The organism is Saccharopolyspora shandongensis (assembly GCF_900106995.1).
In the GTDB taxonomy this organism is placed as follows: domain Bacteria; phylum Actinomycetota; class Actinomycetes; order Mycobacteriales; family Pseudonocardiaceae; genus Saccharopolyspora; species Saccharopolyspora shandongensis.
In genome coordinates this window covers 300180-353740 of record NZ_FNOK01000002.1, presented here as the reverse complement: position 1 = coordinate 353740, position 53561 = coordinate 300180, and the positions used below count along the sequence as shown (strand labels likewise).

At 69.7% G+C, this 53561-nt stretch carries 48 protein-coding genes; 25 read left to right on the top strand and 23 right to left on the bottom strand.

From position 1 onward, the window contains the following. On the top strand, nucleotides 1–291 hold a 291-nt coding region (locus BLW84_RS03340; RefSeq protein WP_143060849.1), incomplete at its 5' end, for a transposase. A 256-nt stretch (nucleotides 292–547) separates the two neighbouring features. On the opposite strand, the gene BLW84_RS03335 is transcribed toward BLW84_RS03340, so the two are convergent. From BLW84_RS03335 to BLW84_RS03325, 3 genes are all read right to left on the bottom strand, one after another. Then, nucleotides 548–2401, bottom strand: a complete 1854-nt coding sequence (locus BLW84_RS03335) for a dynamin family protein (RefSeq protein ID WP_093261053.1) — start codon at nucleotides 2399–2401, stop codon at nucleotides 548–550. Between the two features lie 67 nt (nucleotides 2402–2468). Continuing rightward, complete coding sequence (gene grpE / locus BLW84_RS03330; RefSeq protein WP_177226249.1) at nucleotides 2469–2933, bottom strand: nucleotide exchange factor GrpE; 465 nt, start codon at nucleotides 2931–2933, stop codon at nucleotides 2469–2471. Then, nucleotides 2933–4489 (bottom strand): dynamin family protein, encoded by a 1557-nt coding sequence (locus tag BLW84_RS03325; protein WP_093261051.1) that lies wholly within the window; start codon nucleotides 4487–4489, stop codon nucleotides 2933–2935. Before BLW84_RS03325 ends, grpE begins: the two co-directional genes overlap by 1 nt. Nucleotides 4490–4505: 16 nt before the next feature. Between BLW84_RS03325 and BLW84_RS47210 the strand changes: the two genes are divergently transcribed. The 6 genes from BLW84_RS47210 to BLW84_RS03300 all read left to right on the top strand — a co-directional run bounded on the left by BLW84_RS47210 (nucleotide 4506) and on the right by BLW84_RS03300 (nucleotide 9323). Then, nucleotides 4506–4652, top strand: coding sequence for a hypothetical protein (locus tag BLW84_RS47210; RefSeq protein WP_177226248.1), 147 nt, complete (start codon nucleotides 4506–4508; stop codon nucleotides 4650–4652). 64 nt (nucleotides 4653–4716) lie between these two features. Beyond that, complete coding sequence (locus tag BLW84_RS03320) at nucleotides 4717–5940, top strand: sensor histidine kinase (protein WP_245760900.1); 1224 nt, start codon at nucleotides 4717–4719, stop codon at nucleotides 5938–5940. Nucleotides 5941–5975: 35 nt separating this feature from the next. After that, a complete protein-coding gene (locus BLW84_RS03315; protein WP_093261049.1) occupies nucleotides 5976–6632 on the top strand; it encodes a response regulator in 657 nt (218 codons plus the stop codon). A gap of 52 nt (nucleotides 6633–6684) precedes the next feature. Next, a complete protein-coding gene (locus tag BLW84_RS03310; protein ID WP_245760899.1) occupies nucleotides 6685–7485 on the top strand; it encodes an HAD hydrolase family protein in 801 nt (266 codons plus the stop codon). 168 nt (nucleotides 7486–7653) lie between these two features. After that, the gene (locus BLW84_RS03305; protein WP_093261045.1) at nucleotides 7654–8601 is read left to right on the top strand and encodes an ABC transporter ATP-binding protein; all 948 of its coding nucleotides are present in this window, start codon (nucleotides 7654–7656) and stop codon (nucleotides 8599–8601) included. Beyond that, nucleotides 8598–9323 carry a hypothetical protein gene (locus BLW84_RS03300; RefSeq protein ID WP_093261043.1) on the top strand — a complete coding sequence of 242 codons (726 nt, stop codon included), beginning with the start codon at nucleotides 8598–8600 and terminating at the stop codon, nucleotides 9321–9323. Before BLW84_RS03305 ends, BLW84_RS03300 begins: the two co-directional genes overlap by 4 nt. Before the next feature lie 368 nt (nucleotides 9324–9691). Here the strand turns inward: BLW84_RS03300 and BLW84_RS03295 are convergent, their stop codons facing one another. Next, nucleotides 9692–10159, bottom strand: a complete 468-nt coding sequence (locus tag BLW84_RS03295; RefSeq protein ID WP_245760898.1) for a universal stress protein — start codon at nucleotides 10157–10159, stop codon at nucleotides 9692–9694. A gap of 232 nt (nucleotides 10160–10391) precedes the next feature. Here BLW84_RS03295 and BLW84_RS03290 point away from each other — a divergent pair, with 232 nt between their 5' ends. The 3 genes from BLW84_RS03290 to BLW84_RS03280 all read left to right on the top strand — a co-directional run bounded on the left by BLW84_RS03290 (nucleotide 10392) and on the right by BLW84_RS03280 (nucleotide 12197). Next, nucleotides 10392–10964: a hypothetical protein gene (locus BLW84_RS03290; protein ID WP_245760897.1), complete on the top strand. Its 573-nt coding sequence runs from the start codon at nucleotides 10392–10394 to the stop codon at nucleotides 10962–10964. A gap of 143 nt (nucleotides 10965–11107) precedes the next feature. Further along, the gene (trmB, locus tag BLW84_RS03285) at nucleotides 11108–11752 is read left to right on the top strand and encodes a tRNA (guanosine(46)-N7)-methyltransferase TrmB (protein WP_218157198.1); all 645 of its coding nucleotides are present in this window, start codon (nucleotides 11108–11110) and stop codon (nucleotides 11750–11752) included. A gap of 91 nt (nucleotides 11753–11843) precedes the next feature. Further along, a complete protein-coding gene (locus tag BLW84_RS03280) occupies nucleotides 11844–12197 on the top strand; it encodes a YybH family protein (RefSeq protein ID WP_093261037.1) in 354 nt (117 codons plus the stop codon). Here the strand turns inward: BLW84_RS03280 and BLW84_RS03275 are convergent. Further along, entirely contained in the window at nucleotides 12194–12784 is a 591-nt protein-coding gene (locus tag BLW84_RS03275; protein ID WP_093261035.1) for a GNAT family N-acetyltransferase, read from the bottom strand. The two genes, BLW84_RS03280 and BLW84_RS03275, sit on opposite strands and share 4 nt — an antisense overlap. A gap of 84 nt (nucleotides 12785–12868) precedes the next feature. Then, complete coding sequence (locus tag BLW84_RS03270) at nucleotides 12869–13306, bottom strand: nuclear transport factor 2 family protein (RefSeq protein ID WP_245760896.1); 438 nt, start codon at nucleotides 13304–13306, stop codon at nucleotides 12869–12871. A 242-nt stretch (nucleotides 13307–13548) separates the two neighbouring features. On the opposite strand from BLW84_RS03270, the gene BLW84_RS03265 reads away from it, so the two are divergent. After that, nucleotides 13549–14769: a nitric oxide synthase oxygenase gene (locus tag BLW84_RS03265; RefSeq protein WP_245760895.1), complete on the top strand. Its 1221-nt coding sequence runs from the start codon at nucleotides 13549–13551 to the stop codon at nucleotides 14767–14769. A gap of 288 nt (nucleotides 14770–15057) precedes the next feature. On the opposite strand, the gene BLW84_RS03260 is transcribed toward BLW84_RS03265, so the two are convergent. After that, nucleotides 15058–17283, bottom strand: coding sequence for an FtsX-like permease family protein (locus BLW84_RS03260; RefSeq protein WP_177226246.1), 2226 nt, complete (start codon nucleotides 17281–17283; stop codon nucleotides 15058–15060). After that, on the bottom strand, nucleotides 17280–17987 hold the full coding sequence (locus BLW84_RS03255; RefSeq protein WP_093261031.1) for an ABC transporter ATP-binding protein: 708 nt from the start codon (nucleotides 17985–17987) through the stop codon (nucleotides 17280–17282). Before BLW84_RS03255 ends, BLW84_RS03260 begins: the two co-directional genes overlap by 4 nt. Nucleotides 17988–18255: 268 nt before the next feature. Between BLW84_RS03255 and BLW84_RS03250 the strand changes: the two genes are divergently transcribed. The 3 genes from BLW84_RS03250 (at nucleotide 18256) to BLW84_RS03240 (ending at nucleotide 22418) form a co-directional block, all read left to right on the top strand. Further along, nucleotides 18256–20055, top strand: coding sequence for a sensor histidine kinase (locus BLW84_RS03250; protein WP_093261029.1), 1800 nt, complete (start codon nucleotides 18256–18258; stop codon nucleotides 20053–20055). Beyond that, nucleotides 20052–20708 carry a response regulator gene (locus tag BLW84_RS03245; RefSeq protein WP_093261027.1) on the top strand — a complete coding sequence of 219 codons (657 nt, stop codon included), beginning with the start codon at nucleotides 20052–20054 and terminating at the stop codon, nucleotides 20706–20708. Before BLW84_RS03250 ends, BLW84_RS03245 begins: the two co-directional genes overlap by 4 nt. A 378-nt stretch (nucleotides 20709–21086) precedes the next feature. Next, the gene (locus tag BLW84_RS03240) at nucleotides 21087–22418 is read left to right on the top strand and encodes an amidohydrolase family protein (RefSeq protein ID WP_177226245.1); all 1332 of its coding nucleotides are present in this window, start codon (nucleotides 21087–21089) and stop codon (nucleotides 22416–22418) included. Nucleotides 22419–22652: 234 nt separating this feature from the next. Here BLW84_RS03240 and BLW84_RS03235 read toward each other — a convergent pair whose 3' ends face one another. Next, nucleotides 22653–23336 (bottom strand): SDR family oxidoreductase, encoded by a 684-nt coding sequence (locus BLW84_RS03235; RefSeq protein WP_093261025.1) that lies wholly within the window; start codon nucleotides 23334–23336, stop codon nucleotides 22653–22655. A gap of 101 nt (nucleotides 23337–23437) precedes the next feature. Between BLW84_RS03235 and BLW84_RS03230 the strand changes: the two genes are divergently transcribed. Continuing rightward, nucleotides 23438–24787, top strand: coding sequence for an MFS transporter (locus tag BLW84_RS03230; RefSeq protein WP_093261023.1), 1350 nt, complete (start codon nucleotides 23438–23440; stop codon nucleotides 24785–24787). 38 nt (nucleotides 24788–24825) lie between these two features. On the opposite strand, the gene BLW84_RS03225 is transcribed toward BLW84_RS03230, so the two are convergent. The 5 genes from BLW84_RS03225 to BLW84_RS03205 form a co-directional block, all read right to left on the bottom strand. Beyond that, nucleotides 24826–25455, bottom strand: a complete 630-nt coding sequence (locus BLW84_RS03225) for a TetR/AcrR family transcriptional regulator (protein ID WP_093261021.1) — start codon at nucleotides 25453–25455, stop codon at nucleotides 24826–24828. Nucleotides 25456–25506: 51 nt separating this feature from the next. Continuing rightward, entirely contained in the window at nucleotides 25507–26046 is a 540-nt protein-coding gene (locus BLW84_RS03220; RefSeq protein WP_093261019.1) for a cupin domain-containing protein, read from the bottom strand. Nucleotides 26047–26418: 372 nt separating this feature from the next. After that, nucleotides 26419–28482 (bottom strand): PhoX family protein, encoded by a 2064-nt coding sequence (locus tag BLW84_RS03215; protein ID WP_093261144.1) that lies wholly within the window; start codon nucleotides 28480–28482, stop codon nucleotides 26419–26421. A gap of 164 nt (nucleotides 28483–28646) precedes the next feature. After that, entirely contained in the window at nucleotides 28647–29477 is an 831-nt protein-coding gene (locus BLW84_RS03210) for a M55 family metallopeptidase (RefSeq protein WP_093261017.1), read from the bottom strand. A gap of 53 nt (nucleotides 29478–29530) precedes the next feature. Further along, nucleotides 29531–30481 carry a MerR family transcriptional regulator gene (locus tag BLW84_RS03205; RefSeq protein WP_093261015.1) on the bottom strand — a complete coding sequence of 317 codons (951 nt, stop codon included), beginning with the start codon at nucleotides 30479–30481 and terminating at the stop codon, nucleotides 29531–29533. A 463-nt stretch (nucleotides 30482–30944) separates the two neighbouring features. Here BLW84_RS03205 and BLW84_RS48310 point away from each other — a divergent pair, with 463 nt between their 5' ends. Beyond that, nucleotides 30945–31097, top strand: a complete 153-nt coding sequence (locus BLW84_RS48310) for a hypothetical protein (protein WP_218157189.1) — start codon at nucleotides 30945–30947, stop codon at nucleotides 31095–31097. A 338-nt stretch (nucleotides 31098–31435) separates the two neighbouring features. Continuing rightward, nucleotides 31436–32173, top strand: a complete 738-nt coding sequence (erm, locus tag BLW84_RS03195) for a 23S ribosomal RNA methyltransferase Erm (RefSeq protein ID WP_093261013.1) — start codon at nucleotides 31436–31438, stop codon at nucleotides 32171–32173. Nucleotides 32174–32282: 109 nt separating this feature from the next. Here the strand turns inward: erm and BLW84_RS03190 are convergent, their stop codons facing one another. From BLW84_RS03190 to BLW84_RS03180, 3 genes are all read right to left on the bottom strand, one after another. After that, a complete protein-coding gene (locus BLW84_RS03190) occupies nucleotides 32283–33110 on the bottom strand; it encodes an NmrA/HSCARG family protein (protein ID WP_093261011.1) in 828 nt (275 codons plus the stop codon). Between the two features lie 191 nt (nucleotides 33111–33301). Continuing rightward, nucleotides 33302–33520, bottom strand: coding sequence for a hypothetical protein (locus BLW84_RS03185; RefSeq protein ID WP_093261009.1), 219 nt, complete (start codon nucleotides 33518–33520; stop codon nucleotides 33302–33304). A gap of 83 nt (nucleotides 33521–33603) precedes the next feature. Then, nucleotides 33604–33837 carry a hypothetical protein gene (locus BLW84_RS03180; protein WP_093261007.1) on the bottom strand — a complete coding sequence of 78 codons (234 nt, stop codon included), beginning with the start codon at nucleotides 33835–33837 and terminating at the stop codon, nucleotides 33604–33606. A 115-nt stretch (nucleotides 33838–33952) separates the two neighbouring features. On the opposite strand from BLW84_RS03180, the gene BLW84_RS03175 reads away from it, so the two are divergent. From BLW84_RS03175 to BLW84_RS47205, 5 genes are all read left to right on the top strand, one after another. Next, nucleotides 33953–34804, top strand: a complete 852-nt coding sequence (locus BLW84_RS03175) for a helix-turn-helix domain-containing protein (protein WP_093261005.1) — start codon at nucleotides 33953–33955, stop codon at nucleotides 34802–34804. Then, nucleotides 34804–35049, top strand: a complete 246-nt coding sequence (locus BLW84_RS03170; protein WP_342743088.1) for a DUF397 domain-containing protein — start codon at nucleotides 34804–34806, stop codon at nucleotides 35047–35049. Before BLW84_RS03175 ends, BLW84_RS03170 begins: the two co-directional genes overlap by 1 nt. Before the next feature lie 177 nt (nucleotides 35050–35226). Further along, nucleotides 35227–36012: a DUF6802 family protein gene (locus BLW84_RS03165; RefSeq protein ID WP_093261003.1), complete on the top strand. Its 786-nt coding sequence runs from the start codon at nucleotides 35227–35229 to the stop codon at nucleotides 36010–36012. 394 nt (nucleotides 36013–36406) lie between these two features. Beyond that, complete coding sequence (locus BLW84_RS03160) at nucleotides 36407–38221, top strand: phosphoenolpyruvate carboxykinase (GTP) (protein ID WP_093261001.1); 1815 nt, start codon at nucleotides 36407–36409, stop codon at nucleotides 38219–38221. Nucleotides 38222–38502: 281 nt separating this feature from the next. Then, the gene (locus BLW84_RS47205) at nucleotides 38503–38667 is read left to right on the top strand and encodes a hypothetical protein (RefSeq protein WP_177226244.1); all 165 of its coding nucleotides are present in this window, start codon (nucleotides 38503–38505) and stop codon (nucleotides 38665–38667) included. A gap of 85 nt (nucleotides 38668–38752) precedes the next feature. Here the strand turns inward: BLW84_RS47205 and BLW84_RS03155 are convergent, their stop codons facing one another. Continuing rightward, a complete protein-coding gene (locus tag BLW84_RS03155) occupies nucleotides 38753–40384 on the bottom strand; it encodes an alpha/beta hydrolase (RefSeq protein ID WP_093260999.1) in 1632 nt (543 codons plus the stop codon). Nucleotides 40385–41031: 647 nt separating this feature from the next. On the opposite strand from BLW84_RS03155, the gene BLW84_RS03150 reads away from it, so the two are divergent. Continuing rightward, on the top strand, nucleotides 41032–41307 hold the full coding sequence (locus BLW84_RS03150) for a hypothetical protein (protein ID WP_093260998.1): 276 nt from the start codon (nucleotides 41032–41034) through the stop codon (nucleotides 41305–41307). Between the two features lie 194 nt (nucleotides 41308–41501). Next, complete coding sequence (locus BLW84_RS03145) at nucleotides 41502–43331, top strand: alpha/beta fold hydrolase (RefSeq protein WP_093260996.1); 1830 nt, start codon at nucleotides 41502–41504, stop codon at nucleotides 43329–43331. Here the strand turns inward: BLW84_RS03145 and BLW84_RS03140 are convergent. From BLW84_RS03140 to BLW84_RS03130, 3 genes are read right to left on the bottom strand one after another with little or no spacing between them, the layout of a single operon-like run. Then, on the bottom strand, nucleotides 43321–44160 hold the full coding sequence (locus BLW84_RS03140) for a carbohydrate ABC transporter permease (RefSeq protein ID WP_093260994.1): 840 nt from the start codon (nucleotides 44158–44160) through the stop codon (nucleotides 43321–43323). The genes BLW84_RS03145 and BLW84_RS03140 overlap by 11 nt on opposite strands. Beyond that, on the bottom strand, nucleotides 44160–45014 hold the full coding sequence (locus BLW84_RS03135) for a carbohydrate ABC transporter permease (RefSeq protein WP_245760894.1): 855 nt from the start codon (nucleotides 45012–45014) through the stop codon (nucleotides 44160–44162). Before BLW84_RS03135 ends, BLW84_RS03140 begins: the two co-directional genes overlap by 1 nt. Nucleotides 45015–45025: 11 nt before the next feature. Next, nucleotides 45026–46363 carry an extracellular solute-binding protein gene (locus tag BLW84_RS03130; protein WP_093260991.1) on the bottom strand — a complete coding sequence of 446 codons (1338 nt, stop codon included), beginning with the start codon at nucleotides 46361–46363 and terminating at the stop codon, nucleotides 45026–45028. A 118-nt stretch (nucleotides 46364–46481) separates the two neighbouring features. Between BLW84_RS03130 and BLW84_RS03125 the strand changes: the two genes are divergently transcribed. Continuing rightward, entirely contained in the window at nucleotides 46482–47699 is a 1218-nt protein-coding gene (locus BLW84_RS03125; protein ID WP_093260989.1) for an ROK family transcriptional regulator, read from the top strand. A 167-nt stretch (nucleotides 47700–47866) separates the two neighbouring features. On the opposite strand, the gene BLW84_RS03120 is transcribed toward BLW84_RS03125, so the two are convergent. Beyond that, a complete protein-coding gene (locus tag BLW84_RS03120) occupies nucleotides 47867–52723 on the bottom strand; it encodes a DUF6531 domain-containing protein (RefSeq protein WP_093260988.1) in 4857 nt (1618 codons plus the stop codon). Between the two features lie 45 nt (nucleotides 52724–52768). After that, complete coding sequence (locus BLW84_RS03115) at nucleotides 52769–53374, bottom strand: YbaB/EbfC family nucleoid-associated protein (protein WP_093260986.1); 606 nt, start codon at nucleotides 53372–53374, stop codon at nucleotides 52769–52771. Nucleotides 53375–53561 lie beyond the last annotated feature (187 nt).

The following is a 53561-nucleotide window of genomic DNA, read 5'->3' as shown; positions in this document are numbered from 1 at the left end:
CAAGGCTACGAAGGCCCTCTGACCGGCCGCGACACCAAAACCATCCTCGGCCTGACGGTGGAGATCGTCTACCGCCAACCCGGCCAGAAAGGCTTCCAAGTCCTGCCCCGACGCTGGGTCATCGAACGCACCCTCGCCTGGATCAGCCGACGCCGACGCTGCGCCCGCGACTACGAACGCCTCCCCCAACACCACGCCACCATGGTCCACTGGGCCGCCATCATCCACATGACCCGCCGCCTCGCACATCTACCACAACACCAACCACAAGATCCAAAACAGCCTCTATAGCAATCCAAACCACTCACGACACCCGAGCAGGGCCGGTGCGGTGACCTCCCCCCAACCCCCACCCGCACCGGTCCACCCCGGTGACCGGGCGCGACCTCCCCCGACCCCACGCGCCCGGTCACCGGCACCGCAACGATGTTTCAGGCTCGGTTGTGCGTTCAGGTCACTTGAGCCGTCTCCGCAGGCCGCGCCACGGACTGTGCGTACTTTTTGCTGCTATAGCGACAATAAGTACGCACGGGTGGCGAGCCCCGGCTCAGGAGGCGGTGTCGCGGAGGTTCCGGATGCTGCTCAGGAGGTTCTCCGCGCGTTCCCGTCCCGCGGTCGCCTCGGTGAGGCGTCGGTTGACCGTCTGCAGCTGCCGGCTGCGCTCCGCGGCGTCCATCTTCAGCGCCTTGTCGACCTCCCGCAGCTCGCCCTCGATGGCCTCGATCCTCCGGGTCAGGGCGTCGTCCAGGGCCAGCGACAGCTGCTGCTCCGCCTCGATCAGCTGCTCCGCCACGAGCTGGTCCAGCGCCGAACGGGCATCCGCGATGGCTTCGGTCAGCCACTGCTTCAGGTGCTGCTTGTCCGCCGCGTGCTTGCGGGTCCGCGCCATCCACCAGCCGGCCCCGAGCCCGAGCACGATCGTCACCGGCAGCACCACCGGGTTCAGCGCCGCGATGCCCAGGCCCGCCAGCGGCATCGCGGCCGCCCGGCCGACACCGAGCCCACCGGAGACGCCCATGAACACCAGGAGCTTGTCCTCCGCGGTCGGCGGCCGCTTGTCCGGCGGCCGCAACGCGATCGGTGCCTGCGCTCCGCGCGCGAACTGCGAGCGGATGACGTCGAGCTCCTCGGCGGAGAACAGCTCCTTCAACGACTGCTCGGCGACCGCGGCCAGCCGCGCCGACAGCGTCGCCGCCACCCGGGTCGACGCCATCTGCAACGCCGCGTCGACGTGGCGGGGCAGCTCCGCGAGCTGGTTGCGGTCGGCGCCGTCGATGGCCCGGCGGAACCAGTTCTGCACCTCCCGCACCTGGCGGGCCACCTCGTGGCTGGTTTCGACGCGGGTCCGCTGGATCTCACCGCGCAGCTTCACCTGCCAGCCGCGCGTCGACGACCGCCGCGCGGTGGACAGCTCGTCGCGCCGCGCGCGCAGCGACTCCGCCTCGTCCTCGCCGACGGTCAGCGCGCGCTTCTCCGCCGACAGCTTCGCGACCAGCTCACCAAGCACAGTGGACAGCGCGCGCATCGTGTTGGCCTCGCCGAGCATCGCGGAACGCCCGCCGATCAACCTCTCCAGCTCGGAGCGCAGCTCGACGATGCCGGACTTCTCGCGCAGCATGTCCGCGGCCTGCTCGCTGGGCGCCTTCTCGGCCAGCTCCTGCATTCGGGCGGACACCGGGAAGATCGGCATGTCGGCGAACCGCGGGGCGTGCTCCGCCAGCAGCTTCCGGTCCGCCTCCAAGACCTGCCGCCAGCCGCGGTGCTGATCGGTCTTGGCCAGCGCGAACACGACGGTCTCGACGCGCTCGGCGACCTTCTGCAGGAATTCCAGCTCGCCCCGGGTGAAAGGGGCCGATGCGTCGACGACGAACAGCAGCGCCGTCGCCGAGCCCGCCGCCTCCATCGCGAGCTCGCCGTGCAGGGCGTCCAGCCCGCCGACTCCCGGGGTGTCCACCACGGTCACCCGGGCCAGCGCGTCGAGCGGCGCGGTGATCTGCACGTAGCGCGGCGGCAGCTGGCCTTCGGGCAGTTCGCGGCCCGCGCTGGCCCAGTTCGGCAGCTCCGCCAGGTCGAACGGCACCGGCTCCTGCTGGCCGGGGTAGCAGGCGTGCGCCGCCCACTGCTCGCCGTGGGTGAACTCCAGGTACGTGGTGGTGGCCACCTGGGCGTCCACAGGGGACAGTCCAGGGTGTTCCAGCAGGGCGTTGACCAGCGAGCTCTTGCCCCGGTTGGTCTCCCCGACCACCACGACGCTGGGCGTCTTCTGGCGGCCGCGCCGAACCTGCTCGACCCACTCCGCGGCGGTCGCATCCGCCTCCCGCAGAAACCCGTGCAGCTTCTCCCTGGCCTGTTTGACCTGCTGTGGCAGGCCCATGGTGACCGCGACGCCGGGTGCAGTCATGCGCCTCGCTCCTCTCGAATCCCGCCGCAGACGGCGGTCCCCCGCGAAATCGTCGGAGCCGCAGGCATCACTGCTGCCGCAGCTGGTAAACGGTCACCACCGGCGCGCGCAGCACGCGGTCCCGGTCGGCGAAGCCCAGCACCTCGGTCTCGGCGATCACGCCGTCCAGGGACGGGTCGTCTGTGGGCGTGATGCCGCCGGCCTCGTGGTGCGCCGGGTCGAAGCGGGTGCCGTCCGGTCGCAGCGCCGAAACGCCGATGCCGCTCAGCCCCTCGGACAGCCGCTCCACCACTCCCGCGCTGCGCGCCCGGTCCATCGCGTACATGCACAGCTGGATCAGCGTTGCCCGCTCGGTCAGCGCGCGATCCAGGTGATCTATGACGACATCGCTGGTCACGGCGGTCATGTCGGTTTCCACCTCTGCGTCGGCGTCCGGGGCAACTGCCGTGCCCTCGTCCGGATCGGACGCGACGGGAACATCACCGGTTCCACTTTCAGGTGATTTCTTGCGCCGCCAGCCCCGCATTTCCATCACCCGGACCGCAGCTGCTGCCAGATCAAGAAGTACGCCCGGTGCACCACGTGCGCGATGCGGCTCTGCGCGGGTGTGGCGCCGAACGACGAGAACGAGCGCCACCAGTTCGCCCGCTCCAGCGCGTAGTCCGTCAGCTCGTTGCGGTGCCGACCGGGCAGGCCGAGCTGCTCGCCGACGTCGTTGCTGCTGCCGACCCGCATCACTTCCTCGGCCAGATCCGCAGGCATCGCCACCGCACCGGCCGCGACCAGCGTCAACGCCTCCAGCACCCGGAGCTGGTGCGCCTCCGGCTTGGCCAGCAGCACCTCGATCGCGTCGTGCACCCGCTGCCGCTCGCCCTGGTCGCCGGAGGCGTGCGCGAGCGCGGTCACCGAGGCCAGCGCCGCCGCGGCCTTGATCCCGTCGGCCCGCGCCCGGAACACCGTGTCCAGCCGGTTCAGCACCGAAGCCAGCCCGGAGGAATCCAGCAGCCGCCGCCGCAGCGCGCCCGCGGTGATCTCCGGGTCGGCGTCGATCGACTCCAGCGCGCTCCGAATCCCGAAGAGGTCCATCCGCTCCAGCAACCGGTTGCGGGTGCCGGCCGGCACGTCGCACTCCCAGCTGGTGAACATGTCCGCGGACAGCAGCAGGGTTTCGCGGGTCGCCTCGTCCAGCTGGGCGAGGCCGCGCAGCGCCTCCGCGTCGGCGGCGGTGAACTCGCCGGACTCGGCGGTTTCCGCGAGCAGGCCGATCACCGGCAGCACGTCGGCGACCTTGGGCTTGAGCAGCTGGGCCTGCTTCTCCGCGAGCAGCGACGCGGCCTTCCACACCTCGCCGCCCGAGTCCTCGACCGAGCTCGGCTCGATGGTGTCGGCCTTGTTCAGCACCGCGATCGCGTTGACCGGCCCGGCTTCCCGGCTGGCGGTGGCGGCGGTGAACGCGGCCAGGGCCTGCTCGTCGTCGGCCCGGACGCCCTGCGTCACCACGTAGAGGACGGCCTCGGCGCCCGCGACCGCGTTGCGCGACACCGGATCGAGATCGGAGTCGGCGTCGGCAGCGTCGTCGTCCTCCTTGCGGGTGCCCAGCAGTTCCTCGGTGCGCGCCACGGACGCGGCGTCCAGCGAACCGAGCCCGGGGGTGTCGATCACCGTCAGGTCGCGCAGCACCGCGTTGGTCAGGTAGGCCTCCAGGTGCGAGACCTCGTCGATGTCCACGCCCAGGTCGGCCGGGATGCCGCCGTCGGCGTCGAAGGGCACGGCCTGCTTCTTGCCGTCGTGGAAGACGACCTCGACGCGGTCCACGGTGCCGTACTGGAAGCGGGTGACCAACCGAGTGCACTCGCCCACGTCGGTGGGCGCGACCCGGCGCCCGATCAGCGCGTTGACCAGTGTGGACTTGCCGGACTTGATCCGGCCCGCGACGGCCACCTGCAGCGGCGCGGACAACCTGCGCAACACCTCGGCGAAGCCGGCCGCGGTCCGCTCGGACACCTGCGGCTGCAACCCGGTGCACACCCGGGCGACCGCCGCGGATAGCGGGCCAGGCCAGTGCTGCTGCTCGGTTGCCGTACTCAATCCGACCTTCCCGATCGTGCGACTCGCTGCGCGCTACATCCTGCCACGCACCCGCGCCGAACCGGACCAAGTGCGCGCGATCACCGGGCCGGCCCAGCAGGCCGCGGCCGGAATCCCCGCCGTGACGAAGCGCACCCGGACGGCGCGCGTGGGTGCGACCTGAGGCTGACCCGGGTCGAGCCCGTGGGATGACGCCGGACCACGGATCCTGCGCATAACCTCGCCAAGTGCGGAAACTGAGCCTCTGGTTGCGGGCGCGCCCGTTGGTCGGCGACAGCGGGATCGCCACCTTCATGCTGCTCGTGCACCTGGGAGAGCTCGACGTCGAGGGCGAGCCCACGATCGGCATGCCCGCCTGGCTGTACGCCGTGGCCGGGGTGCTGCTGACCGTGCCGCTGGCGGTGCGGCGCATCTGGCCGGTGCCATCGGCGTACGTCACGCTGCTCGGCATGGCGATCATGTCGGTCGCCAACACCGGCGCCGGCTCGACCATGGCCCTCATCGCGCCGTGCATGATGATCTACACCCTGGTCGCCTGCGAGGGACGCCGGATCGCGGCGCTCTACACCGCTCTGACCGGCGCTTTCTACCTGGCGCGGCTGTTCACCGGTGGCCAGCGGGAGGGGAACCTCGCCGGGCTGATCTTCGTCCAGGTGCTCTTCTTCGTCATGCTGGCCGGCTTCTGCTGGGTGCTAGGCGAATTCATCGGCGCCCGCCGCGCGTACCACGCCGAGGTGGAGAGGCGGCTGCGCAACCTGGAGTTCGAACGCGATCAGCAGGCCCGCATCGCCGTCGCCGAGGAGCGCAACCGGATCGCCCGGGAAATCCACGACGTGCTGGCGCATTCGGTCAGCGTGATGGTGACGCAGGCCGATGGCGCCGGATACGCCCTGCGCAGCAACCCGGATCTCGCCGAGCGTGCGTTGCAGGCGATCGGCAGCACCGGCCGCGAGGCCCTCGGCGAACTGCGCAGCCTGCTCGGCGTGCTGCGCGACAGCGACGAGCAGGACCCCGGCCGCATCCCGCAGCCCACCGCCGCGGACCTCAGCGACCTGGTGAACCGGGTGCGCGGCCTCGGGCTCGCGGTGTCGATGGAGCTGACCGGCGATTTCGCCGGGCTGCCGACCAGGATCGGGCTCAGCGTCTACCGGATCGTGCAGGAATCGCTGACCAACGTGGTCAAGCACGGCGGCACGGGCACCACGGCCTCGGTCCGGGTGGACAACGACGGGCAGCGCATCGAGATCGAGGTGCTGGACGACGGGATGCGGAAGGAGCCGACCGGGCTGGCCTCGGGCGGCAACGGGCTCATCGGCATGCGGGAGCGCGCCGCGGTCTACGGCGGCACGCTGGCGGCCGGCCCGCGGCCCGAGGGCGGCTGGCGGGTGCACGCGGTGCTGCCGCTCGACCCGAACGCGCAGCCCGGGTCGTCGGCCGAGAAAGGACGCTGAGATCTCCGAAACCGCAGCTCGGATAGGGTTACGGCATGGTGCGGGTGCTGCTGGTGGACGACCAGGAACTGATGCGCATGGGCTTCCGGATGGTCCTCGACGCGCAGGATGACCTGGAGGTCGTCGGCGAGGCGGGCAACGGCGAAGAGGCGATCGAGCTCGCGGAGCGGCTGCGGCCGGACGTGGTGCTGATGGACGTCCGGATGCCGGTGCTCGACGGTGTCGAGGCGACCCGCCGGATCGTCGCGGCGGACAGCGCGAAGGTCCTGGTGATGACGACCTTCGACCTGGACGAGTACGCGCTTTCCGCGCTGCGCAACGGAGCCAGCGGATTTCTGCTCAAGGACGCCCCGCCGGAGAGCCTGGTCACAGCGGTGCGCTCGGTGGCCAGCGGCGACGCGGTGGTCGCGCCCAGCGTCACCAAGCGGCTGCTCGACCGGTTCCTCGGCGAGCGCGGCGGCCAGCTGCGGGACGCGTCGGTGCTCGACGTGCTGACCGAGCGGGAGCGGGAGGTGCTGGTGCTGGTCGCGAAAGGACTGTCGAACGCCGAGATCGCGGGCACGCTGTTCCTGTCCGAGGCCACCGTGAAGACCCACCTCGGCCGCATTCTGTCCAAATTGGACGTCAGGGACCGGGTGCAGGCCGTGGTGCTCGCATACGAAACCGGTCTGGTCAAACCGGGCGAGGCGTGAATTGCGCCTCCAGCCACCCACGAACGCGCTGGTGGGCGGCTAGCCTGCGGTGGTGAGCGACGCCGCGTGGAAACCCCGACTCATCGCCCTCGACATCGACGGAACCATGCTCGATCCCGCCACCCAAGCGATTTCCGCGGCGGTCAAGGCCGCGGTGCGCCGCGCGGTCGAAGCGGGCGCCCAGGTCGTGGTGTCGACCGGCCGGAGCACGCTCGGCACCCTGCCGATCCTGGATGGGCTGGAGCTGACCAGCGGGTTCGCGTTGTGCTCCAACGGAGCGGTGCGGGTCGACGTGGCGACGCGGGAACCCGTGTCGATCGAGACGTTCGAACCGGGGCCGGTGCTCAACGAACTGACCAGGCGGCTCCCCGGGGCGATCTTCGCGAGCGAGGACATCGGCGCCGGCAGCCTGGTGACCAGCAAGTTCCCCGAGGACGAGCTGCACGGCCCGCAGCAGCTGGCCACACTGGACGAGCTCGTCGACCACCCGGTGCCCCGGCTGATCGCGAACTGGGTGGATCACGAGCCCGCCGAGCTCCTAGCAGCGATGACCGGGGTTCAGCTGCCCAACTGCACCTACACCGTGGACCACTACGAGCCGTGGGTCACCGTGGTGCCGGAAGGCGTGACCAAGGGCGCGGCGCTGGAGAAGCTGCGCGCCGAGCTGGGCATCGCGAGCGAGGACACCTTCGCCGCCGGTGACGGGGACAACGACATCGAGATGCTGCGCTGGGCGGCGCACGGCGTCGCGATGGGGCAGGCGGTGGAGATCGTGCGCGCCGCGGCCGACGAGGTCACCGGGCCGGTCGCCGAGGACGGGCTGGCGGCGGTCCTGGACCGCTGGTTCCGGTGAGACCTCCGGGACACCCCTGAGGCCGTCATCCTGTAGGACGGGGTTGACTACGACTCAGGTCTGACCCGAGGTCCAGACGCTGGTCCGATGCAGGCGCACGGGCCCGCCGGGCACGCTTTGCGATGTGGCCCGGTTGGGCCGCGGCATTGTCGGCTTACAGGAGTGATCATGATCGAGGCGATCGGCCTCACCAAGCGCTACGGCCCGAAAGTCGCGGTGAACAACCTGTCGTTCACCGTGAAGCCCGGCCGGGTCACGGGTTTCCTCGGCCCCAACGGGGCAGGCAAGTCCACCACCATGCGCATGATGCTCGGCCTGGACCGGCCGACGTCCGGTGAGGTGCGCATCGACGGCAAGCCCTACCGCGAGCTGAAGAACCCGCTGCGCACCGTGGGCGCGCTGCTCGACGCGAAGTGGGTGCACCCCAACAGGTCGGCACGCACCCACCTGCTGTGGCTGGCGAAGTCCAACGGCCTGCCCGCGAAGCGCGTCGACGAGGTCCTCGGCATGGTCGGTCTGGAGGAGGTCGCGAACCGCAAGGCGGGCGGCTTCTCGCTGGGCATGTCGCAGCGGCTCGGGATCGCGACCGCCCTGCTCGGCGACCCGAAGATCCTGTTGTTCGACGAGCCGGTGAACGGGCTGGACCCGGAGGGCATCCACTGGATCCGGCGGTTCATGCAGGGCCTGGCCGCCGAAGGGCGCTCCGTGTTCGTCTCCAGCCACCTGCTGTCCGAAATGGCCCTGACGGCCGAGGAACTGGTGGTGATCGGCCGCGGCGAGCTGATCGCGCAGTGCAGCACCCAGCAGTTCGTGGACAACGCCGGCACCCAGGGCGTGCTGGTGCGCTCGCCGCGGGCGGAGCAGCTGCAGCAGCTGGTCAGCGCGCAGGGGCTGAGCGTGCGGTCGACGGCCCAGGACACGCTGGTCGTCGAGGAGGCCGAGACCGAGCAGATCGGCGAACTCGCCGCGCAGCACGGGATCGTCCTGCACGAGCTCACCGCGCAGCGGAGCTCGCTGGAGGAGGCCTTCATGCAGATGACCGGCAACGCCGTTGAATACCAGACCAATCTCGGCGCCGCCGCGTCCGCGCTGAACACCTCGGGGGTGGCCCGATGACCCTGCTCGCCGTCGAACGGATCAAGCTCTTCTCCACCCGGTCGCCGTGGTGGTGCACCTTCCTCGCGCTGGCGTTGACCATCGGCTTCGCGACGCTGTTCGCGTCCCTGGTCGAGAACGAGATGTCGCTGTCGATGACGCAGGCCGGCTACCAGTTCGGTCTGATGGTGGTCCTCGTGCTCGCCGCGTTGTCGATCACCACCGAGTACCGGTTCGGCACGATCCGGGCGACCTTCCAGGCGGTGCCGAACCGGACCGCCGCGCTGCTGGCCAAGACGGTCGTCGTCGCGCTGGTGGCGCTGATCATCGGCGAGGTGGCCGCGTTCGGCTCGTGGGGAGCCGCGAAGCTGCTGGCGCCGGGCGCGGATCTCGCCTTCGCCACGAGCGACGACTGGCGCCAGGTCGCCGGAGTCGGCCTGGTGTTCGCGATCGGCGCGGTGCTGGCGGTCGCGGTCGGCGCCATGCTGCGGCAGACGGCCGGTGTCGTCGCCCTGCTGCTGCTCTGGCCGCTGCTGGTGGAGAGCCTGGTCGGACTGATCCCGAAGATCGGCGCCGACGTGCAGAAGTGGATGCCGTTCAACGCCGCCGGCCACTTCCTCTCGGGCGCCGACGGGGCGGGCGACATGCCGTTCGGGCCGTGGGGCGCGCTGGCCTACTTCGCGGCCGTCGCGGTGGTCCTGTGGGTGATCGCTTTGATCATCGTTCAGCGGCGCGACGCCTGACCAGCGAGAACCCAAGCAGCTGCGGAACCTTTCATGATCAACTATAGAAATGCCCAGTTGGGCGCGGGATAGCAAAACGTTACCCGGCCCGGCCGAGAGTCTGATCACGTCAACCGATAGGATCAGCGGCAAGATCGAGCCGCAGAAGTCGCCTCCCGGTGCGTGCGGCACGCAGGGTCCGCAGTGGACACCGCGCGAGGCTGACGACGGGGCCGACTAGCACAACCGAATTCGACCGACTGCAAAGCGCTCGGGGGCGCCGGCGGTCGGGACGGGGGAGGGCCCGGGCTGTCATTCGGGGGATGGCCCGGGCCCTGTGCTTTCTGCATGACCGCAGCGGCTCCGCCGACCTCGCGCGGCGTCCCGCGTCAGACGCTGGGGCGGACCACCAGGACCGGGCAGGCCGCGTGCCGGACGCATTGCTCGGCCACCGAGCCCAGCATCAGGCCCGCGAACCCGCCACGCCCGCGGTGACCCACGACCAGCAGGTCCGCTCCCCGCGATGCCGACAGCAGCGCCTGCGGCGACGGCGAGTGGACGACGTGTATGTGGATCGGTAGGTCGGGGTGTTCGCCGAGCTTGTTGGCCACGATGCGTTCCGTGTCCGCTTCGACCGACTGCTGGAACTCGTCCATGCTCGGCACGACGTTCGGCGGGCAGTCCGCCGGCCGTGGTGCGGTCCGGAAGCTCCAAGCCCGCACGACGTGCAAGGGAACGCTGCGGCGCCGGGCCTCCGCCGCCGCCACGATCAGTGCGCGCAACGACGATGCGGAACTGTCCACGCCGACGACGACACCGCCGTCGATCTCCACCTGTTGGATCGTCTGGTCTGGCACCCCTCCACTCCAACCGCATCCGGGTGACTTGTCGAGTCGACCTGCGGTGGATCGACCGAACACGTTGTAAACATGTGACTTTTGACACATTCAACATGCTCGCGTCATTCTTTGTATTCGCTGTGGTAAGGCATGAGTAAGGGATGTCCCGAACCAGCGTCGCTTGGGGGCATGCGCTGGCCGAGGGCGAGTTCGTGGCTCGCGACTTTCTCAACAGCAGAAGGGTGGGCCGATGGTGCAATCGAAGGAAATCCCGGCAGTTCAGGCGCAGCAGGACGGTGCACGAGTTCGTTCGACGAACGACGTCCAGCTGGAGCCGGTGCCCAGGCTCGAATGGTCGCTGGCCACCGAAGCACACCCACCCGCGCTGGAGGCGGCAACACCCGCATCGCTGCGGCGGAGCTGGATCCACACCGCGCCCGAAAACCAGGTGCTCGAACTGTTCCGCAAGCTGCACGGCACCAAGCGCCGACTGCCCGCCCCGTGGTGGCTGCGGGCGCTCGATCGCGGCGAGATCGAATCGCGGAAAACGGCGTTCGAGATCGAGGACGAGGCGCACGCAGTGCTCGGCACGCGACCGGGCTGGGTCTTCGTGCCCTGGGCCGGCATCGGCGAGGCCGGGTACTGGGAGTTCGCGCCGTCGGACCGGGCACCGATGCGGATGCCCACCACCGTGGTGCTGACCGACGAGCACCGGGGCTGGCTGAACGTGGTGCCGGCGCACGGCGAGGGCGAGCCGGTTCCGGTGCCGGTCAAGCGGTCCACCGGCCTGGTGTCGATGCTGGGGCAGATCGAATCCTGGTGATCCACCGGCCCCGGCTCCCGAACGAGTGGGTTCGGTCGTCGGGGCCCAGCACCGGTTTGCGATACTGAGTCCCCGTGAATGCCTCTGACCAGCAGGTTCCGTTTCGTCGTACCGTCGTCAGCTACGTCCAGCGCGGCGAGCGGATGACGGTGGGCCAGCAGCGCGCCTGGGATCGCCACTGGTCCGAGCTGGGTTCCGAGGTGACCGCGCTGCCCGAGGGCCCGCTGGACCTCGCGGCCTGGTTCGGTCGCTCCGCGCCGGCGGTGCTGGAGATCGGCTCCGGCATGGGCGAGACGACCTCGCAGCTCGTCGCCGCCCAGCCCGACGCCAACTACCTGGCGGTCGAGGTCTACAAGCCGGGTCTGGCCCAGCTGATGCTGCGGGCCGAGAAGCTGGAGGTCACCAACCTCCGGTTGCTGCGCGGCGATGCGATCGTGCTGCTGCGCGACCACATCGAGCCCGCGTCGCTGGCCGAGGTGCGCATCTACTTCCCCGACCCGTGGCCGAAGAAGCGCCACCACAAGCGGCGCCTCGTGCAGCCCGATTCGGTTCGGCTGATCGCGTCCCGGCTCGCGCCGGGCGGCGTGCTGCACCTCGCGACGGACTGGGAGAACTACGCCGAGCAGATGATGGAGGTCTGCCAGGCGGAACCGCAGCTGCGAAACCGGTACGCCGACGAGCCGGGCGGCTGGGCGCCGCGGCCGGAGTGGCGACCGGTCACGAAGTTCGAGAACCGGGCGCACGAAGAGGGCCGCGAAATCCACGACCTGATCTTCGAGCGCATCTAGCCGCGGCAGGCCCGCCGCCCGGATCGGTTGTCGGACCGCTCTGCCATCGTTCGCTCGGAACGAGTTGCCTGAGCAGAGGGAGACGAGCGCGATGACCAGCGACCGCCAGCGCGCAGCGCAGCCGGAGGACCTCAACAGGTTCGTGCTGGAACGGCTCAACGCCGGCGACGTCGACGGGCTCGTGGCGCTGTACGAGCCCGACGCCGTGCTGATCGTCCCGACCGGCCGGGCTGTCGGGCACCGGGCGATCCGTGCGGCGTACGAGCAGCTCGTGGCGGCCCGGCTCGAGTTCGCGCCCGGCGAGACGCAGCCCGCGATCCGAAACGGCGACCTGGCGCTCACCGCGGTGCGACTGGCCGGTGGCGGCGCCACCGTCGAGGTGGCCCGCCGTCAGCCCGACGGCACCTGGCTCTGGGTGATCGACCAGCCCAACCTGCTCGGCTAGGCCTCGTCGCGCCGGTTGCCGGAAGGTGCTTCACCGAGACCGTGCCGCTCCGCGAATTCCGGAGCCGTCACGCCCAGGACCGCCATGTCGTGGTGCCGACCGGCGAAGAACTCGTGTTCGCGCAGCAGGCCTTCCTCGATGAAGCCCAGCGTGCGGTGCAGCGCAAGCGACGCCTCGTTGTCGGCGTAGATCTGCGCCTCGCACTTGTGGTACCGGCGCTCGCCGAACATGAAGCGCAGCAGGAGCACGACCGCTTCGGACGCATAGCCGCGCCGTTGGTACTGGTCGTCGATCGCCACGCCGTGGGAGAACCGGCCGGTGCGCGGGTCCGCGTCATGAGTCGACACGGACCCGACCAGCACACCGCTGTCCAGCGCCTCGATCACCAAGCGGACGGAGTCGTCGACCGGCTGCGCGGCGGACTGCTCGGCCGTCCACGCGCGGTATCCGTCGGCCGAGCGCGGCGGGTAGAGCGCGTCCGCCGATCGCTGGTGCTCGGAGTGCGAGTCCATTCGCATGAACGCTCGCCAGTCCTCGGGCTCGATGCCCCGCAGCCGAACGAGCCGGCCCGTCCAGAAGGAGCTCATCCGGCCATCCCAGCAAGCGTTTCACCCTCGCGTCCAAGGCTTTCTCGCTCGACCCGCAATGTCAACCGGCTTGCCGAGTGCTGGTCACACGTTCGTGCAGGCTTCCGCGATCTCTGCGGTGTCCCAGTAGAACGGGTGGATGTCGATGATCTGCCCGTCCTGGATCTCGATCGTTTGCAGGATGGGGAATTCGAGCCGGCGGCCGGTCGCCCGGGAGCGTGCCCGGACCTGGGTGAGCACCACCAGCGGCCCGGCCGTGTCGCTCGGCGTCAGGAAGTCCTGCGCCAGCATCTCGAACGATTCCCAGGTTCGGCTCATCTCGAGGAAGAACCGTTCCATGCCCTCGTGGCCCCGCCAGTTTCCGCCGTAGGGCAGCGCCTCGGCCTGGTGCAGGACGACCTGCGGCGAGAAGAACTCGGCGAGCGGCTCGAAGCTCGCTTCGCCGGGCCCGCCGGCCGCCAGGTACTCGGCCTCCGCCGCGTACATGCCCTTCAACACCTGCATCTTCGTTCGCACCGTCACGCGACCAGCCTTGCCGCACGGGAGGCCGGATGCTGGCGGCGATCAGACGCCGCACTGGGCCTGGCCATCCACGACGAACAACAAGATATTCACTCAATTGGCCGATCAAGCGTCGCGATTCCCGGGTCGATAGAAGTCACGATGAGTGGGTTGTCGCGCGATCGTGGTGTTGTGAATTCACCAAAAAGAAGAATGCTCATGCAGTGACGAGTGAGCAGCGATCGCGACTACGTTACCGGCCCGTGACGGATATCCGTGATGAAGTCATCCCGGCCCAACAGCGCCAGCCGGACACCGGTGTCGAATACGCCACCGGCACGAGCCGACTCGTCGCCGATCGGTGCGAACCGACCACGGATATCTCGGCGGCCGAGCAGTTCCTGCGGGCCTTCCACGACGCTCATCCCGAGGCGGGCTCCCTGTCCGAGCGCCTGGCCGAGGTGCGCCAGGAGTTCGCCAACACCGGCACCTACCGCCACACCAGCGAGGAACTCGCCTACGGCGCGCGCATCGCGCTGCGCGACAGCGGGTGGTGCACGAGCGGTGTGGCGTGGCGCCAGCTGAAGGTCCGCGATCTTCGCGGCCTGTGCAACGCCTCAGCGATCGCCAGCGAATGCTTCGAGCATCTCCGGCTGGCCACCAATGCGGGCCAGATCCAGCCGCTGATCACGGTTTTCGCCCCGGACTCGCCGGATCATCCCGGCCCGTGCATCTGGAACGAACAGGTCGTCCGGTATGCGGGCTACGCGTTGTCCGGCGGCGGTGTGCTCGGCGACGCCCGGTACAGCGGATTCACCGCCGAAGCCCAGCGCCTCGGCTGGAAACCGCCGACCCAGCGCGGGCGCTTCGACCACCTGCCGCTGGTGGTGGAGACCGCCCACGAAGGCCCCAAGCCGGTGACCATTCCGCGGGACGTGGTGCAGGAAGTCCCGTTGGAGCACCCGGAGTTCTCGTGGTTCGTCGAGCTGGGCCTCCGCTGGCACACGGTGCCCCTGATCAGCAACATGCAGCTGCTCATCGGCGGCATCCGGTACCCGGCCGCGCCGTTCAACACCTGGTTCGTGGGAACCGAGATCGGCACCCGCGGCCTGGCCGACGAGAGCGCGTACGGCGTCACCCGGCACGTGGCCGAACGGCTGGGCATTGACACCTCCACCGAACGAACCCTGTGGCGGGACCGGGCGATCGTCGAGATCAACCGGGCCGTGCTGTTCTCGTTCGACTCCGCGCGCGTCACGATCACCGACCACCACAGCGAGGCACTGCACCGGCTGGCCTGGTTGGGTTCCGCGCCCCGGACCGGTGCCTCCCGGCCGATGTTCACCGTCACCAAGGAAGCGACCCAGCGTGCCCGGCAGGGAGCACCGAGTGGCTTCCCGTCCCCCGAACCGAGCTGGCCACGGTACGACGTGCCGGCCCGGATGAACCGGCGTTGCCTGGGAACCGGCCTGCCCGAGGACTGACCGGCGCACCGGCCTTCGAGGCACCACGCCGGGCCGCGACGCGGTCCACGATCTCGGGGAGAACCGAGCTGAGCGACATGAGCAGCAACACCGCGAGGGCGATGAAAGCTCCGATTCCGGAAACGATGTTGGCGAGCATCTCTGACCTCCCTGGTCCTTCTTTCCAACACTTCAAGCATCGCCTTCGGGGCAGGTGCGGCGGATCGGTCATGTGGTCGGCCCCAGATGGCCATCTGGCCAGTCCCGCGCGTGCGGAACTGGCCAGATGGTTTACGGGACGCTCGTCCACTACTCGTCGGCGACGGGTTCGCGGCTGATCCTGCGCAGCATCGGGCCGCTGCTGGAGGCGGCGAGCACCGCGACGGCCACACCGATCACGACCGGCGCGAAGATCCAGCCGCTGATCACCACCTGGGTGTCATCGCCGAACAAGGTCAGCATCGAGACCCCGATCGCGATGCCGCCCGCACCGGCGGTCAGCGTCGCGACCAGCGCGGGCAGCGCTGCCTCGGTCCGCAGGGCGCGCCCCAGCATGCGCACCGGGGTTCCCGCCGCGATCAACGCGCCGAAGGTGCGTCGGCGATCGACCACCGACGACGCGGCGGTGATCGCGGCGCTGCTGCCCGCGAGCAGTGCGGCAAGCCCCAGTCCGATGGCGGTCACCCGCTTGAGGTCGCCCAGCATCGTCTGCTGTTCCTCCAGACGCAGCTCGCGGCTCATGAAGCTTTCGGCGGGCAGTGCCGCGGCGAGCGCGGTCCGCACCTTCTCCCGGTCGGCGTCGGTCGCCGGGTTCACCACCAGCGTCGATTCCCCGACGTTCGCGATCTCAGGCACTAGCTCGGGGTCGATCAGCACCGAAGAACTCAGCTCGGGATCCTGGCCGCCGAGCGGCCGCGTCACGACGTTGGCGGGCAACCCGAACGTCGGCGGTTCATCCTCGGAATCCGAGGCCGGGTAGGCCCGGATGCGCAGCCCCGAATCCGGCAGCTGAGTGGCGGGATCGGCACGAATGGCCGGTGGTCCCGCGCACACGCCGACGGCCATCCGGGTCACCGCCGCCGAGTCCGGGCAGCTGATCACCAGGCCGGCGTACGTCCCGCCCTCGGAGGTCTCGAGGGTGGCTTGGTTCGCGCTCACGACCGTGGCGTTCGCGCCGCGGCGCTCCAGCTCGCCGACGACGCGCTTCTTCTGGTCGGCCACCGTCGCGGACGGAACGTCCAGGTACAGCACGGAGTCCTTGAAGGAACGGCCGCCGCCCGCGAAGGTCTCGAAGCTGGGCAGGAGCGTCAGCGCCATCGACCCGACGAACACCGCGAGGACGATGCCGGACACGGACCGGTAGGCGGCCTTCGGGTCGCTGCGCAGCCGCCGACCCGCGAGCAGCATCGCGGGCCGTCGCCACGTGGTGGCGAACAGCTTGCCGAGCGCACCGGTCAGCCACGGACCGACGATCGAGGCGGACAGCAGAACCGCCGCGAGCGCCGCGAGCATGAAAGTCACGCCGCCGGTCTCCTCGGCCGTGGAGAGCCCGAACGCGAAGAACAGCGCTGCCGCGGGCAACGCGAGCAGCCGCCACGCCTTGGGCGCCTTCCGCGACTGGTTCATCGCCGCGCCGACCGGTGCCTGCACGACCCGGCGCAGGCCCAGCACCGCGGCCAGCACGACCAGCAGCGGAATCACGACCGCCACCGCGACGACCGTCGGCACGGACGGGGTGAAGTCGCTCGGCAACCAGGTGCCGCCGCCCCACGGGATCTGCGCTCCCACGAACCGCAGCGGCCAGCTCAGCAGGAGGCCGAGGACGGTTCCCGCCACCGCGGAGATGGTGGTCTCGGCGGCGACGGTGCCGACCACCTGCCCCGGCGTCGCACCTGCCAGCCGCAGGGCCGCGAGCCGGCGCTCCCGGCGAGCGGCGGTCAGCCTGGCCGCCGACGCGACGAGCACCAGGCTGGGAATCGCGAGCAGCACGATCCCCACCCCGGACAGGAACTTCAGCAGGAAGTCGTCGGTACCGGCCGCGATCCAGCCCGTTTCCTCGGCCTTGGTGGCGTCCAGCGTGCCCGGCTGGTGCCCGACCACCGCGACGAGCTGCTCCGGGAACTTCAGCGAGGTCTCGTCCAGAACGCCGACGACGTTGCCCTCGAAGCGGTTGGCGAGCTCTTCACGCGGGTGCTGCTTCGCCAGCTCGGCGAGCCGCGGCGACAGCAGAACCTCGCCCGCACCGGGGAAGCTCGGCGCGCCACCCACCGCGGGCCGGTCTCCCGACACGTCGAGCCGGATGATCTTCTCGTTCTTGAAGAAGTCCAGGCTCGCCTGCGAAATCGCGCCGGAGGGATCGGCGGCGCCGCGCTGCCAGGTCGCCCGCTCCATTCGAGCGTCCGTCGCGTTCGGCAGGGTCGCCAGGAACAGGACCAACGCGGTGGCGACCGCGACCCCGGCGGCGGTGAGCAGCGCCGACAGGCGGCTGCGCGAGTCGACACGCAGCACCCGCAGCGCCAGCTGCACGGGATTCATCCGACCATCACCCCGCCCGCGATCAAGCCGTCGCGGATCTCCACGATCCGCCCCGCCTTCGCGGCCAGTTCCCGGTCGTGCGTCACGATGACCACGGCCGCCTGGGTCGCCGCAGCGGCGGCGAACAGCGCCTGCGTGGTCTCCTCACCGGTGCGGGTGTCCAGGGCGCCGGTCGGCTCGTCGGCGAAGATCACCTTGGGGCGGTGCGCGAGCGCCCGCGCGATCGCCACCCGCTGCGCCTGACCGCCGGAGAGTTCGCCGGGCAGCCGCTTCTCCAGCCCGCCGAGGCCGAGCCGCCCCAGCCAGTCCCGAGCGCCGTCCAGCGCCTGCTTCCGATTGGCACCGGCCAGCAGCAGCGGCAGCGCCGTGTTCTCCTCCGCCGTCAGCTCGCCGACCAGCATGCCCTGCTGGAAGACGAAGCCGAACTCGTGGCGCCGCAGCGCGCTGCGCTTCGCCTCGCCGAGCTGGTCGATGCGGTGCCCGTCCAGGAGCACCTCGCCGCCGTCCGGGCGCAGGATCCCGGCCAGCACGTGCAGCAGCGTCGTCTTGCCGGAGCCCGACGGCCCGACGATCGCCATCACCTCGCCGGTGCGGATCGCGAGGTCCACCCCGGCGAGTGCCCGGTGCGAGCCGTAGTTCTTGACCAATCCGCGCCCCATCAGGAACGGTTCCCCGAGCCGCCGCTCGACGATTGAAGCCGACATCTTCCTTCCTCCTGCTCGTTTCGCGCCGCTAACGCCGTTCATCGCCGGCTCGTGCTCGCCGTGCCTGCGGTTGCTCGTGTTGGGGCTGCGGTCCGAATCTCGGGGCCCCACCGGTGCGGGACCTGCTGGATTCGAGATTGGCCGTCGGCGGCGGATTCCGGATCGGCCTCGGGGCCGCTGATCGACGCGCGAGGGTCGGCCGATCGGCCAGGGCATTCGAACCATTCGGCCAAGGTGTTCGAATCGGGCCACCGGTTACGGTCGAGCCGTGAGCAACATCGCGACGAGCCCCGGAACCGAGCCGTCCGCCCCCTGGTGGCGTCGGCTCGGCCTTTTCCTGCGCTCGCAGTGGATCTTCGCCGGGCTGCTCGGGTTGTTCTGGCTTGGGGACACCCTCGGGTTGCTCGACGACGACAGCGTGCTGCTCCCGGGGATCACCGCGATGGCGCTGCTGGCGATCCTCGGTCGCCGCGCGCCGGTCTGGTGCGGGCTCGCGGCCGCAGTCGTGCTGGGCTGCACCACGGTGGTCGGCCGGCTGTCCGGCGTGCACTTCCACTCCTTGGGGCTGATCACGATCACCCCGACCGAGAACCTGGCGGGCCTCCTGCTGGTGCTGTACCTGTTCCGGTTCCGCCCGCTGCACAAGGCCATTCCGGTCACCGCGGTGCTGGTGGTGAGCTGCGTCGCATCGGTGCTGGTACGCGCGCACATGTCGGTCGTCTACCCGCCGATAGTGTTCGGCCAGACGCTGAGCTTCGGCTTCCTGCAGCTGATGCTCACCGCGGGCACCGGCATCTACCTGCGCAGCCGGCGATCCGCGCCGGAGGAGTCCCGGGACACCCCGTTGCGCGCGCTGGTGCGCCGGCAGTGGCCGGTGATCGCGGTGCTGAGCGTGCTGGTCGTCTTGGAATTCACCAAGAACGGCGAAGATTCGCTGATCAGCGGCTTCGTGCTGCTGCTGTGCGGCGTCGTGATGTCCGTGCTGGCCGTCTTCGGGCCGGTCCGGCCGTTCGAGGCGTCGGTACTCGGGGCCACGGCCCTGGTGCTCACCTCGTTGATGATGCGCTTCTGGGGTCTCTCGACCGAGGTCGCCATGATCGGCGGGATCCCGATCTCCGCCACCGGAGCGGGCATGCTGCTGGTGACCTACGCCACCAGGCACGCGGAGCCGCGGCGCGCGGTGCTGGCGGGCGCCGCGCTGGTCGGTTCGGCGTTGTTCGCCCTGCTCGTGATGCCGGTCTCCTCGTCATCGTTCAGCGATTTCACCGACTACCTGCAGTCGATCTTCATCGGCGGGTTGTTCCTGGTCATCTCGGTCGGCACCGGGCTGTACTTCCGCGCGCGGGACACGGAACGCGCGAAGACCGTGCGCAGCGCGGTGTCGGACGCGCAGCAGGCCGAGCGGATGGCCTTGGCCCGGGAGTTGCACGACGTGGTGGCGCACCACGTCACCGGCATCGTGGTGCAGGCCCAAGCGGCCCAGATGGTCGCGGAGAAGAACCCGAAGGCGGCGACCGACGCGTTGGCGCGCATCGCCGACAGCGGCACCGAGGCGCTGACCGCGATGCGTCGGTTGGTCGCGAGCATGCGAGGCGCGGAACCGGCCGGCGCGTCGGCGGCCACCGAGCAGGCCACCACCGACCTCGAAGCGGACCTCGAAGCCCTCGTGAACGCCACTCGGCGGGTTCCGGTCGGCGACCACCGGCCGACCACTGTGGACCTGCGCATCGACCTCGGCCGGGAAATCCCGCCGGAGGTCGCCCGGTCCACCCTCCGCGTGGTGCAGGAATCCCTGACCAACGCCGAGAAGCACGCGCTCGACGCGAGCTACGTGCAGATCGACGTCCACGCCGACCCGGTGAACATCTACGCGCGGATCACCGATGACGGCACGGCAGTACGCCAGCAGCCGGTCGGCGGATCGGGCGGATACGGTTTGGTGGGGATGCGGGAACGGATCGAGCTGCTGGGCGGCCGGTTCCGGGCCGGTCCTGGAGACCACGTCGGTTGGTGCGTCGAAGCAGTTCTGCCGTTGGCGGAGCAGAACAGGGAAGTGGGACAGCGATGATCCGGGTGTTGATCGCCGACGACCAGGAGCTGGTGCGCGCCGGTTTCCGGATGATCCTGGAATCCCAGGACGACATCGAAGTGGTGGCCGACGTCGCGAACGGCGTGGACGCGGTCCGGGTCGCACGGGAGAAGCGGCCGGACGTGTGCCTGATGGACATCCGCATGCCCGGGATCGACGGGTTGGAGGCCACCAAGCAGCTGGCCGGCCCCGACGTCACCGACCCGATCAAGGTGGTCGTCGTGACCACCTTCGATCTCGACGAGTACGTCGACAGCGCGTTGCGGAACGGGGCGAGCGGCTTCCTCCTCAAGGACGCCGGTCCGACGCTGCTGCTGGAGGCGATCCGGGCGGCGGAGCGCGGCGACGCGCTGGTCTCGCCGCAGATCACGGTGCGCCTGCTCAAGCACTTCTCCCAGCCCCAGGTGCAACGCCGTGCGGTGCAGGCGCCGTCCGCGGTCCTGACCGAACGCGAGCTCGACGTCGTGCGGGCGACCGCGCGCGGCCTGACCAACGGCGAGATCGGCCAGGAGCTGTTCATGTCGCTGTCGACGGTGAAGACGCACCTCGCCTCCGCGCAGGGCAAGATCAAGGCCCGCAACCGGGTGGAGACCGCGGCTTGGGCCTGGCGCAGCGGGCTCATGGACGAATGATCTTCGCCGCGGCACCCGTTGGCCCGGCCTAGCCAGCCGATTCCTGGCGGCGTGCGCCGCTTTTGCGTGCCACGCCGTTGGTTTCTCGCGGTTTGACAGCATTGCCCGGCGGCTGTTGCACGGCCGATCCCTCCTGCTGCGCCTACCCGTTCGGGGTCGGTCGATCGGTCAGCCGGGACTGACCGATCGAACGAGGCCGACCGGCCGATCAGCCGAGGTCCAGGGGCCGGAATCGCGCGATTCTGGAGTCATGACGAGGCGCACTCAAGACATCTTCTTCATGGCGGTGCTGGGCGGAATCGCGGGACTGGCGGGGGTGATCATGTTGCTCGTCATGAGCACGGCGGGTGGCGGATAGGCGTCGGGCAGAATGCGGGCATGTCGATCGCACTGCGCCTGCACGCACCGATGGTTCTGCCCTGCGATCCCGGCTGCTCGGTGATCAGGGACGCCGTGGTGGACGTCGACGGCGAGGGTCGCATCGTGTACTGCGGGCCGCGGGTCGGTGCGCCGGAACGTCCGAACGACGCGACCGTCCGGGAATGCAGCGGAATCCTGCTGCCGGGCCTGATCAACGCGCACGCGCACAGCCCGATGACGCTGCTGCGGGGGATGGGTGGAGACCTGCCGCTGCTGCGTTGGCTGCACGAGGTGATCTGGCCCGCCGAGGCTCGGCTGCGTCCGGCGGACGTCCGCGCCGGGATGGAGCTCGGGTGCGTCGAGATGCTGCGGGCCGGCGTCACGACGAGCGCCGAGATGTACTTCATGGGCGAGTCGGCGGTGGAGGCCACCCTGGCGGTCGGGTCGCGCGTGGTGTTCGCATCGGCGGTGATCTCCACACCAGCGCTGGAGAAGCTCGGCGGCTGGCAGGGCATGGTCGACGGGATCAACCGGTGGATCGACGCCGACGGCCTTCGGTTCGGCCCCGGTGATCGGGTGGAGCTGGCGTACGGACCGCATTCGGCTTACACGCTGCCGCCGGAGGCGCTGCAGACCATCGGCGAGTCCGCGCAGCAGCGTGGCGCCCTGGTCCACACGCACGTGGCGGAGAGCGCCGCCGAAGACGCCGAGCAGCGCAAGCAGTTCGGTTCGGTGCCCGCGCTGTTGGAGAAGCTCGGCGTGCTCGACGGCCGGGTGCTCGCCGCGCACGGCGTGCACCTGTCGGACGACGACATCGAGTTGTTCGCGCGCCGCGGGGTGGGCGTGGCGCACTGTCCGGGATCCAACGCGAAGCTCGCGTCGGGGACCGCGCGGCTGGTCGACATGCTGGCCGCCGGAATTCCGGTGGGGCTGGGCACCGACGGGCCGTCCAGCAACGACGATCTGGATCTGTGGGAGGAGGTGCAGTTGGCGGGACTGTTCGCACGGACGGTCACGGGCGATGCGACGGCGCTCAGCTCGCGGGCGGCGCTGCTCGCGGCGACGCGAGGCGGGGCCGAGGCGCTGCACCGCGACGACATCGGTGCGCTGGAACCCGGGTGCTGGGCCGACATCGTGCACCTCGACGTCGACAACCCGGCGTTCGCCACGGGCCTGGACGCGCCGGACGATCAGGTGTTGGCGAACGTGGTGTGGGCGGCCGGTTCCCGGTCCGTCCGGGACGTCTGGGTCGCGGGTGAAGAAGTGCTGCGCGAGCGCGAGCCCACGCGGGTGGACCGGCGCACCGTGCAGGCCACGGCACGCAAGTCCGCGCAGCACATCCGGAGCTGAACCGAGGCCACCTGTTCGGACCGGATGCTTGGGCCGGTCCCGGCGCAGGGCGCGCTTCGCGAGGCGGCGTCAGCCGTTTGCGGCGCGAGGTGCTGCTCGGACTGAGGTGGGTCGCATCCGGCTGGGACGGCTCCGACGTAGCGGCTTGGGCTTTCGCCACGCCGGAGCGACCACAGCAAGACTGCGGCTGTCGCAGGGGGCTTCCCGTGCGGGTCGTCCCTTGCGGAACGGGCCTCAGGACGGCCGGATGACGATCTCGGTGAGGTGTGCGTCGCCGGTGGCCCGCACCGCGGACACGATCGGCGTAGCGACCGACTCGGGGCGCAGGTAGTGGTCCGGCTCGAACGCGCCGCCCTCCTGGTCGCGGACGGTGCGCTGCATGTCGGTGGCGGTGCGTCCCGGGAACACCGAGGTGACCCGCACGCCGTTGCCGGCTTCCTCGGCGCGGAGCACGTCGGCGAAGGCGCGCAGCGCGAACTTGCTCGCGGCGTACGAACCCCAGTTCGGCTTCGCGGACAGGCCTGCGCCGGAGTTGACCAGCACCACGTGGCCCTTCGCGGCGCGCAGCGCGGGAAGCAGCAGGCGCGTCAGCTCGGTGACGGCGAAGAGGTTCAGCTCGAAGGTGCGCCGCCAGGAGTCGCCGGAGGCTTCGGCGACCGAGGCCAGCTCGACCAGGCCGGCGCTGTGCACCACCACGTCGAGCCGCTCGATGTCGGCGACCGCAGTGGCCACGGCGTCGTGGTCGGTGAGTTCCACGGGCCACGATTTGGCGCCGGGGAGCTCGTCGACGAGCTCCTGCAGCGCGGTGGCGTCGCGCCCGCCCAACAGCAGGTCGTGCGTGTCGGAAAGCGAGTGGGCGACGGCGGCACCGATGCCTCGCGAGGCGCCGGTGACCAGGGCAATTGGGCGTTCGGGCATGGTCTAACGGTATCGCCGTACGGTTTCGGCCCGGCGACCGGCCGTCCCAATCAGCGGACTACCTCTTGACCCATTGGGGGTATGAGGCTTAGGTCACCCGAGTGAACAGTGTCGAGGCCGCCCCTGCCGGTGCCCAGAACCGCATCCTGCGCAAGGTCGCGGTCCGGTTGATGCCGTTCCTGATCTTGCTCTACTTCGTGAACTACCTGGACCGGGTCAACATCGGCTTCGCCGGCCCGAACGGCATGAACGACGAGCTGGGGCTGACCGCGACCGCGTTCGGTTTCGCGTCGGGCATCTTCTTCATCGGCTACCTGGTGCTGGAGGTGCCGAGCAACCTCGCCCTGCACCGCTTCGGGGCGCGGAAGTGGCTCGCCCGCATCATGATCACCTGGGGCGTGGTCGCGACGGTGATGGCGTTCGTGCCGAGCCCCACCGCGCTGATCGTGCTGCGGTTCCTGCTCGGCGTGGCGGAGGCCGGGTTCTTCCCGGGCATCATCCTGTACCTGACCTACTGGTTCCCGGCGGTGCAGCGGGCGAAGGCCGTCGCGCTGTTCATGACCGCGGTCCCGGTGTCCAGCGCCATCGGCGCCACCGTGTCGAGCGCGTTGATCAGCACCGGACACGGGATCTTCGGGCTGTCCGGCTGGCGGTTCATGTTCCTCGTCGAGGGCATCCCGGCGATGCTGCTGGCGGTGGTGACCTGGTTCTACCTGACCGACCGGCCGTCCCAGGCGAAGTGGCTGTCGCCGCAGGAGCGGGCCTGGCTGACCGAGCAGCTGGAGGCCGAGCGCGCGCAGACCGAGACGGCGCACGGCTGGCCGCTGCGGAAGGCGCTGACCCACCCGCGGATCCTGGCGCTGGCGTTCGTGTACTTCGGCATCGCGTACGGGCTGTACGCGCTGGGCTTCTTCCTGCCCACCATCATCAAGGGCTTCGAGCAGCAGTACGGCACCGATCTGTCGACGATGGAAACGGGATTGATCACGGCGGTGCCGTACGTGATCGGCGCGGTGGCCATGGTGCTCTGGGCCGCGCACGGCGACCGGACGCGGGAGCGCGTGTGGCACGTCGCGCTGCCGATGCTGCTCGGCGGCATCTGCATCCCGATCGCGCTGTACCTGGGCAATCCGGTCAGCGCGATGGTCGCCGTGACGATCTGCGCCGTCGGTGTCTGCGCGGCGCTGCCCACCTTCTGGGCGTTGCCGAGCAACTTCCTGGCGGGCACGGCGGCGGCGGGCGGTATCGCGCTGATCAACTCGCTGGGCAACATCAGCGGTTTCGCGGCGCCCTACATCACGGGCGCGCTCAAGGACGCCACCGGCTCGCAGAAGACCGGCCTGTGGGTGGTGGGCATCGTGATGGTCGCGGCGGCGATCACGGTGGTCGCCCTCCGCGCGGCGCCACGCGCGGAGCAGCAGGAATCGACCGACGCCCGATCCGAAAGCTGACGCACGGCATCCAAAGTGGACGCCGCAGCGCCCGTACTTCAGGAGCGAGCAGCGGCGTACAGCCGCAAGAACGCCCGCACACCGCTCACGATGAGCTGGTCGGCCTCGGCCTGCGGAATCGGCATCGAGCCGTAGAACGTCCGCTGTAGCACGGCGGTGACGGTGAGCAGGTTGAGGTGCAATGCGGCCTGCTCTGCGTCGTCGAACTCGAGCAGGCCGTTGTCGGCGATCTTCCGGAGGTACGGCGCGAGCCGCTCGTGCGCCGACTGCGGGCCCGCGGCCAGCCACTTCTCCAGCACCGCCGGGGAAATCCGGGTCACCTCCGCTTCCAGCGTCCGGACGAGCGCGAAGTGGTCCGGGAACTCCGCCACCGCCGCGACCCGGTCCCGGCAGAAGGCGACGAGGTCTTCCTCGAGATCGACGATCTTGCGCAGGTGCAGCTCCATCAGCCGCAAGATGGCGTCGGTGACCTCGTGCGCCCCGTCCAGCGCCACCGACAAGAAGAGCTGTTCCTTGTCGGCGAAGTGGTTGTAGATGGTGCGCTTGGACACCTGCGCTTCTGCGGCGATCGCGTCCACGCTGGCCCGCGTGTACCCCTCGCGGCCGAACACCTTGCGCGCCGCCTGCTCGATGGCGCGGCGCTTCTCCGGTCGGCCGGTCGGTGACACCGGAGCTCCCTTCCAGCGAACTGCACTACTCCGTGCAGTCTACGTCGGACCTCACCGGGAGCCGCCGACCTTGGGGCCGGACCGCAGGTCGGTGAAGTAGCTGTCGTGCTCCACGAAGAACCGCTCCCGCTCCGCGTCGCCCAGCGCCGCGATGTGCCCGACGCCTTCGAAGTACCCCTCGCGCGGGGCGCCCGGCGCGAACAGCATGAGGAACGACACCGGCTCGTCGGACTCGTTGTAGAAGGAGTGCAGCCCTCCCGGGGGCACGTAGAGGAAGTCGCCCTTGGTCGCTTCGCGCCACTTCGCCCCGTCGTAGACCTGCATCGATCCGTCGGTGACGAAGAACGATTCGGACATCGCCTTGTGGAAGTGGGTGCCGGTTCCGGCGCCGGGAGCGAGGTCGACCACGTGGTAGAGCCCGAAGTCGCCGCCGGTGGCGATGTCGTGGGTTCGGCCGGTCGGTTTGCCGGTGGCCAGGTAGTAGGTCCTGGTGCCGGACGGGTTGACCAGCTCCGGATCGGCGTCCGCCGGGCGGAAGGAAGCGCTGATCTCGCCGGCGTCGCCCCGGTACCGGTCTGGCGGGTAGGACATGGTGATCCTCCTCTGGGTCTCACCACGAAATTACACTCGACAGTGCAATAACTCAACTGCACGGTGTAGTTTACTTATCTCGCCCCGACGCTCACCGGAACACGGCGTCGAACGGCACGATCTCCAGATCCACTCGGTCTCACCCCGTCTGCGACTGAAAGTCGTTGCCGTTCCTGCGAAGCAGCGCATGGACGTCCGAGGCGAGCTCGTGCAGCCGCGGTTCCCGAGCGGCGGCCGCATCGAGTTAGCCGTGCTGGTGATCCTGCAACCGGGCGAACACGGCCCCGCCCGCGCAGATGGCTGGCCGCATCAGCCCGCAAACGCAACGAGGGCCTCCGGACCTGCCGGAGACCCCCGCGCTCGCAAGGTGGATCAGCGCTGGCCGATCTCACCGCCGTCCTTGCGCCAGACCGCCACGACCGACGGACGGGGCTGCGAGTCGCCGCCGTCCGGCCAGTGCGAGGCCGGCTTGTCCGCGCTCGCCCCGTCGAGCTCGCCCGGGTGCTGCACGCACACGGTCACCACGGTGTCCCGGACCACCGGGCCGCAGGTCTCCGCGCCGTGCGGCACCGTCAGGAACTGCTTGACCCGACCGCGCTCCGGGCCGTCGACCGGCACCGCGAACAGACCGTCGTTGCTCTTCAGCGCGTTGCCGTCGGTGGAGATCCACAGGTTTCCGTGCCGGTCGAACGCCACGTTGTCCGGGCACGAGATCGGGCTGACCTGCGACTTGTCGAACCCGCCGAAGTAGGTGCCGGCGTCGTTCGGGTCGCCGCACACCAGCAGCAGGTCCCAGCGGAACTTGGTGCCCGTCGCGTCGTCGTCGACCTCCAGCACGTGGCCGTGCTTGTTGCCGACCCGCGGGTTGGCCTCGTCCGGCGCCGCGTTGCCGGTCGAGCCGCGGTTGGAGTTGTTGGTCAGCGCGCAGTAGATGCGGCCGTTGACCGGGTTCGGCTGGATGTCCTCCGGCCGGTCCATCTTCGTCGCGCCGACCTTGTCGGCGGCGAGCCGGGTGAAGACGTAGACCTCTTCGGCGGTGAAACCGGGCACGAACGACTTCTTGCCGCTGGCCAGCGGAATCCACTCGCCGGTGCCGTCGAAGGCGCCGTCCGAGGGCAGCTTGCCGGTGCCGTCGATCTCGCTCGCCGGGCTGTTTCCGGTGAACCGCGCGACGTACAGGGTGCCGTCGTCGAGCAGCGTCATGTTGTGCCGGCGGGCGTAGGCGCTGTTGCCCGGCTTCATCTTGCCGTTCGACACGAACTTGTAGATGTAGTCGAAGCGCTCGTCGTCGCCGGAGTAGGCGACCACGCGGCCGTCGTCGGCGATCGTGACCGCCGCGCCCTCGTGCTTGAACCGGCCGAGCGCGGTGTGCTTGATCGGCGTGGAGTTCGGGTCGTGCGGGTCGATCTCGACGATCCAGCCGAAGCGGTTGGCCTCGTTGGGCTCCTTCGCGAGGTCCCAGCGCTTGTCGAACTTCTCCCACTTGCGGGTGCTCGCGGTGCCCTTGAGGCCGTAGCGGGCGTAGCGCGCCTTGGTCGCCGGGTCGATGACCGAGTCGGCGTTGGCGAAGTACTGGTTGAAGTTCTCCTCGCCGGAGAGGATCGTGCCCCACGGCGTCAGGCTGCCCGCGCAGTTGTTCTGCGTGCCGAAGACCTTGGTGCCGGTCGGGTCGACCGACGTCTTGAGGTAGTCGCTGCCCGCGGCCGGGCCGCGCAGCTCGAACGGCGTGTTGAGGGTGATGCGCCGGTTGTACCGGCTCGGCTTCGGCGTGAGCCCGCCGCGCCGCTCCCGCTCCACGTACACCACCGAAAGGCCGTGCGCGGCCCAGGCGATGCGCACCTGCTCCTCGGTCGGGTTGTTCTCGTCGTAGCCGACGAACATGTGCGTTTCGGTGGTGTACTCGTGGTTGACCACGAGCAGGTTGCTCTTGCCGCTGCTGTCCAGCGGGACCAGTTCGGCGAAGTCGTTGTTGTAGCCGAACTGCTTTTCCTGCGCCGCCGCGGTCTGCTTGTTGAAGTCGAACTCGGGCGCGTCCGCCACCACCGGGTCGCCCCAGCGGATCACGATGCCCTGGTCGTAGCCCTCAGCGGTGACCACGAGGTCTTCGGTGTTCGGGGCGACCGGGGTGAAGTCGGTGCCCGGGACGTTCCCGCGGCCGGGGCCGGCCGGCGCGGCCGGAGCGGCGGTGGCGGTTCCGGTGAGCGCCGCTGCGCCGCCGACGGCAAGCGCGATCACGCCGCTTGCCTTCAGCGCGGAACGGCGGCTGAGCACGCTCTCGACGATGTCGCCGAAGTAGGCGTTGGCCGAGGTGTTCGGGGCCTCGTGCGCGCATGCGTTGCCGCAGCGGTACTTGCAGGTGACCGAGGCGCGGTTCGCGGAGTGGTGGGAAAGCAGTGGGAGCGGGATTACCCGCCCGCTGTCCGGTCGGGAAGGCAAGCGGACCTCCAGGTGCTCGTTGGGGAACACCTGGAAGTTAGGGCGATCAGGCGATGGTTCCTGTACGCGAAGGTGAACAAGACCTAAACAAGCGACACAGAGTTATCAAAACGGTGCCGGGACAGCCGAAAAGGCCCAACGCAGCGTATCCGGGCGGACACGGATCAGCAGTAGGGCCGCTGGTCGGTGAGCGACGCGGCCACGTTCAGCCAGACCCGGAACTGCCGGTAGATCTCGGGAACGGGGCCGCTGATCGCGACGGTGCGGTCGTCGCGGCCGGTGACGCCGGGGAGGTTCAGCAGCGTGTCGGCCACCGAAGCCGACTGCCAGCGCACCGCGAGCGTCGCGGTTTCCGGCGCGGGCCGCGGCGCCGGGAGCTCGCCGGTCAGGGCGGCGGCGGTCGCGGTTTCGATCGCATCGCGCGCTTCGGCGACCGGCAGCAGTTCGGCGGCGAAGCGGCCGCGCGCGTACTTCACCGCCGCGGTTCGCACGCCGGAATCCCATTCGGCCATCTCCGCGCACGCGGTGTCGTCGCCGGAGAGCAGCACCACCGGGGCACCGAGCGCGGCGGCGGTGGCGTGGGTGAGGCCGATCTCGCCGGTGGCTCGGTCGTCGAGCCACATGTCCTCGATCTCGTGGCCCATGAAGCTGTGGCTGAGCACGCCCGACGTGCCTGCTCGCGAGTGGTAGCCGATGCAGAGCGCGGCGTCGAAGGTGTCGTCGAGCCCTTCGAGCATGCCCATGTTCTTGGGCTTGCCGCGGATCAGCCGGGCCGCCGGGTGCAGCATGTCGGAGCGCAGGTTGCGCATCGGTCCGTGCGCGTCGTTGACGGTGATCTCGGTGGCCCCTGCGGCGATCGCGCCGCGGATCGCCGCGTTGACGTCCTCGGCCATCATCTGCCTGCCGTACTCGTAATCCCGCCCGGCGGGCTGGACGTCTTGCGCGTCGACGAGGCCGGTGACGCCTTCCATGTCGACGCTCAGGTAGATCCGCATCCGCCACCTCCGAAGATCACCGGTCACCGCATGGTTTCACGGCTTCCGGGTTCTCAGCGCAGAGGATTGCTCCGCAACCAGGCCAGGACCTGCTCGGCGTGCTCGTTGGGCGGGAAGATCGGGTAGTGGACGTGCTCGATCACGCCGTCGCGGATGATCAGCGTCAGCCGCTTGTAGAGCGTCGTCCCGCCGGCCTCGAACGTGGGCAGGCCGAGCGCGTCGGCCAGACGCAGCGCGGGGTCGGAAAGCATCTGGAACGGCAGGTGGAGCCGCTCGACGACCTCTCGCTGGTAGTCGGTGGACTGGCTGGACAGGCCGAACACACGGGTCGCCCCGGCCTCGTGCAGGTCCTCGTGGTGGTCGCGGAAGCCGCAGGCTTCGGGGGTGCAGCCACGCGCTCCGGGGATGGAGTCCCAGCCTTCCGGGAGATCGGTGCCGGGACGACCGGTGAGCGGGTAGATGTAGAGCACTGCACGGCCCGGACCGAACGCGTCGACATGGACCGTTTCGCCTGCCGTGCTCGGGAGCTCCAGGCGCGGCATCCGCATCCCGGGCAGGTGGTCGGCCGCGCCATCGTCCTCGGGCACGGGCAGGTCGGCGGGCAGGTTCAGGTAGTCGTTCATCGGGTCCTCTCCACTGGCCGCGCAGCTGTTGCGATGGGCGGCATCTTGCAGGTGTGCGATCAGCACCGCGCGGCGCGAGGTGAGCGCCTCGATCCGCTCGCTGAGCTCATCGATCGCCTCTCGGTATCCGGCGAGCGAGGCCGGGCAGTCGTCCGCGTGCCGCCGCCCGGCCTCGAGGCAGTCGAGGAACGGCCGGGTGCGCTCGACGGGGATGCCCAGCTCGCTGAGGGCCTTGACCTCCCGAACCAGTCGCACGTCGGCCTCGTCGTAATCCCGGTAGCCGTTGGGCAGCCGTTCGGGTGCGATCAACCCCAGCGATTCGTAGTAGCGCACCGCTTTGGTCGTCACACCTGCCCGCCGGGCCAGTTCGCCGATCCGCATTCCTGTCACCTCGATGAACGCTAAACCTTGCCCCCGGGGGCAAGGTCAAGTCGAATTGCGGTATTCCCCGCAGGCCATGCCTCCGGCTCCGGGGGGCTGCCGATTGAATGGTGCGGAGAAGGGGAGTGAGGCATGAGCGAAGACGTCCTCTCGGTCATACCCGCCGATCCGCGCTGGCAGCCGGACCGGGCTGCGGCCGACCGTGCCGCCGCGGTCGCGGCGCGCCTGGCTCCGGGGACTGCCGGTGGCGCCTCGGTCGAGATCCGCATGACCTGGCACGACGAGATGACGGCCATCGACTGCGGCGACAACCTGGAGCGGATCGGCTGCCCGCACTGCGGCGCGTCGATCGACCTCACGTGGTGGTCGGGCTTGCTGGAAGTCCTTCGTGGGGCGGGTTTCGAGACGCTCGCGGTGCAGGTGCCGTGCTGCCGTGCTGCCGTGCTGCCGTGCCGAAGCGTCGTTGGACGAGTTGGACTTCGACTGGCCGTGCGGCTTCGCCCGCTTCGAGATCGCCATCTGGAATCCGGAGCGCATCTGGTTCGACGAGGCGGAGCTCGCCGCCCTCGCAGCAGCGCTCGGACATCCGGTGAGTCAGATCCGCGCCCACCTCTGACGGACGGGGTGCCTTGGGCGCCTGGACGAGGTGACCGGCCTGTTCGCCTCGCCGGATGCTCTCGCTACGCGCCGCGTAGTGGCTCGACTCGACTCGGGGAAAATCGGTTTCACCGGCCCGGCATGCGTTGCTACGTTCTCCGGCATGGCTTGTCCCGCTGCTTGTGCCTTCTTCATCCGGTTGCGTTCCGCTTAGGCGGCGCCGGATCCGTTTTCGCGCCGCCGTCCGCGTCCGGGCTCTCGTTTCCCGACGCGCGGTTCGTCGTGCGGTGAAACCACGCTGACCTGCGCTCGCGAGGGCCCGGTTCCGACCGGTCCGCGAACGCAGGAGCTGCCAACATGCCTGTCCGCCGGAATTCGGCGCGCGATCGTGCGCGCCGCGAACTCGGCCAGAACTTCTTGATCGACCGCGGCGCCGCCCGCCGCATTGCCGATCTGCTCGATCCGTCGCCGGTTCCCGTGGTGGAGCTCGGCGCGGGACGCGGGGCCATCACCCGCGAATTGGTCCACACTGGACAGCCGATCACGGCAGTGGAGCTCGATCCGCACTGGGCCGATCAGCTCCGCGACGAGTGTCCTGGGGTCCGCGTGATCACGGGCGACATGCTCGAATTCCGCTTCCCCCGCGCGCCGCACGTGGTGGTCGGCAACCTCCCCTTCGGCATCACGACCGCGATGACGCGCCGGCTGCTGGGCACGCCGTGCTGGTCGGAGGCGGTGCTGCTGGTGCAGTGGGACGTCGCCCGGAAGCGAGCCGCGGGCGGCAACCAGCTCACCGCGCAGTGGTCGCCCTGGTACGAATTCCGGCTCTGCGGCAAGGTTTCCGCGCGTTCGTTCCGGCCGGTGCCGGCGGTCGACGGCGGCGTGCTGCGGATCCTGCGCCGGGCGGGTCCGCTGGTGCCCTTCGGCGAACACCGCCGCTACCAGCGGTTCGTCGAGGAGGTGTTCACCGGCCGCGGGCGGGGCCTGACCGAGATCGTCCGCAACGTCACGGGATGCCGGGTCCGCGGCCTGCCTGCGCTTCCCCGGGATCTCACGGCCGAAGGCTGGGCCCGCCTCTACCTCGAAACCACCTGACCGCAAGTGGGCCACGAGCGCTCGCGGGATGACGGTTTCGCGCGAAACCGTCATCCCCAGGCGTGGAGAACGCCGTTTTCGCGCGAAAACGGCGCACGATCACCGCCGGTCAGGCCTGCCGCCGCAGGAACTCTTCGAGGGTTTGCAGCCCCGGGTGCTGTTGGCGCAGGGCCGGGATGTCGGCCCGGTAGCCGCTCTCCTCGAACCACTCGAACATCCGGTCCCGCCCCTCGAACGGCCTCGGTTCGTAGCGGGTCGGGGTGCCGGTGACGCGCTGGATCGTCTCCGCGACCTGCTGCATGGTCGGCTCGTCACCGGCGATTTCGAGCTGCCGGCCGATGTAGCGCTGCGGGTCGTCCAACGCGGTGGCCGCGAAGTAGCCGATGTCGTCGGGGGCGATCATCTGCAGCGAAGTCGCCGGGGCCAGCGGCAGCGACAGGACCTGCTCGCCTGCATCGCCGGTGGTGCTGACCAGGTTGGTCATGAAGAACACCGGGCGCAGCACGGTGGCGGGCACACCGATGCGCCGGATGTGCTCCTCGACGGCGAACTTGCTCTCGAAGTGCGCGATGCCGGAGTCGCGCTCGGCGCCGCCGACCGAGCTGTAGACCAGGTGCGAGACACCTGTCTCCAGCGCGACGTCGGCCACGGTCGTGCCCTGGCGGACTTCGGCGGCCAAGCCGGCCTCGTCCCACGCCAGGGCCTGCACGCTGTACACCGCGTCCGCCCCGGCCATCGCCGCGCGCAGGGAATCGGCGTCGTCCAGGTTGCCCTGGACCAGCACCGCGCCCGCATCCCGCAGCGCGCGGGCTGCGGGCTTCTCCGGGTCGCGCACCAGCGCGCGCACCGTCCAGCCGCGCGCCAGCAGGTGGCGGGCGGTCGCGCCGCCCTGGTTTCCGGTGGCACCGGTGACGAGAGCCGTCCGGTCGTCGGTCATGGGAACACCTTCCGTCGTAGCCACGCGAACACCGCCATCCTCGAACTTCGACCTTACTCGAGCCCAATTCGATGTGACGCAATGCACAACATGTGATCGCCGGGGGGGTGGCCGGGCGCCGGGTCGGGGGCAGGGCGCCCGGCCACCATGCGGTCCGGCGAGGGGAGGGAGTTCGCCGGACCATGTCTCGGTCAGATGCGCAGGCGCGCAAGGGTTTCGGTGTTCAGGCAGTGCCGCCCGGCGGACTCCGCTTCCCGTTGTCGCTCAGCCTCGACCTCGTCGATCAACTGCCACACGTTGAGCGCGCCATCGCCCGCACCGGCGTGCTGCGCACGCGGAGCGCGGACCAGCAGCATGCTCGCGATCAGCACGTTGACCAGAACCAGAGTGCTCACCTGAAGCCAGAACATCGTTGTCTCCTCATCGCCATAGGTTGCGTTTGTGCTGGTCAGGACCCGTGCGTACTTTGTGTCGCCATAGCAGCAAAAAGTGCTCACGGGCCGGTGGCCCACCGGGCGCTGATGCGCCGCCAGCAGTCCATACAGGTGTCCTCGCTGACCCACTCCAGCTCCCGCGGCAGCCGCTGCACCTGCCACGCCCCCACCTCCACACCGCAAAACGACATCACCGACGCATACGGCTCCGCCCGCTTCGCGGCCACACCGAACGCATGCCGCCCAACCCCCACCGGCCGCCAAAACCAGTCCACACCAGCCTTTTCGAACATCCCCGCCTCCTGGTGCCATTTACTTGATGTGGTGCAGGCACCACTATCCCGAAGCTGTCACCTTGTGTGCAATCACACTTACGGACGGTGAGGATCTCTCTCTAGGATCTGGTGCATGCCTGGCACCAGTAGCGGGAGTCCCAGGGCCCGCGCCCTGGGAGCAGAACTCAGAGAAGCGCGTCAGCGACAGAACCTCTCAGTGCGCGAGCTCGCTCGACGACTTGGAACATCGCACACGCTGATATCGCGCTACGAGACCGGCGCAAGGCTCCCGAGACCAGAGGATGTGGCGAGCATCCTGCAAGAACTTGGTGTCACGGGCGAGAATAGAGAACGCGCGCTGGATCTAGCCCGACAGGCAGGCGACCCGAACTGGTTGGCCCTGGGAAACTCCGGGAGCGGTCGTCCGCTGGCGAGTTACATCGATTTCGAGCGAAGTGCCACGGAGATCATTGACGTCGCGCCGCTGCTGATTCCAGGTTTGCTGCAGACCGCCGACTACGCACGGGTGGCCATGACGGGCAGTCGCTCCGGGGAGGCCGAGACCAGGCTGATGCTTCGGTTGGCTCGGCGCGAGATTCTCACCCGCCGCAATCCCGTGAAGCTACATGCCCTGATCTGCGAAGACGCATTGCGCCGCCCGTTCGGCGGCCAGCAGGTTCAGCACGAGCAACTGCTGCATCTCGGCACGATGGCAGAAATGGCCAATGTGGACATCCAGGTGCTTCCGGCGCGGGAGACGCTGTGGAACGCGTCCTTGGTCGGTCCGTTCGTGTACCTGAGCTTCCCGAAGGCACTTCCCATCGTCCATCTGGAGCACTACAGGTCTTCTGTCTTCTTGTACGACAAGAAGTTGGTCGCGGACTACCAACGCGCGGCCGATGAACTGCGAGAACAAGCGCTGAGCTCTGACGCGTCGTTGCAGCTGATCAAAGCACTGGCCGCTGAGATTGGAGAGACCCGCTGATGCTGGAAGCTGAGATGACATGGCGGAAGTCCAGCCGCTCTGGACCTGACACCAACTGCGTCGAAGTCGGGTGGCGAAAGTCGACCCACTCTCAAGGGCAAGGCACGTGCGTCGAGGTCGGCCTCGGGGTCGACGCCGTTGGGGTGCGGGACACGAAAGACCGGGACGGTGGGCACTTAGCCGTGCCGGTGCCGAGCTGGCACCGGTTCATCGGCGCCGTCAAAGGCGGCACCTTCGACCGATAGCGGGGTGGCGAGGGACACCGTTGACCGACTATGGAGCCCGCCCCGCTGCGCTGCGGGTCGACCACCGAGCGTCGCGATCGGCGCCCGGGAAAGACCAGGTCCTTCATCTGCGGAACCCGAGGCCTCTACCCTGCGTCCTAGGCTTGGCAGTTGATCGGCGGCTGAGAGGTTGCGGACGTGTACATCGAGGAAACCGGCGCGGGAGACGGTGACATCAAGGTCACCGTCGAAGGCGAGGAGTACACCGCCGAGGCCAACTACGACCTCGACGGCGATGGCATCGACGAGACGGTCGCCGTGATGACCGACGACGGCTACGTCGCATACATCGACGATGACGGCGACGGCCAGGCCGACGTCATGCAGTCGATCAACAGCGACGGCGTGGTCGTCGAGCAGGCCCGCTTCGACGCGGAGACCGGCGCGTGGACCGGCGAGGCGCCCCAGCAGCACCCGGGCGGCGCCGACCCGGAGGACCAGCAGCACGGCCAGTCGATGGTCATCGACACCCCGCAGGGCGACATGCAGGTCGGCCCGGCCACCGAGGACACCAACCAGGACGGCATCGCCGACACCGCGGTCGTGGAGACCGAGGCCGGCGGCACCATGCTGGTCACCGACGTCGACGGCGACGGGTCCGCCGACCAGGTCGTGGAGATCAGCCAGACCGGCGACGTGACGATCTCGCACCACACCGGCGACGGCCAGTGGACCGTGGTCGAGCAGGGCAAGATGACCGACGACGGCCAGTACGCCCCGAACCAGGCGACCGGCGCGACCGACGACGCGGCCTGGACCTTCGACGACGCGGCCCAGCCGCACGCGGCCAACGTCGACACGCACAGCGGCGCGGGCGGTGGCGGCGCGGGCGGTAGTGCCGGTGGCGGCGCGGGCGGTAGTGCCGGTGGCGGCGCGGGCGGCGGCCTGCGTGGCAAGGCCGACTCCGACGAGGTCTGGGGCTGACCGCTCGACGCGATTCCCACCCCGCCCGATGCGCATCGGGCGGGGTTTTTCACATCCGCGCCGGGGAGCAACCGCCATTCGGTCGATGCCTGCGCGTAACCCGGTGTTCGCGAACACGTCCGGTTCGCCGGAAATTCTGGATCCAAGCGATCCCGGGACGGCGAGATTTTCGTCCAGACCACTACTCAGGTCGCTTCTGAATCGATTCCCTTATCGTTCTTGTGAGAGAACGAACATGGCTGATCTCCATTGCGCGCCCGATCCGCCGTTAGCCTCGGTGCATCCCTTTTTCACTTCGCCCGGTCTTCGGGGCGGGCGAAGCTTTCCCTGTAAAGGCCGACGGGACCCCGTCGGCGAATCCGGGCTGTGGCGCCCAGTCAGGAGACGCGGAGCGATGACCGCATTGACCATCCCAGGTCTCGACCAGGCACCGACCACGCACGAGCGCCTGTTGTCGTGGGTGCGCGAGGTCGCCGAGCTGACCACACCCGACCAGGTGGTGTGGTGCGACGGTTCGCAGCAGGAATGGCAGCGGATGACCGATCGCCTCGTCGAGGCGGGCACCTTCACCCGCCTGGCGAACAAGCCGAACTCGTTCTACGCGGCTTCGGACCCGTCGGACGTGGCGCGCGTCGAAGAGCGCACCTACATCTGCTCGGTCGAGGAGAAGGACGCCGGGGTCACCAACAACTGGATGGACCCCAACCAGATGAAGGCGACCATGACGGAGCTCTACCGGGGCTGCATGCGTGGTCGCACCATGTACGTGATCCCGTTCTGCATGGGCCCGCTGGACGCCGAGCCGCCGAAGCTGGGCGTGGAGATCACCGACTCCGAGTACGTCGTGGTGTCGATGCAGATCATGACCCGGATGGGCGCGAAGGTCCTGGAGCGGCTGGGCGAGGACGGCGACTTCGTACCCGCGCTGCACTCCGTGGGTGCGCCGCTGGAGCCGGGGCAGCAGGACGTGCCGTGGCCGTGCAACGACACCAAGTACATCACCCACTTCCCCGAAGAGCGGATGATCTGGAGCTTCGGCTCCGGCTACGGCGGAAACGCGCTGCTGGGCAAGAAGTGCTACTCGCTGCGCATCGCCTCGGCGATGGCCCGCGACGAGGGCTGGCTGGCCGAGCACATGCTGATCCTGAAGCTGATCTCGCCGGAGGACAAGGTCTACTACGTCGCGGCCGCGTTCCCGTCGGCCTGCGGCAAGACCAACCTCGCGATGCTGCGGCCCACCATCCCGGGCTGGAAGGTCGAGACCCTCGGTGACGACATCGCGTGGATGCGCTTCGGCGAGGACGGTCGCCTGTACGCGGTGAACCCGGAGGCCGGCTTCTTCGGCGTCGCGCCGGGCACCAACTGGAACACGAACCCGCACGCGATGGAGACCATCGAGAAGGGCAACTCGCTGTTCACCAACGTGGCCCTCACCGACGACGGCGACGTCTGGTGGGAGGACATGGAGGGCGACCCGCAGCACCTCACCGACTGGAAGGGCCGCGACTGGACCCCGGACAACGGGGAGAACGCCGCGCACCCGAACTCGCGCTACTGCACGCCGATGTCGCAGTGCCCGATCCTGGCGCCGGAGTGGGACGACCCGAACGGCGTGCCGATCTCGGCGATCCTCTTCGGCGGCCGCCGCAAGACCACGGTCCCGCTGGTGAACGAGGCGTTCGACTGGCAGCACGGCGTGTTCATGGGCGCCACCCTGTCCTCGGAGAAGACCGCCGCGGCGGCCGGCAAGGTCGGCGACGTGCGGCGCGACCCGATGGCGATGCTGCCGTTCATCGGCTACAACGTCGGCGACTACTTCCAGCACTGGGTGAACGTCGGCAAGTCCGCCGACGCCACCAAGCTGCCGCGGATCTTCTACGTGAACTGGTTCCGCCGCGGCGAGGACAAGCGCTTCCTGTGGCCCGGGTTCGGCGAGAACTCGCGCGTGCTCAAGTGGATCGTGGACCGGCTGGAGGGCAACGCCGCCGCCGCCGACACCGCGATCGGCCGGGTGCCGTCGGCCGAGGAGCTCGACCTGACCGGGCTGGACACGCCGAAGGCCGACGTCGACGAGGCGCTGAAGGTCGACGCCGAGGAGTGGAAGGCGGAGCTGCCGCTCATCGAGGAGTGGTTCGACACCATCGGCGAATCGCTGCCGAGCTCGATGCGCGATGAGCTGGAGGCCCTGAAACAGCGTCTCGGTCACTGACCGAGCGACCCCCGGACGGGTGGATTAGCGAAGCGACGTGGGAAGCTCCGCGTCCACCCGTCCGGCGCGGAGCTCCAGCTCGGTGTGCGCATACGTGCGGCGTTTCCCCAAGAGAGTTGAAACTCTTTCGGGGAAACGCCGTTTTCGTTTGTCCGGCGGGTGGATCTACGCAGCTCGGGGGAGCAGATTCGGGGATTCCAAACGATCAGCAACCCGACGGACACTGTCTGCGTCCCAGTGACTACCGCCGAAAACGGCGCGCCGATAAGAGGGGGTGTGTCATGGCTGATCTGGCCATGCTGGCGTTGTCCCTGATCGCGGTCGCTGCGGTGTTCATTTCGCTGCGCAGGGAGGACGACGAGATAGACGAGCAGTCGGAGGCCGGTGAGATCGACCGGCTGCACCGGGACACGGTTCCCATCCGGAGGAGGCCACAACTGCGATGAGTGCAAGGCGTCTCAACGGCCCGCGGGCGGCGAGCGGATCCAGTCCACTCACCGCCCGCGAGCTTTTTGCGCGGCGTTTCCCAGCTCAGCCGAGCACGTCGGACAGTCGATCGAGCTCGTCCAGCAGGCTTCGGCCGCTGGATTCGAGGCTGCGCATCCCCGCCGGCTCCGGCGCCGGCACGCCCTGGCAGGTCAGATCGCGCCCGGGCACCACGCCGTCGAGCAGGTACGCCGTCGTCGCGTCGTCCACGCAGGCGTTGCCGATGCCGAAGACCCCGTGGTCACCTTCGCCGCGGACCGTGATCATCCGCGAGCCCTGGAACTTCCGGTGCGCGAGCTCCGCGCCTTCCCACGCCGTCGCCGGGTCGTTCTCCGACTGGAGCATCAGCACCGGCGGGAGGCCCTTGCCCGTGGGCTTCGGCAGGTTCACGTCCGGGCGCTCCCAGAACAGGCACGGCTGCACGATCGTGTAGTAGCCCATGGTCGGGAACAGCCGCCCCTCGACACCGGACTGCGCCACCACCGACTCCGGGGAGCCCCGGAACTTCGTGTCGTTGCAGCGGATCGAGTAGAGGGTCGCCGTCTGGCTGTCGACGGGGTCGGCCGCCTGCATCGGCATGACGCGGGCCCGCGCCTGCGCGAGCACCGGAGCCGCCTCGCCCGCGCCTTCCCGCAGCGCCGCGAGCGTGGCGCCGAGCCTGGGGAACGAGAACTTCGAGTACATGCTCTGAATCACCACGACGTCCAGCGCGTTGTGGTCGACCGGCGGGCCGTCCGGCGACGGCAGCGGATCCGCTTTCAGGGCCGCGCGCAGTTCGTCCACAGTGGCCTGGACCTGCTGCGGATCGGTGCCCAGGTGGTAGTCCGCGTCGTGCGCGGCCAGCCAGGGCAGCACGTCCTCGCGCCAGCGGCGCTCGAAGGCCATCGGCTGCCAGCCGAACACCTCCTGCCAGCTGCCGGTGAACTCGGCGTTCGAGTCGAGCACCACCTTGTCCACCGACTGCGGGATGTAGGTGGCCAGGTAGGCGCCGAGCCAGGTGCCGCCCGAGACGCCGTACCAGTTGATCTTCTCGCGCTGCTCGACCTGGCGGAGCAGGTCGAAGTCGGCCACCGTCTGCTCGGTGGTGACGTAGCGGCCGAGCTCACCGCTGCGCTCCTGGCAGCCGGCGGCGAGCTGCTGGCTCACGTCCATCAGCACCTTGATGCTCTCCGGGCTGCGGTCCTTGACGTCCGTCCCGGCCACCGCATCCATCGGTCCACAGGAGACGGTGCTGCTGTTGCCGGTGCCGCGCACGTCGATGCCGTAGACGTCGAAGGCGTTCATCACCTCCGGGATGCCCATGTTGAGCATCGCCAGCGGCATGCCGAGGCCCGCGCCGCCGGGGCCGCCGGGGTTGGTGAACAGCGCGCGGTCGCGGGGGCCGTCGGCGGGCGACAGCCGGGTGACCGCGATGCTGATTTCCTTGCCGTTGTCCGGGTTGTGCCAGTCCATCGGCGCGGTCATGGCGCCGCACTGGAGGCGCTCGGATCCCGGTGGCAGGTCCGGCGGGAGTTCGGGCGGGAAGCACGGTGCCCACTGGATTCGCTGTGCCGCGAATTTCGCCGGCACCTCGAACGGCGGCTGGGGTGGCGCCTGCTGGGCCAGGGCCGGCTGAGCGGCGACCAGCAGCACCCCCAGTGCTGCGGTAACTCCTAACGCGCGCAAGGATTTTCGCATCGGGTCCCCTCTCACGTTGCGCTCACTTGAAGTTGCAAGATCATTCGATCAGGTGAACACGAGAGCGGGGTACTGTCGTTCGTCGAAACTATCCGTGACAAATGTCAGGAGCTTTCGGCCCGAGGAGTGCAATTCCCCGAGATGCGTTCCCCCGATGAATGTCGATTTCTCGAGAAATCGCCCAAGCCCGCGAATGGTGATCCAGATCGCATGAGGGTTTTTCGTCCTGGTCGGATACCGCAGCCGCGGCGTCTGACCTGCGCCTGCGTGCGCGCCGTCGCCAAGCACCGTCAGGCGCTTTCGGGTCCACCCTCGCAACTGGCACCGCCGCGGGTTCACGGAGCCCACCCCTCTGGGGTTCCTCCGGCGAGGACGGCCCTGACGCCGTGTATTGGCATACATAAGTCAGGGCACCCACAGCCAGGCGGGCGCTGTAACTCCCGCAGGGGGCCGCCACCCGCACCGCCACGCAGAACGAGGTTGGACACCCACCTACGAGGAACTCGAGAAGCTGCCCGCCCAGGCCAGCAGCGCGTCGGGATCGGTGGGACAACTCCGGCAGCGGCGGCAGCAAGGACCGGCGGACGTTCGACAAGCTCGGCGACCTGATCCAGGAAGCCCTGCTGCCGCCGGATCTGGCCGCGGCGGTGTACCAGGCGGCGGCGAAGATCCCCGGCGTGGAGCTGGGCGGCCAGGCGCAGGACGCCGAGGGCCGCACCGGGCTGGTGGTGAGCTTCCTCGACGCGGACGCCGGCATGCGCAAGCAGTGGATCTTCGATCCGCAGACCCTGGATTACCTGGGGAAGCGGACCGTGCTCGCCGAGGACGGCAGCCTGGGCGCGGCCGGGGCGCTCGTGGAGACGAAGGCCGTGCTGGAGCGGGGCGTGGTCGACGGGATCGGGCAGGTTCCGGGCGGGCGGTAGCGGCGCCGTGGCGGCGGTTTCGCGCGAAACCGCCGCCACTCCGCAAGAGGAACGCCGCTTTCGCGCGAAAACGTCACCTCTCCCCACGAGGAACGGCGGTTTCGCGCGAAAACGGCGCGGCGCCACTCTCTACCGCAACGGGATCTGGGCACCGGGCTCTGGACAAAATATGTAGACCGGTCTAGTTTTTTCGCATGGTGATCGAGAGCGACAGGACCATCGGGGCACCGGACGCGGTCGTGCTCGGCGCGACCGGATTCATCGGCCGGTGGACCGTGCTGCACCTGCTGGACCAGGGCCGCGCGATCGCGGCCGTCCTCCGGGATCGCAGCAGGCACGGGACGAGCCGGGAAGCGGAGTTGCGCGGGTGGCTGCGCGATCGCGGCGCGGCCGCCGACCGGCTCGTGGTCGTCGCCGGCGATCTCACCGGCGGTCCCGGCCTGGGGCTCAGCGCGGCCGACGACGAGCGGCTCGCCGGCGTGCAGGACGTCTTCAACACCGCCGCCCTCTACCGGTTCGGGCTGCAGCGCGAGGAGGCCAGGGCGGTCAACGTCGAGGGCGCCCTCAACGTGCTGCGCTGGGCCGCTACCCGCCGCGATCTGCGCAGGCTGATCCACGTGTCGGGCTACCGGGTGGGGCTGGACCGGCAGGCGCGCTATCCCCTCCCCGAGGCCGAACTCGCGGCGCTCTACCGGGGCAAGGGCGCCTACGAGGGCTCCAAGTTGGAGGCGGATGCGGCCGTGCGGGTCGTCGCCGCCGAGCGGGGAGTCCCGCTGACGGTGGTGAATCCCAGCAGCGTGATCGGCCACTCGACCACCGGCGAGGCCGGTCAGTACATCGGCCTGGCCGAACTGGTCCGCCAGCTGTGGACCGGGCGGCTGCCCGCGCTCCCCGGCACCGCGCGCACGTTCCTCCCCGTCGTGACCGTGGACCACTTCGCGAAGTTCATGGCCGCCGTTCCCGAGCACGACCCGGAGCCCGGCGACCGGCACTGGGTGCTCGACGCGGACACCCCGGACCTGCCCGACGTGGTGCGGATGCTCGCCGACCACCTGGGCGTGCGCGCGCCGCGGACCCGCGTGCCGGTGTCCCTGGTCCGCCGCCTCCCGACCGCGCTGACCGGCGCCGACCCGGAAACGCTGGACTTCCTGGTCGAGGACCGCTACGACACCGCTTCGGCGGATCGGGTCGCCGAGGCCGCCGGACTCCGGCAGCCGCCCGTCGGGACCGCGCTGCGCCGCTGGGCGGACCGGCTCGTGGCCGACCGGTTCGGCGCGACTTCCGCCGTGCTGCCCGGCGGTTTCCACGACGTGGCAGGCTCCCGGACCTACCTCGCCGGCGACCGGACCTCGCCCGATTTCGTGCTCCTGCACGGGCTTCCGCTCGACGGCGAGTCCTGGCGGGGCGTGCTCGGCGAGCTGGGTGACGTGCGCGCCCTGGTCGCCGACCTGCCGGGCCTCGGCCGTTCGGCGCCGACCGGGGCCACGCCGCTGGACTGGCTCGCGGACCTGCTGGCACCCGTGCGAACCCGGCCCGTGATCGTCGCCCACTCGGCGGCCACCGCGCCTGCGCTGCGCTTCGCCGCCGCGCATCCCGACCGCATCGCGGGCGTGCTCCTGGTTTCACCCTACTTCCTCCAGGCCGAAGCCTCGAAGCTGCTCCGCGCGCTCGCCGCGCCGCTGCTCAAGCGCATCTCAGTCCCGCGCCTCACGGCTGCGCTCCTCGGCGACGCTCCGCCCGCCGAAGCCCGCCAGGCCGTCGCGAGCGCCGCGGCCCAGCTGCGTCGGCCCGCCGTCGCCCGCCGCACCGCCAGCTGGCTCAGAACCGCGAACCAACCCGCCGAACGCGCCGCCCTCCGCACGCTCCTCGGCGACACTGCGGTCCACATCGTTGCCGGACAACAGGATCCGCTGCTCGACGACCCGGGATCGGCCACCGTCACCACCATCCCCGGCGCCGGGCACAACCCGCAGCTCACCCACCCCGCCGCGGTCGCCGCGGTCATGCGGCGGATCAGCGCTTGATGGCTCCCGCGAGGTTGAAGGCGCCGCCGAGGGTTCGGCCGACGATCAGGTACAGCGCGATCACCGGGGCCGTGTAGAGGATCGAGTAGGCCGCCAGCTGGCCGTAGGCGATCAGCCCGCCCTGGCCGAAGAAGGTGAACACGCCCACCGACGCGGGCTGCTTCGCCGGGTCCAGCAGCAGGACGAACGGCACGAAGAAGTTGCCCCACGCGGTGATGAACGTGAAGATCGCGACCACCGCGACGCCGGGCACGATCAGCGGCAGCACCACCGCACGCAGGGCTTGCATCGCCGACGCGCCGTCCACCCACGCCGCCTCTTCCAGCGCGATCGGGACGCCGTCCATGAAGTTCTTCGTCATCCAGATCGCGATCGGCAGCGATGTCGCCGCCAGGAACAGGGTGGTGCCGAACATCGAGTCGATCAGCTCCAGCCGCACGAACATGCTGTACACCGGGACCATCACCGCGGTCATCGGCAGGCCGGAGGCGAACAGCACGACGTACAGGAAGGGCCGCCGGAACCGCAGCTGGTAGCGCGACAGCGGGTAGGCGCACAGCACCGCGGCGACCACCGAGATCAGCGCGGCGCCGCCGCTCATCAGCAGTCCGTTCCACAGTGGACGAATGCTGGTCTCCCAGTCGAGCACCTGGCCGAAGTTGTCGAGGGTGAGCGCGGCGGGCAGCTGCGCCGCCAGCGGCGCGTCGGCGTCGAACGCGGCCGTGACCAGCCACAGCAGCGGAGCCAGGAACGCCAGGGCGATGGCCGCGAGCACCAGGTTGACCGCGGTGGACACCGAGCGCCGCCGGGCGGAGGTCACCGAGACCATCACACCTCCTCCCGGAGGCTCTTGGCGTACACGACCGCGAACAGGCCGCCGATCAGCAGCAGCACCAGGGAGATCGCGGCGCCGTAACCGATCTCGTCGAACTCGAACGCCGAGTCGTACATCAGCAGCGGCAGCGTCTGCGTCGCGGCGCCCGGGCCGCCGGCGGTCAGCACGTAGATCAGCGTGAACAGCCCGATCGTCTGCAGCGTGATGAGCATCAGGTTGGTCAGCACCGAACGCCGGATGATCGGCAGCGTGACGTGCCAGAACCGGCGGAACACCCCGGCGCCGTCGACCTCCGCGGCCTCCACCAGGTCGGTCGGCACCTCCGACAGCGACGCCTGGTACACCAGCATCGAGAACGCGGTGCCCCGCCAGACGTTGCCCAGGATCACCGCGACCATCGGCGCGCTGTAGAGCCAATCCTGCGCGCCGAAGCCGAGGCCGGTGAGCAGCCGGTTCAGCGTGCCGTCGGAGTTCAGGAACGCGTACACGGCGAAGGCCGCGACGAGTTCCGGCAGCACCCACGCCGACACCACGACGGTGCCGACCGCGCTGCGCACCCAGCGACTCCGGTGCTGCGTCAGCACGGCTATGAGCATGCCCAGGCAGTTCTGCCCGATGACCGCCGAACCCACCGTGAAGACCACCGTCAGCCAGGCCGAATGCCACAGCGCCGGATCGGTGAGCAGCCGCCGGAAGTTCTCCAGCCCGACGAACTCCGGCGCGGTCGCCGCGGCCCCGGTCAGCGCCGCGTTGGTGAGCGAGACGTAGCCGCTCCACAGGATCGGGCCGGCGACGAACAGGCCGAGCAGCAGCAAAGCGGGCGCCATCGGCACCAGCCAGCGCCCCACCCGCGCCGCCATCAGCCCGGCCGGGTGTTCGCCGGCTGCACGATGCGCGACACCTGCTGCGCCCAGCCGTCGGCGACCTCGGCGGGCGGCGTGCCCGCCACCACGTCGAGCACCGACTGCTGGATCGCCTCGGAGACCTTCGGGTACTCCGGCAGCGCGGGCCGGTAGTGCGTGTTGTCCAGCAGGCCGATCCAGAACGGGTTGAGCGGGTTGGCGCCGACCACCCGCGGATCGGCGGCGGCGTCCGCGCGTGCCGGCAGGTTGCCACTGGCCGCCGCGTAGTCCACGACGTTGTCCTTGGTCATCGCCTGCTTGATGAACTCGAACGCGTCGTCCTGCTTGCGGCTGGACGAGCTGATCGCCAGCGTCCAGCCGCCGGAGAGGGTGACCGTGCCCGGCGGCTGCCCGTTGCGGGTGGGCATCGGCGTCGCCGCCATCGTCCGGCTCCAGTCCTGCCAACCGGAATCCGCCCAGTTCCCGGAGGCGAAGCTGCCGTCCAGCCGGATCGCGACCTTGCCCTCGCGGGTCAGGTCATCGCGGAACACCTTGTCGTACTGGGCATCGGCGATCTGCGCCTTGCTCTGCGTCAGGCCCTCGGCCAGCGCGGTGGACAGGAATCCCATCGCGTCGGCGAAACCGCTGCTCGGCGCGATCCACTTCTGCTGCCGGTCGTCGTAGAGGGTGCCGGTTTCGGTGCCGTACAACAGCATTTCGACGGTCTGCATGCTCACCGACTCGCCCTCGGCCTTGCCCAGGGCGAGATCCAGGGCGATGGCGTCCGGGCGGTGCTGCTTGACCTGCCGGGCGGCGGCGAGCACGTCGTCCCAGGTCCGGGGCCGCCAGTCGGCGGGCAGGCCGACCGCGGCGAACAACTCGCGGTTGTACCAGAGGCCGCGGGTGTCGGTGTCCAGCGGAACGCCGTAGGTCTTGCCGTCCTGCGCCCGGCCCGCCTGCTTGGTGGTGTCGATGTAGCCATCCCAGTCGGGCCACTGCGCGAGCCGGTCGTCCAGCGGCGCCAGGTATCCGGCCGCTACGTCGGAGTTCACGTTGAAGCTGTCCTCGTAGAGCACGTCCGGCGCGGTGGACGGCGAGCGCATCCGCAGCTGCAGCTTCGACAGGTACTCGCTCTCCGGAGCGACCACCGGATCCAGCTTCACGACCTTGCCCGGATGCGCCTGCTCGTACTGCTGCTTGACCCGCTGCATCCACTGGTCGACCTGCAACGTGTTGCCGTACCGGTGGTAGGCGACGCTGATCGTGTTCGGGTCGTCGGCCGCGCCGCCGCACGCGGCCAGCGCGAAAACCAGGGTTGTGGTGATGAACGCGGACTTCGCCTTGCTCCGACGCATCGCGGCCTCCCGCCGACAGTGGTTGCGCCTGACCTGAGATCCGGATCACACTCTGGGCAAGATAATTCCATTCGATGGAACAAGTCAACGATCTTGCGGCCCCGGACGAGGAGCGTCGATGGCGAAAGCGTCTTGGCAGGGCACGAATCTTCCGCGGGTGGGCGGGTTCAACCGCGCGGTCGTGCTCGACGCGATCCGCCAGCACGGCGAGGTCAGCCGCGTGGAGCTGGCGCGGCGCACCGGGCTGACCGCGCAGACGATGTCCAACATCGTGCGCGCGCTGATCGACGACGGACTGGTCACCGAGAACGGCCACGCGCCGTCCACCGGGGGAAAGCGCCGGGTGCTGCTGAAGGTCGTGCCGGACGCGTACTCGGCGGTCGGCCTGCACCTCGATCCGGAGCGGATCACCGGCGTCCTGCTGGACCTGGCGGGCGGCGTGCGGATGCGCAGCCGCCGCCGCGTGCCCGACGATGCCTCGCCCGAGGCGGTCGGGGCGGCGCTGGCCCGCACCTGCCACCAGCTGGTGCGGCGCTCCGGCATCGCCGACGACCGGGTGCTCGGCGTCGGGCTCGCCGTGCCCGGCCCGCTGGACGCGGCGAACCGGCGGGTGCTCGCGCCACCGAACCTGACCGGATGGGCGGAGGTTCCGCTCGCCGACATCGTCGAGCAGCGCGCCGGGCAGCCGGTGGTGATGGACAACGACGCGACTGCCGCGGCGATCGGCGAGCGGTGGGCCGGCCGCGCGGACCGCGCGGGCTCGTTCGTCTACGTCTACCTGGGTTCCGGGGTCGGAATCGGCGTGGTGCTGGGCGATCAGGTGCATCGCGGGGTCAGCAACAACGCCGGCGAGATCGGCCACGTGCACAGCGGCGGCGGGCGCGAATGCCATTGCGGCAGAAAGGGATGCTTGGAGGCGTACTGCTCGATGCGCGCGATCGTCGCCGACTGGCGGGCGGCGACCCGGGAGGAGCCGAACGGGGAACCGGTCGCGGCGACCTACGAGCGCCTGTGCCGCTCGGCGGCCGACGGCGACGCCACGGCGACCCGGGTGCTGCGCGTGGCGGCAACCCGGTTGGGCCAAGCGTTGGCATCGGTGGTGAGCGTGCTGGACGTCGACCGCGTGGTGCTCGGCGGGCCCGCGCTCCGGCATGTGGCGGATCTGGTGCGGGCCCGCGTGGCGAAGGTGGTCGACGCGCAGGTGTGGGCGCCGAAGGTGCGGCCGGTGCGCGTCGAGACGGCGCTGATCGGCGACGACGCCGGAGCGGTGGGCGCGGCGTCGCTGGTGCTCGACCACGCCTACTCGCCGCGCCTGACCACCCTCCTCGGCTCCTGACCGACCCCCGGACCCAGCGGCGAACCACTTGACGCCCGCAATTTCAATGGAAATCGGACCTTCAATTTCAATGGAACTTGCGGACCGTCGGCGTGTCGCACCCCGACACGCCGACGCCTGTGGACAACTCTCGCAACTTCAATGGAAATCGGAGCTCTGATTTCCAACTAGAACTTCTTGAACATGTCGCCGTACTGGTTGTCCCAGACCGACTGCTTCTTGGTGCCCGGGTAGCAGTGGTAGCTCACGTCGTTGGAACCGCCGCTGAAGTTGCCCGACACCTGGTAGCGGACGCCATCGACGCTCTGCGCCGGATTGGCGCCCTCGTAGATCGATCCGTCCGGGCGCCTGAAGCCGTCGTGGCTGATCTTGTCGAGATCCTTGCTCGCCTTGTCGTCCGCCTTCGCGGCGTCCTGGTAGCGGTCGTTCGCAGCCTTGTACTCGGCGTAGGACTTCTCGCCCTTCCGGAGGTCCTCCCAGGCCTGATCCCGCTCCCGCTTCGCCTCGAAGCGAGCGTCGGCGGTGCCCCCGTCCTTGTAGGCCTCCAGCTTCTCCTGGCGCTTGAGGTCCGCGATCTCCGCGGCGTTCTTGCCGAAGTAGTCCTTGTGCGCCTGATCGCCGACGTTCTCCGGGAACTTGTTGGCGCCGGAATTGCTGACGTTCTTGTTGTCCATCCCGGTGATGTGGGTGGTCTGGTGCTTGTTCTGGTGGGCTTCGACCTCGACGTTGTACTTCTTGCCGTTCACGTCGTAGGTCCCCACGGGCTTCTGCTCGAGCGCCTTGGGCTCCGGCCGGTTCGTGTTGCTGCCGCCCTGGTTCGAAGGGCCTTGCCCGTTGTTCCCGGTCTCCGGCGTGTTCGGGGCCCCGTGCTTGCGCCCGGTCTTGTCCTTCGACCCCGCGGTGGCCCCCTGGCCCTGCCCGCCCTTCCCGCCGCCGCCCTTCTTCGGCATCAGCCCCAGCGGGTCCTTGGCGCTGTGCGGGTTGCCGACGTAGGCGACGGGGTTCGGGGCCGGGGTGAGTCCCAGCGGGTCCTGGCTGAGGTAACGACCGGTGGCCGGGTTGTAGTAGCGGTAGACGTTGTAGTTCAGGCCGCTTTCGCGGTCGGCGTACTGGCCGGGGAACCGCAGCGGCGTGCCGGCGGCGGCCGGCGGAGCAGGCAAATCCCTGCCCCACAGGCTGTTCCGGCCGTGCCAGGTGAGCATTCCGCTGGGATCGACCAGATCGGTCGCCGTCCCCACCTGGTCGGTGATGACCGAGTGGAACCGCTCCTGCGCGCCGCGCTCGAGCTGGGCGACGGGCGCGTCGTCGTCCGGATGATGCGCCCAGGTCGTCACCGTGCGGCGGCCGTTGGGATCGGTGTGCACCTGCTCGATCAGCGTCCCGCCGTCCCAGACGAAGTCGGTCTGCTCGGCCACCGTGGACAGGTCGGGCGCGAGTCGCTGCTTGGCGATCCGCCGCCCGACCGGGTCGTACCGGTACCGCCAGACGACGCCCTCCGGGGTCGTCACCGCGACCAGCCGGTCGTAGGAATCCCACGCATAGCGCCAATTCCGGCCGGTGTTGTCGGCGCGGAGGACCAGCCTGCCCTGCGCGTCGTGCTGGAAGGTGACCGCCCCCGCGGCGATCAGGCTGTTGCCCGCATAGCGCCGCGGACCGGTCTCGGCGTCGTTGAGGCCGTTGGACGCGACGACGTTCCCCGAGCCGTCGTACCGGTAGCTCTCCCGCCGGTCCGGTGCGATGACTTCGACCACCCGGCCGGACGGGTCGATCTGGTAGCGAATGCTCCCGGAGAGCCCGTCGTCGGTGCCGATCAGCTTGCCGTCGGGCCGGTAGGCGAACCGTCGCCGCAGCACGGGCTGGCCCGAGCGTCCCGTGACCGCCTGCGAGGTGAGCCGCTGCTCGCCGTCGTACGACTGCACCAGGGTCACCGCGCCGTCGATGGCGCGGTTGATCTGCTGACCGGCGGCGTCGTAGCCGAAGTTCAGCGAATGCCCGGCGAAGGACAGGCCGGTCGCCCGGCCGGCTGCGTCGTAGTTCCAGGCACTGGCCACCCCGGACGGAGTCTGCCGCCGGATCACGCCGTTCTCGCTGTCGTAGGCGAACGTGACCGACCGGCCGTTGATGGTCTCCGCGGTGATCCGCCCCTGGTCGTCCCGCTCGAACTCGAGGACGGCGTCGTCGTTGGTCGCCCGGGTCAGGTGGCCGACCGGTGAATAGGCGTACTTGGTGACGCCCGAGGGCGCCCGCCACTCGACCAGGTTGCCGAGCGCGTCGTAGACGTATTCGGTCTCCTCGCCCGCGCCGTTGACCGAGCGCACGAGCTGTCCCGCCGGGTCGTAGGCGTAGCGCAGCACCCGGCCGTCGAAATCGCGTTCCTCGAGCACCCTGCCCGCGAGGTCGTAGACGTAGCGCCAGGTCTGGCCCTGCGGATTCGTGACGGAGGTCAGCCTCCGCTCGGTGTCGTAGGTGCGCGTGGTGCGCGCCCCGGTCTGGTCGACGCTGGCCAGCTCGACCTCGAACGGGCCGTACTCGGTGGCGGTCACGCCGCCCACCTCGTCGATCTGCGCGATCTGGTTGCCCTCGGGGTCGTAGCGCCATTGCACCCTGTTGCCCAGCGAGTCGACGCGCCAGGAACGGCGGCCTTCCACGGTCCAGCCGAGCTGGACCCGCCCGCCACCCGGCGTCGTCGTCTCCCGGGGGCGTCCGAACAGGTCCAGCAGCCGGGGATCGGGCTCGGTGAGTTCCGGTTCGGTGGTCTCGGCGCGTCCGGATCGGATGCTCTCGACGCTGAGTTGCGGTGCTACGCCGACCTTTCCGCCGAACGGGTCCAACGCCTCGCCGTCGTAGGCACGCGCCCAGGTGCGCTCACCGTCCTTCACCTCGATCGAGGAGACGGTGCCGTCCTCGGCGAGGTACAGCCGGACGGTGCTTCCGTCCGGGCGCGTGATCCACCGCGGCTTGCCCAGGCTGTCGTACTGGTAGTACGTGGTCCGGCCCAGCGGGTCGGTCCGGTCGAGCAACCGGTCGTAGCGATCCCACGTCGACAGCGTGGTGTTGCCGAGCGCGTCGGACTCCCGCACGAGCTGCTTTGCGTCGTTGAACTCGAATTCCTTGACCCCGCCCAGGGAATCGGTGTACCGGGTGATCGACCCGTCGTAGGTGAAGGTGGAGTCGAAGAAGCCCTTGTCGCCCACCGTCCGGACGCAGCGGCCGTGCTCGTCGTAGATGTAGCGGAACCAGAACCCGTTGCGGTCCTGCCACTCCGTGAGCCTGCCCGCGCTGTCGTACTGGAACAGCAGCGCCTTGCCCGAGGAGTTGACCACCTCGGCCAGGCGGCCCTTGGCGTCGTAGCCGTACCGCATCACCAGCACGTCGAGGTCGCGTTCCGGGTCGACCACGCGGAGCGCGGTGATTCGCTCGTGCTCGCTGTCGATCTCCACCCGGTACCCGTCGGAATGCTGGATCGCCTTGGGCGGGCCGAACCGGCGGTGCTCGACGTCGAGCCGGCGACCGTCCTCGTCCTCGACCGACAGCAACGGCAGCACCAGGTCGCGCCCGGCCGGCGGGCCGAATCGGAGGATCTGGTTCAGCTGCGTGTTCTCCAGGCTGTAGCCGCCGTCCTCGTCCAGGTGCAACGGCCACCGCGGGCCTTCGACCGGCAGCACCGGGGCTTCCGCCGACGGCAGCGGGTAGACCAGGATCATCCCGTCCGGGGAGAAGTAGCAGACGTTCTCCGCGTCGACCTCCAGCCGCTGGTCCAGCGTCGAGGCCCACGACTGGCCGAACCACCGCCCCGCCCGGTACGACGAGACGTACATCCGCTGCAGCACCAGGCTCAGCGGGCCCTGGATCTCCAGGTCCTTCTCGGTCATCACCATGTGACCGGTGGCGAGGTCGACCGGCTCGGAGCCCCCGGTGCAGATGTCCTCACCCTTGACCGACCGGTCCCTGGGGTTGTCCGGCTTGTTGCTGGAACCATCCGGCTTGTTGTTCGACCGCGTCGAAGCCGGGGAGGTGCCGCTCGGCGGCGGGCCCATTTCCGGCCCCGACCTCGTTGGCGGGCCGTCGTTCGGCGACGACTTCGGCGGCGGGCCGTCGGGGCTGCTCTTCGTCGGCGGGCCGTCGCTGGACGTCGATGACGTCGAGGCCGGGCCGTCGTTCGGAGACGACTTGGGGGGCGGGCCGTCGGGGCTGCTCTTCGTCGGGGGACCGTCGCTGGACGTCGACTTGGTCGGCGCCGGGCCCTTCGGGCCCGGGGCCGAACCGTCGCCGGACTTGATCTTCTTCAGGGCGTCCTTGGCGTCGCCGAAGGAGCTGCCGAGCTTCTTCAGCATCGGGGCCAGGGCCTTGATCGCCTTGACCAGCTTCGTGGTGATGTCGGCGATCCGGGCCGCGACCTTGGCGACCTCCGCGACCACCTGCGGCACCACCCAGGCCATCGCGATGCCCAGCGTGGCCAGCACCTGCAACGCCCAGCTCACCAGGTGGCCGACGAGCTCGGCGATGATGTCGCGCACCAGCGTCCGCACCATCGCGACGACCTCGCCCGCCGTGCCGATGCCGCTCGACGCGCCGTCGGCCGCCGCCTGCGCGGCCGCGATCAGGTTGGCGGTGTCCTCGCTGCGCTTCCGGTAGGCATCACCGGCCTCGCCGATCCAGCTCCCCGTGTCGTTGTTGACCAGGTTGGTCATCTCGGTGCCGATCTCGCCCAGCTCCGCCGAGATGTTCTTCCACGTCTCCGAGTGCGCCTTGATCTCGTCCGGATCGCCGGTCAGTGCGTCCAGCGCGTCCGAGACCGGGCCGACGTGCTCCATCAGCCAGCCCACGCCGGCGGCGAGGATCGAGCCGAACGGATCCATCGCCATGCCCAGCGCGTCCAGGCCGGTGCCCACCGCCCCCATGACGCCCGACGCCCAGTCCCCGGACTCGATCGCCTTCTTCGTGTCGTTGACCGACTCCAGGATCGGCACACCGCTGAACGACTGCGTCGAGTCCTCGCGCTGGGCAACCAACGGATTCGTCACGACATCACCCCAGGTAACAGGAAACGGGAAGGAAAGGGCGGGAGGTCAGTCCCGCAGCGGATCGAAGTCGGGGCCGAACTCGTCGTCGTCGTCCTCGAAGCGGGGCCGCTTCGGCGGCGCGGCGGGCGGCGTCGGCCCGGCCGCCGGCGGCGTCGGCGGCGCGACGGGCGGCGGTTTCGGGGCTTCCTCGTCGTCCGGGGCTTCCCACTTCGACGAGGTTTCCGACGGTTCGGGTTCCGGGTCCTCGGGCTGCTCGGGGAACCGTTCGCGCAGGTTGTCCAGCATCATCGTGCGCGTCTGGATGTCCTCGTCGCCGAGGTGGGCGGCCATCGTCTCGCCGACCTTCCCGGCGATGTCGGACTGCGCCCGGTGCATCGTGGACAGGACCTGCGCGGCCAGCTCGGACGGCGCCATCGTGCGGACCTTGTCGGTGAACTCCAGGTCCGTCACGCTGCCGTCGGCGCGGACCGTCACCTTGATGCGGCCGTCCGGGCTGGCTGCGGTCAGCCGCAGCTGCTCGGTCTCCGCCTGCATCTCCTGGTAGCGCCGCGCCTTGTCGGCGAAGCCCTGCGCCCACTGCTGGATCTGCCGCTCGGCCTCGTCGGGGTCGGCCCCGATCGCGGCGAACCCACCTCGGCTTTCGCCCGGCATTGCACAACCTCCAAAGAACTACTACTCCGCGGTCTGCCTGCTGCGCTGAGCCGCCGACCACTGCGTCGGAGCGACCACCGTTTCGCCCTCAGTCACGCTGAAAAGGTGTCGGCGCTTGCCGAGCCACCGTCTCGCCCTCAGCCATGCTGAAAGGCGCCGGCGCCTGCCGAGCCACCGTCTCACCCTC

Excerpts from the sequence above, each read along its gene's own strand:
- BLW84_RS03275 (WP_093261035.1), bottom strand. The coding sequence starts at position 12,784 with ATGAGCTCCTTCTGGACGGGCCGGCTCGTTCGGCTGCGGGGCATCGAG.
- BLW84_RS03185 (WP_093261009.1), bottom strand. The coding sequence starts at position 33,520 with ATGTTCTGGCTTCAGGTGAGCACTCTGGTTCTGGTCAACGTGCTGATC.
- BLW84_RS03145 (WP_093260996.1), top strand. The coding sequence starts at position 41,502 with ATGGTGATCGAGAGCGACAGGACCATCGGGGCACCGGACGCGGTCGTG.
- BLW84_RS03190 (WP_093261011.1), bottom strand. The coding sequence starts at position 33,110 with ATGACCGACGACCGGACGGCTCTCGTCACCGGTGCCACCGGAAACCAG.
- BLW84_RS03180 (WP_093261007.1), bottom strand. The coding sequence starts at position 33,837 with ATGTTCGAAAAGGCTGGTGTGGACTGGTTTTGGCGGCCGGTGGGGGTT.
- BLW84_RS47205 (WP_177226244.1), top strand. The coding sequence starts at position 38,503 with ATGGCTGATCTGGCCATGCTGGCGTTGTCCCTGATCGCGGTCGCTGCG.
- BLW84_RS03300 (WP_093261043.1), top strand. The coding sequence starts at position 8,598 with ATGACCCTGCTCGCCGTCGAACGGATCAAGCTCTTCTCCACCCGGTCG.
- BLW84_RS03155 (WP_093260999.1), bottom strand. The coding sequence starts at position 40,384 with ATGCGAAAATCCTTGCGCGCGTTAGGAGTTACCGCAGCACTGGGGGTG.
- BLW84_RS03125 (WP_093260989.1), top strand. The coding sequence starts at position 46,482 with ATGGCGAAAGCGTCTTGGCAGGGCACGAATCTTCCGCGGGTGGGCGGG.
- BLW84_RS03130 (WP_093260991.1), bottom strand. The coding sequence starts at position 46,363 with ATGCGTCGGAGCAAGGCGAAGTCCGCGTTCATCACCACAACCCTGGTT.
- BLW84_RS03140 (WP_093260994.1), bottom strand. The coding sequence starts at position 44,160 with ATGGTCTCGGTGACCTCCGCCCGGCGGCGCTCGGTGTCCACCGCGGTC.
- BLW84_RS03175 (WP_093261005.1), top strand. The coding sequence starts at position 33,953 with ATGCCTGGCACCAGTAGCGGGAGTCCCAGGGCCCGCGCCCTGGGAGCA.
- BLW84_RS03280 (WP_093261037.1), top strand. The coding sequence starts at position 11,844 with ATGACCAGCGACCGCCAGCGCGCAGCGCAGCCGGAGGACCTCAACAGG.
- erm (WP_093261013.1), top strand. The coding sequence starts at position 31,436 with ATGCCTGTCCGCCGGAATTCGGCGCGCGATCGTGCGCGCCGCGAACTC.
- BLW84_RS03245 (WP_093261027.1), top strand. The coding sequence starts at position 20,052 with ATGATCCGGGTGTTGATCGCCGACGACCAGGAGCTGGTGCGCGCCGGT.
- BLW84_RS03235 (WP_093261025.1), bottom strand. The coding sequence starts at position 23,336 with ATGCCCGAACGCCCAATTGCCCTGGTCACCGGCGCCTCGCGAGGCATC.
- BLW84_RS03210 (WP_093261017.1), bottom strand. The coding sequence starts at position 29,477 with ATGCGGATCTACCTGAGCGTCGACATGGAAGGCGTCACCGGCCTCGTC.
- BLW84_RS03260 (WP_177226246.1), bottom strand. The coding sequence starts at position 17,283 with ATGAATCCCGTGCAGCTGGCGCTGCGGGTGCTGCGTGTCGACTCGCGC.
- BLW84_RS03255 (WP_093261031.1), bottom strand. The coding sequence starts at position 17,987 with ATGTCGGCTTCAATCGTCGAGCGGCGGCTCGGGGAACCGTTCCTGATG.
- BLW84_RS03335 (WP_093261053.1), bottom strand. The coding sequence starts at position 2,401 with ATGACTGCACCCGGCGTCGCGGTCACCATGGGCCTGCCACAGCAGGTC.
- BLW84_RS03115 (WP_093260986.1), bottom strand. The coding sequence starts at position 53,374 with ATGCCGGGCGAAAGCCGAGGTGGGTTCGCCGCGATCGGGGCCGACCCC.
- BLW84_RS03240 (WP_177226245.1), top strand. The coding sequence starts at position 21,087 with ATGTCGATCGCACTGCGCCTGCACGCACCGATGGTTCTGCCCTGCGAT.
- BLW84_RS03170 (WP_342743088.1), top strand. The coding sequence starts at position 34,804 with ATGCTGGAAGCTGAGATGACATGGCGGAAGTCCAGCCGCTCTGGACCT.
- grpE (WP_177226249.1), bottom strand. The coding sequence starts at position 2,933 with ATGGAAATGCGGGGCTGGCGGCGCAAGAAATCACCTGAAAGTGGAACC.
- BLW84_RS03205 (WP_093261015.1), bottom strand. The coding sequence starts at position 30,481 with ATGCGGATCGGCGAACTGGCCCGGCGGGCAGGTGTGACGACCAAAGCG.
- BLW84_RS03305 (WP_093261045.1), top strand. The coding sequence starts at position 7,654 with ATGATCGAGGCGATCGGCCTCACCAAGCGCTACGGCCCGAAAGTCGCG.
- BLW84_RS03315 (WP_093261049.1), top strand. The coding sequence starts at position 5,976 with ATGGTGCGGGTGCTGCTGGTGGACGACCAGGAACTGATGCGCATGGGC.
- BLW84_RS03220 (WP_093261019.1), bottom strand. The coding sequence starts at position 26,046 with ATGTCCTACCCGCCAGACCGGTACCGGGGCGACGCCGGCGAGATCAGC.
- BLW84_RS03160 (WP_093261001.1), top strand. The coding sequence starts at position 36,407 with ATGACCGCATTGACCATCCCAGGTCTCGACCAGGCACCGACCACGCAC.
- BLW84_RS03290 (WP_245760897.1), top strand. The coding sequence starts at position 10,392 with ATGGTGCAATCGAAGGAAATCCCGGCAGTTCAGGCGCAGCAGGACGGT.
- trmB (WP_218157198.1), top strand. The coding sequence starts at position 11,108 with ATGACGGTGGGCCAGCAGCGCGCCTGGGATCGCCACTGGTCCGAGCTG.